This window comes from Streptomyces sp. NPDC042336 (assembly GCF_055581985.1).
Genome location: NZ_JBVJEA010000003.1, coordinates 364,321 through 420,100, shown reverse-complemented (window position 1 = coordinate 420,100; position 55,780 = coordinate 364,321). Strand labels below are relative to the sequence as shown.

Here is a 55,780-nt window from a genome sequence, read left to right as displayed (position 1 = left end):
CGTCTACATCTGCATGTACCTGGCGGGCGCCCTGCTCACCTGGCGCTACCTGGACGTGCCCGAGGACCCCGGGTCGCGCCGCACCGGTGGCCCCGCGCCGGCGGTCTCCCTCGCGCCGAAGGACCTCCAGGCGTCCTGACCGGCCGCGCCCCCTCCCCCGACACTCCGTACCCGAAGCAACGAGGAACGACATGAGCACAGCCTCCAGCACCGCCACGATGACCGGCGCCTTCCTGCCGGGGGACGGCACCGTCGACCTGCGCGAGACGCCCCGGCCCCGGGCCGGCCACGGCCAGGTCGTCCTGCGTACGCGCGCGTCCGGGATCTGCGGCAGCGACATCCACTACATCTACAACGGCCACATCGGTGAGGGCGGCGCCCGCTACGACGACGTGGTGGCCGGGCACGAACCGGCCGGCGAGGTCGTCGAGGTGGGCCCCGGCTGCAAACGGCTCCAGCCCGGCGACCGGGTCGCGGTCTACCACATCTCCGGCTGCGGCCAGTGCGACGAGTGCGCACGCGGCTACTTCATCGGCTGCACATCGAAGGCCCGCGCCGCCTACGGCTGGCAGCGCGACGGTGGCCATGCCCCGTACCTCCTCGCCGAGGAGAACACCTGCGTCCCGCTGCCCGAGCCGCTCACCTACGTCGACGGCGCCTTCATCGCCTGCGGCATCGGCACGGTCTACGAGGCGCTCTCCCGGATCGCGCTGAGCGGGGCGGACCGACTGCTGGTCACCGGGCTCGGCCCGGTCGGCGCCGCGGCCGCCATGGTCGCCCGCGCCTTCGGCGTACGCACCGTGTACGGCGCCGAGGTCGTCCCCGAACGGATGGAGTGGGCCCGCTCGCTCGGGCTGTTCGACGAGGTGCTCGACTCCTCCGCCGAGCCGCTGGAGCGGGTGCTGGAGCTGACCGGTGGCACCGGTGTCGAGGCGGCCGTGGACTGCTCCGGTCACCCCGCGGCCCGCTCCCTCGCCCTCAAGGCGCTGCGGGTGCGCGGCCGGCTCGCGCTCGTCGGCGAGGGCGGGCAGATGACTCTCGACGTCTCGGACGACGTCCTCCACAAGCAGGTGCTGATCTCCGGTTCCTGGGTCACCTCCGTGCAGGGCATGACCCGGCTGGCCGAACTGCTCGCCCGGCAGGAACTGCACCCCGAGCGGCTGGTCAGCGACCGCTTCCCGCTCACCGGGGCAGAGCGCGCCTACGAGGCGGCGGCCGGTCGCGCCGCCGGCAAGGTCTGCCTCGTCTTCGAGGACTGACCGCACGCGCCGCGGCATCCTTTCCCACCGCGCGGCCCGGACGGCGGTGACTCCACTGCCGTCCGGGCCCGTTCTCCGAGGAGCACCTCCGTGAGCAGTACACCCGCCCACCGAGATCGCCAGGGCCGGGTCAGCGCCGTCCGGCGGGCGCGCGCCGGACACGAGATCGTGGAGGTGGACAACGGCCTGGTCCGCCTGCTGATCGCCCCCGCGCTGGGCGGCCGCCTCCTGTCGGCGGTCCTGGACGGCCGCGAGTTCCTGCACCGGGACCCGGAACTCCTGGACGACGCGCTCAACGCCCGTGACCCGCGTGCCGTCGGCCCCCACGACGGCCCGATGTCCGCCTGGCACAACTGGGGCGGCGACAAGACCTGGCCCGCCCCGCAGGGCTGGTCGGGGCCCGGGGAGTGGGCGGGCCCACCGGACCCCGTCCTGGACTCGGGGGCGTACGCCTGCGAGGTGGACGTCGCCGACGACGGCTCGCGCGCCGACATCACGCTCACCAGCGGCGACGATCCGCGCACCGGGCTCCGCCTGACCCGCCGGATCACTCTCGCGTCCGGCCGGTGCGACTTCGCGCTGCGGCTCAGCGCCCACAACGTCTCGGCACGGACCGTCCGGTGGGCGCTGTGGAACGTGACCCAGTTGCCGGGGTGTCCGGCCGACCGGCCGGGAGACGGGGTGTGGCTGGGGACGTCCGGGTCGGGCGCGCCGGCCACCGTGGACCTGGTCGCGGGCACCGGCCGGCCGCGGGTCGAGCGACACGGCGACGTCCTGCACGTCCCGGCGCAGGACGTGGTCGGCAAGGTCGGCTTCCCCGACGCGGCCGGGTGGATCGCCCACGTCGGCCCGGCCGGCACCTGGACCTACCGCTTCCCCGTCGACCCCTTCGCCGCTTACACGGACGACGGCTCGCGGGCCGAGGTGTGGATGGAACACCCCCTGGACGCGCCGCTGGAACACTTGGGCGGCCTGCGTCCGCGCCACCGGATCGTGGAGTGCGAGGCGCTCGGTCCGTACCGCGAACTGGCGCCCGGCGACACCACCGCGCTGGACGGCACCGTGTCGCTCGGTCCCCGGCTCGGCGCGGTGACCTCGGTCGGCGCGCACGCCTGGTGGGGCGAGCCGCTCACGTACGCCGAGGGGAAGGTGACCGGCGTGTGCGTGCCGTCGGGCGGCGGCCCGGCGGCCCTGCTGGTGCGGGACACGGCCGGCCGGGTGCTGCGGCGGCTGCCCGTCGGTGCGTGCGGGGCGGGTACGCCCCTGGTCCTCGACACCCGGTTGCCGGCCGGTCCGGGCGCTGCGCGGGTGGAGGTGTGCTGCGGGAGGGACGTTCTGGGAGCGGTGGCGGTGCTGCCCGGCTGACGCCCGCCCCAAACGCCTGTGCCCGGCACCTCGGCGGACCCGAGGTGCCGGGCACAGGCGTTTGGGGCGTACGGCGGTCAGGTCGCCCTGGAGCGGTAGCCGGCCGTCGGCAGGCCGGGCACCTCCACCCGGGCGCGGAACACCGCCCCGTCGAGCGGTCCCGGGGCGGCCAGTCCCACCCGGGCAGTCGTGACGTAGAGGGTGCGTCCGTCCGCGCCGCCGAGGCAGACGCCTGCGGGCTGGGTCACCGGCAGGCCCAGTACCGTCGCCAGGGTGCCGTCGGGCAGGTAGCGGCGGACCTCGCCCGCGCCCCAGACCGCCGTCCACAGGGCACCCTCGGCGTCCACGGTCATGCCGTCGGGGCTGCCCTCGGTGATCCGGGCGAACTCCTCGCCCTCGCCGAGGCCGCCGTCCCGCGGGTCCACAAAGTGGCGCCGTACGAGACCACGCGCGCTGTCGGCGAGGTACATGGTGGTGCCGTCCCGGTCGAAGGCAGGGCCGTTGGGAACGGTGACGCCCCTGAGGACCCTGGTGACCGTGCCGTCGGGGCCGGTCCGGTACAGGGAGCCGGCGTCCGGTGTCCCGTCGTAGGCCATGCTCCCGGCCCAGAAGCGGCCGTGCGGGTCGGCGCAGCCGTCGTTCATCCGCATCGCGGTCGGCGCGGCCCGCTCGGGGTCGGCCAGCCACTCGGGGTCCGTGCCGGGGGTGAGCAGGCAGATGCCGGTGCCGGCGGCCGCGATCCAGGTGCCGGGCCGACCGGCGACGGGGGCCACCGCGCCGAGCGGTACGTCCAGACGGGCGAGGGTCCGCAGCCCGGCGGTGCCCTCGCCGTCCGCGGTGAGCAGGCGGCCGGTGAGGATGTCGACGCAGACGAGCCGGCCGTCGGCCCAGCGGATGCCCTCGCCGAGTTCCAGGCGGTCCGGTGCGCCCAGAGGCGACAGATCGGTCATGGTGGGGCGCTCCCGGTGGTCGTGGACGGGTCAGCGGATCGTGGTGCCCGGGGCGGCGGAGAGCAGCCCCAGTTCGTCCCGGCGGGGCAGGCCCTCCCAGTCGCCGTCCGAGGCGACGGCGAACGCGCCGAGGGTGTTGGCGCGGTCCAGGCGTCCGTCCGGGGGCAGTCCGTCGAGGAGTCCCGAGAGGTAGCCGGCGCAGAACGCGTCGCCCGCTCCCACCGTGTCCCGTACGGGCACCCGCAGGGCGGGGACCGTGTGCCGGGAGCCGTCGCGGTCCCGGAGGGCGGCTCCCTCGCCCCCGCGTTTGACGACCACTTCCCTGACCCCGGCCGCCAACAGCGCGTCGACGGCGGCCTCCTCCCCCTGCGGCTGCTCGGCGAAGGCACCGGTGACCACGGGGAGTTCGTCGTCGGAGGCGATCAGGACGGTGACGTGGTCCAGCAGGGGCAGCAGTGCCTTGCCCGCGTCCTCGGCCGTCCACAGGCGCTGCCGGTGGTTGACGTCCAGGACGACGGTCCGGCCGCGGTCGTGCGCGTGGGCGGCGGCCTCGCGCACCGCCTCCAGCGGGCCGGGGCCGAGTGCGCAGGTGATGCCGGTCAGGTGCAGGACGCGGGCGCCGGCGTCCAGGGCGGGCACGAGGTCGACCGGGGTGAGCAGGGAGGCGGCGGAGTGGCGGCGCCAGTAGTGGACGCGGACCAGGTCGGCCACGCGTCGCTCACGGAGCATGCCGCCGGTGGGCGCCTCGGGGCGGACGCCGGCGTGGGAGGTGTCGACGCCTTCGCCGCGCAGTGTGCGCAGGATCAGCCGGCCGGGTTCGTCGTCGCCGACCAGGCCGGCCCAGGCGGCCCGGTGGCCCAGGCGGGCCAGGCCGATGGCCACGTTGGACTCGGCACCGGCGATGGTGGTGCGGGCCTCGGCGCCGATCGCGAGCGGTCCGGGCAGTTGCGCGGCGAGCATGGTCTCGCCGAACGTGAGGACGTCCGCGGCGACCTGCCCGGTGTCGGGGCCGGTGCTCATGCCCGCCCCCGCGCGGGGTCGGCGGCGCAGAGCGCGACGAAGCGCCGGGCGCGCTCGCGCAGGGCGTCCAGGTCGCCGCCGCGCGCGGCGTCGCCCACCAGCGGGGAGCCGACGCCGACCGCGACGGCGCCGTGCGCGAGGTACTGCTCGGCGCCGGTCAGGTCCACCCCGCCGACCGGTACGAAGGGCAGGTCCGGGAAGGGGTCGCGGAGGGCCTTGAGGTAGGCGGGGCCGCCGGCCGAAGCGGGGAAGAGCTTGACGGCGTCGGCTCCGGCACGCCGGGCGGCGACGGCCTCGGTCGGCGTGAGGGCTCCTGCCAGCACCGGCAGTCCGACGCGGACCGAGGCGGCCACGGACTCGGTGAGCGCGGGGGTCACGATCCAGCTCGCGCCGGCCTCCCGGGCGCGGACGACGTCGTCCTCGGTCAGCACGGTGCCCGCGCCGACGAAGGCCGTGGGGCCGGCCTCGGCGACGGCCCGGCGGATGACACCGAGGGCGTCGGCCGTGTTGAGCGAGACCTCGACGAGGGACACGCCCTCGTCGAGCAGGGTCAGGACGGTGCGCAGCGCGGCGTCGGCATCCGGGCCGCGCACGATGGCGGCCAGCCGGGTGCGCCGCAGCACGGCGGAGAAGCTGTCGGTGGCGCGGGACTGCGGGGCGTTCATGGTCACGTCCAGGAAGGTCGGGGTCGGGCGGGGGCGCCGGGCGGGGTCACCACTCGGCGAAGGAGCCGTCGGTGTGCCGCCACAGCGGATTGTGCCAATCCGCGGCGGTGCCGTCGGCGGCGCGGACCGCCTTCTCGTCCACCTCGATGCCGAGGCCGGGGGCGGTGGTGCGCAGCAGGTGGCCGTCGTGGAACCGCAGCGGGGTGGTGTCGACCAGGTAGTCCAGCGGACCGGCGCCCACGTTGTAGTGGATGCCTATGCTCTGCTCCTGGATGAGGAAGTTCGGGGTGCCGAAGGCGACCTGGAGGCTGGCGGCGAGCGAGACGGGCCCGAGCGGGCAGTGCGGCGCCATGAGCACGTCGAAGGTCTCGGCGAGCGCGGCGATCCGGCGGACCTCGGAGATGCCGCCGGCGTGCGAGAGGTCGGGCTGGAGGACGGCCACTCCGGCGGTGAGGGCGGGCAGGACGTCGGTGCGCGAGTAGAGGCGCTCGCCGAGGGCCAGCGGTACGGGGGACGAGGCGGTCAGGTCCCGCAACCGGTGGGTGTACTCGGGGAGTACGGGTTCCTCGACGAACAGCGGGTTGTACGGGGCGAGGTGCGGCAGCAGCTTGGCGGCGTTGGCGACCGTGAACCGGCCGTGGAAGTCGACGGCGAAGTCCCGGTCGTCGCCCAGGGCCTCCCGGGCGGCCGCCGCACGGGAGACGACCTCGTCGACGTCCCGGACGGTCGCCAGCCGGTTCATCCGGCCACTGGCGTTCATCTTGACGGCGGTGAAACCCGCCTCCACCTGCTCCCGGACGGCCTCGGCGATCTGGCCGGGCTCGTCGCCGCCGACCCAGGTGTAGGCCCGCACCCGGTCGCGCACGGGGCCGCCGAGCAACTGGTACACGGGAGCGCCGTACACCTTGCCGGCGATGTCCCACAGGGCCTGGTCGAGTCCGGCGACCGCGCTGGAGAGAACGGGACCGCCGCGGTAGAAGGACCCCTTGGTCATGGTCTGCCAGTGGTCCTCGATGCGCATCGGATCCTGTCCGACGAGGAGTTCTGACAGCTCTCGCACGGCGGTGCGGACGGTGGCCGCACGGCCCTCGACCATGGGCTCGCCCCAGCCGACGACGCCTTCGTCCGTCTCTACACGGCACAGCAGCCAGCGCGGCGGCACGGCGAACGTCTCGACGCGGGTGATCTTCATGCTTCTCCTTGGTGCGGCCGGGCACCGTCGGCCGGTCGCGACACCGGACACGGGCGTCCTCCGCGGGGCGGGCACGGTTCAGGAAGAGGTCTTGTAGGCGCTCCAGCCGCCGTCGACGACCAGTGAGGCCCCGGTGACGAAGGACGCGTCCTCGCTCAGCAGGAAAGCCGTGGCCCCGGCGACCTCTTCGGGACGGCCGAGGCGCGCGGCGACGGTCTGCTCGGCGCTGCGCCGCCGGTCCTCCTCGCCGATACCGTCCCAGGCGCGCGTGAGCACGGGCCCGGGCAGCAGCGCGTTGACCCGTACGTCGGGCCCGTACTCGACGGCCAACTGGCGGGCCAGTCCGGTGAGTCCGGCTTTGGCGGAGGCATAGGCGGGGCGGCCCGGCAGTCCGACGAGGGCGTGGACCGAGGAGACCAGGACGGCGCTGCCGCGGGTGGCGCGCAGATCGTCCAGGCAGGCACGGAAGCCGAGGAAAGCGCCGGTCAGCGTGACGCCGAGCTGTTGGTTCCACTGGTCGAGCGTGGTGTCGTGGGCGGGGGCGACGCGCACGGCGTAGGCGTTGGAGACGAGGGCGGAGACGGGGCCGTAGGCGCCGCGGACGGCGTCCAACGCCGCGGCCCAGGACCCTTCGTCGCTCACGTCGGTCCGGTGGAACACGGCCTCCCCGCCGGCGTCCCGGATGGCGCGGGCCGTGCGCTCCCCCTCCGCCGTGTCGATGTCGGCGACGAGGACGCGGGCCCCCTCGTCGGCGAGCCGTCGGGCCACGGCCGCACCGATTCCCCCGGCCGCGCCCGTGACCACGGCGACGCGTCCGTCGAAACGGGGCCGGGCCCCGGAAGGCGGCGGGTGCATGGACGGCATGAGCGGCTCCGGAGGCTGCGGCGCGGACGGGACGGTCGGGGCCGGCGGCCATGACCGCCCCCTGGAGTTATTAAATATGAATTATCGAGTGAGGCCAAGGCGTCCCGGCGAGGCACCGATCACACACGGGGGCCGCGCCGCCCCGGTGAACCGGTGCCGGCCGCCCGCCCGGCGACCTGGTCCAGGTCTTCGACCGCCTTCGCCAGGAGATCGAGCATGGCGAGTTCGGCTCGGGGGGCGTCACCGTCGCGCACGGCATCGAGGACGGCACGGTGGCTGGGCACGGGGTCCCCGACGGACGCATGGGCATGGACGAGGCGGTCCCGCTCCCGCAGGCCCGGTTCGAGCAGCATGTCCATGCGGGCCAGCATCTCGTTGCCGGTTGCCACCAGCAGCGCGCGATGGAAGGCCGCGTCGGCCTCGGCCGCGTCGGACGAGTCCGTTCGGGCCCGCCCCATGAGGCCGAGCGCCGCCTCCAGGGCGTCGAGGTCGGCGTCGGTCCTGTGCAGGGCGGCACGGTGGGCGGCGGCGGGCTCGATGATGGACCGGACATCGGCGAGGTCCCCCATCAGATCCTCGCCGGCGCCTCCTTCGACGCGCCACCGGATGACATCGGCGTCGAGCAGGTTCCAGTCCTTGCGCGCCCTGACGAAGGTGCCTCGCTTCTGCCGCGCGTCGACGAGCCCCTTACCAGCGAGGACCTTCAGCGACTCCCGCATGACGGTCAGACTGACGTCCAGCTCCTCCCCCAGCGCCCGTACGTCGAGCGTGGTGCCCTCGGGGACGGCGCCACCCACGATGCGCGCTCCGAGCGACTGGACCACCTGTCCGTGCACGCCGCGGGTGCTGTAGGCCGCCATGCCGCCATCTCCTTGACATCGGGCGCGCGAGGCGCGCGGTGGTGGGCGCCGCGGGCACGGACGCGGGCCCATGGTAACGCCGCGCATTATTTATTAATACATCTTGACAGCTCCCTGAGCAGCACCGTCACGTACGGGCGGGACCCCGGGCAGCTACATCGCCTGCTCCCACCAGCCGCGCGTGTCGACGTCCGCGGCGTCCGCCAGCGCCTCCAGTTCGGCGATCTCCTCGTCGCCCAGCTCGACGCCCCGAGCCCGGACCAACCCGTCGACGTGAGCCGCCTTCGTGACCCCGACGATCGGGGTGGTCCCCTTGGCGACGGCCCAGGCGGTGGCGACATCGGCGGCGGACGCGCCCCGGTCCCTGCCGATCGCCTCCATCCGGTCCGTCAGCTCCCGCAGCCGGGGCAGGACGCCGTTGTACACGGCCGCCCGGCTGCTCCCCTCCGGCAGCGGGTTCACCGGGCTGTACCTGCCGGTCAGCGCTCCTTGCTCGAGGACCATGTACGAGAAGAACCGCACGTCGTGCTCGCGGCAGTGGTCGAGGATGCCCGCGCGCTCAGAGCCCCGGTACAGGAGGCTGTAGTGGTTCTGGACCGCCTCCACGCGGAAGCCGGCCTCGCCGAGGATCCGATCGGCGAGAGCGATCTGGGCCACGTTGTGGTTGGAGACGCCGATGTGCTTGATCTTTCCGCTCCTGAGCAGCGGGATCACGGACGGCGTCCATCGAGCCACGTCGGCGGGATTGTGGATCCAGAAGAGATCCACGTAGTCGGTACGCAGTCGGTCGAGGCTCTGGTCCAGCATGTCCGCGACCGGATCGTCGCCGTCGCCCGCCAACTGCGGGGTGAACTTCGTCGACAGCTGGTACTCGCCGCGGGGAAGTCCCGACAGCGCCCGGGCGAGGACGCTCTCCGACCGGCCCAGGCCGTACGCCACGGCGGTGTCCCACAAGGTGAACCCGTTCGACTGCGCCTTCTCGACGACCTCCCGCAGCCCGGACTCGCTCAGCCGGCTGCCGAAGTAGCCGTCGCCGGCCTCTCCGCTGTCCCCCCAGGCCCATGTGCCCAACGCCACCGCCGGCACCGTCAGCGCCTTGCTCGTCATGTCTTGCCTCCGCTGTTCGCTCTCACGACCGTGTCGGAACGGCCGAACCCCAGGAGACCGCGGTCGCCACGACCGGAGAAGGCCGTGTCCATGGGGGGTACAAGCTCGACCCCCCTCACGCCCTGACCGGCGATTAGCATGCATGACATGGACCAGCAGCCCGGGAACCGCGGCGACGTCCGGGACTTCCTCGCCGGCCGGCGTGCCAGGATCACCCCCGCGCAGGCCGGACTGCCTACCAGCGCCCGCCGCCGGGTCGCCGGGCTGCGGCGCGAGGAGGTCGCCGTCCTCGCCGGCGTTAGCACGGAGTGGTACACGCGGCTGGAGAAGGGCCACATCGGCGGCGTGTCCGAAGACGTCCTCGACGCGGTCGCCCGTGCCCTGCGGCTGGACGACGACGAACGCGCCTACCTGTTCGAGCTGGCCCGGTCGTCGCGGCACGCGCATCGCACACCGTCGCGTCGCAGGGACGTCGAGGTCCCGCGCCGGGTCCAGTGGCTGCTCGACTCCATGACGATGTCCTCGGCGTTCGTACGCAACGGCCGCACGGACATCGTCGCCGGCAACGCCCTGGCCCGAGCCCTGCTCGCGCCGCTGTTCGACAGCGCCACCACCGACGAGCGCGGCCGTCCCAACATCGCCCGCTACATCTTCCTCGACCCCGGTGCACACGACTTCTTCCCCGACTGGGACGCCGCCGGTGCCGCCACCGCCGCCCTGCTGCGCGCCGAGACCGGGCGCGAGCCCCACGACCGGGCACTGCGCGAACTCGTCGGCGAGCTGTCCACCCTCAGCCCCGAGTTCCGCGGCCAATGGGCCGCGCACGACGTCCTGATGCGCCACGACGGCGTCAAACGGCTCCAGCACCCCCACGTCGGTCACCTGGAACTGACCTTCCAGTCCCTCGACCTCCCCCTGTCGTCCCGAGCCGTGCACGACCTGATCGTCTACACGGCCGAGCCCGGCACCCCGTCCGAGGACCGGCTCAAGATCCTCGCCAGCTGGGCGGCCACGCGATCCCGGACGGCACGGCCCACCCGCCGTTCTCCTCGGACCGGGCCGCTCTGATCCGTCGCGGTCGCCCCGGCCGGGTTCATGCCGGCGGTCGCCTCCGGCCCCCCACGACGGGGCGAACCGGCACACCGCGTCATTCCGGACCGACGCGGAACTCGAATTCCGGGCGATCCCACGGCACGGCCGGCGGGCTCGCCCGTACGGTCCCGGTCCGCACCGCGCCCGCGCGGTGGTAGAAGCCCTCGGCGGGAGGATGCGACACGACCTTGACACGGTCGAGCCCGGCGGCACGGGCCTCGGACTTCATGTGCGCGACGAGCAGCCGTCCGATCCCCCTTCCCTGCGCTCCGTCGGCGACGAACAGCAGGTCGAGCTCGGGCGGTGCGAGGACGAGCGAGTAGAACCCGAGGACCCGGCCTCCGCCCTGGTCGGCGTCGACGGCCACGAAGACGCGGTGGGCCTCGATGTAATCGGGTCCGACCCGGTAGTCCACGACCGCGGCAGCGTACTCGTCCGCGTAGGCGCCCGAGTCACGCACGAGCCGCGTGAGCCGCCTGGCATCCCGTGCGACGGCCCTCCGTATCGTGACCGCCCGGCCGGCCGGGGAAGTCCGTGACCTCATCGGGAGAGTATTTCGTACCGGCTTGTGCCGTCGTGCGGCGGGTCGGCTGCCCGGCCGGCTGCCCTCCGGCCGTCGGAGGATCACCACCGGACGCAGGACGTCACCCCTGTGCGTGCGGGCGGACGCGCACGGGAAGCGAGGCCCAGGAGCGCGGGGTGTTGTTGAGGTGTCGCCTCGGCTCGCCGGCGAGTTCGAGGTGCCCGACGCGGCGGGCGAGCGCGGCCAGCAGGGACTCCGCCTCCGGGCGGGCGACGTGCCGGCCGACGCACTGGTGGATGCCCATGCCGAAGCCGACGTGACCCGACGGATCGCGGGTGAGGTCGAAGCGGTCGGGTCGCTCCAGCGGTCCGGGTCGCGGTCGGCGGCCGCCCGGATCCGGGCGGCCGAAGCCGTCCTCGCTCGACGCCTCGCGGGCGCACTGGGCGTTCACCCAGGCCGACAGGTCCCCGACCCGGTGCGCGTCGGCTTGGACAAGGGCGTTGCGCGGTCCGAAGGCGTTGAAGGCCGTGTCGCCGTAGGGCAGCAGGTTCTCCCGTGCGGGCCGAGGCCGACGGCGTCGGGGAGGACCCGCAGGGGGAACGCCTTCGCGAGGGCCTCGAAGGCGTCGTCCGTCGTCGGGTCAGGCCGCCGCCCCGATGTCCGCGGTGTCCGGGCATGACGCTGCTGACCGCGGACCGTCCGCCGACCGCCGTGATGACGGGCGCGGACGTCGCCGCGCTGGGCGTCTACCGCGCCGCGCACGAACTCGGCCTGCGCATCCCGCGGGACCTGTCGCTCGTCGGCTACAACAACACCGCGCTCGCCGCCCTGGCACCCGTGCAACTGACCAGCGTGGACCAGGCGGGACACACCATGGGGTCCGCCGCCGCCCGGATGCTCGTCGAACGCGTCGAGAGCCGGAGGGACCGGCCCATGCAGACCACGATGACCCCCCGTCTGGTGGTGCGCTCCACCACCGGCGCGCCGCAAGGGCGCCAGGCGCCCTGACCCGCGGGGCTGTCCGCGCGGCTGACCGGTGGCCGGCCGCCGAGTGCGGTGTGGCGGCAGGATGAAGGGGACGGCACGGGGAACGAGCACGGCGAGACTCCGGCCGGCGGTACGGGGACAGGGGCCCCGGGGACGAGGATCGTCCGGCTGCCGGAGAAGACGTCGAGCGTGAACGGCGCCGACGGGCCCTGTCCGAGCATGCATCCTGCCGGGCGCCCTGCCCACCCCTGCCGCCATTCACCTTGCGGATGGAATCCATCCGTCCTGTGGATGACGTCCCTGTTCACGTGCGCCGGGCGTCGTCCACGTGCGGCGGGCGCCGCTCACCCCCGGGCTCGTCCGCCATCCGTCTGCCGACCCGCGCGGCCGTCTCACGCAGCCAGATGTGGGCCGCGTCGTGGGTGTGCACCGGGTGCCACCACAGCGCCTCCCGCAGGGGCACCGCCTCGTAGGGCGGCTCCACCACGCGTACGGCGGCGAGCGGCGCCAGGAGCCGGGCGAGGCGGGCCTGGATCAGGCCGATGCGCCGGGTTCCGCTGATCAGCAGCGGCATGATCTGGAAGCTGTCGACGGAGACCTCGACGCGGGGCTCGATGCCCAGCATGCCGAGCTGGCGGACGGCCGGGGCGTCGTAGGTGCGCTGGTAGGTGACCCAGGGCAGCCGGGCCAGGTCCTCCCGGGTCAGCCGGTCGTCGACGCTCGGGTGGTCGTCGGCGACGAGGAAGACCCACCGGTCCTGGTAGAGGTCGGTGGCGGGGAAGTCGCTGATGACGCCGTGCGGCATGAGCAGGCCGTCGGTGGCGCTGAGCAGGGTGTCCGTGGCGTCCACCACGGTGGTCGGCGTCTGGGCGAAGCGCAGCCGGATGCCGGGGGCCTCCTGGTGCACGACCCGGGCGAGTTCGGCTCCGAAGACGGCGACCGCGTAGTCGGACGCCACGAGTTTGAACTCACGGCTCTCACTGGCGGGGTCGAAGTCCGCCTGGCTGGCGAAGAGGCGTTCCAGCAGCTCGTAGGCGGTGGAGGCGCGGTCGAGGAGGACCTGTCCGAGGGCGGTGAGTTCGTAGTGGCCGCCGACCCGGGCCAGCAGGTCGTCGTCGAAGTGCCGGCGCAGCCGGGAGAGCGCCGCGCTCATCGCCGGCTGGCTCAGGCCGACGCGCTGCCCGGCGCGGGTGACGTTGCGCTCCTCCAGCAGGGCGCGCAGGGCGACGACGAGGTTGAGGTCCAGGCGACTGAGATTCACGGCGGTTTTCCTAGCTGTCCTGCGACGACCTGCACGAATTCGGCGGATGGATGGCCGTCATCCACGGAATCTATTTCCCTGATCACGGGTGGCGAGTCCACATTAGTGCCATCGCAATCAGGAGGACATGTCCGTGAAACCTGAAGCCGCGTCCGCCCCCTTCGCCGGACCCTTCGCCCTGGCCACCCTTTCCGCTCCCGAGGGCCCCGCCTTCCCCGCTCTCGTCAATCCCGACGCCCAGGTGATCGATCTGCGGTCCGCCCTGGGCGACGCCTCGCTGACCGTGCGGGGGGTCCTGGACGACTGGGACGCGGTGCTGCCGAAGCTGACCGCACTGGCCGGCGCCGCCGGCCCCGTACGCGGGCCGCTGGCGCAGTTCCGGGCGCACGCTCCGGTGGAGCCGCGCCAGGTGTTCCAGTCGGGGGCCAACTACCGGCAGCACGTGATCGACCTGCACGTCGCCCACCGGGCCCCGGACGACGACCGGCCGGAGGAGGAGCGGCGCGCGGAGGCGGCTGACATCATGGACCGGCGGGCCGCCGAGGACCTGCCGTACGTGTTCATCGGGCTGCCGAGCGCGATCACCGGGCCCTACGACGACGTCGTACTGCCCACCTGGGCCGAGAAGCCCGACTGGGAGCTGGAGCTGGCCGCGGTCATCGGCCGCCCGGCCCACCGGGTGTCCGTCGAGGAGGCCCTCGGCCACGTCGCCGGGTACACCATCGCCAACGACCTCACCGACCGCGCCACCGTCTTCCGCCGGGACATGCCGCAGATCGGCACCGACTGGCTGCGGAGCAAGAACGCGCCGGGATTCACCCCGCTCGGCCCCTGGATCGTGCCCGCCGCCTCCCTCGCGGACCCGGGCGACCTGCGCCTCACGCTGAAGCTCAACGGCGAGACCATGCAGGACGAGTCCACCGAGGACATGATCTTCAACGTGGCGCGGATGGTGTCCTACGCCTCGCAGACCGCCCAGCTGCTGCCCGGCGACCTGGTGCTCACCGGCTCCCCGGCCGGCAACGGCATGCACTGGGGCCGGCTGCTGCGTGACGGCGACGTCATGGACGCCTCCATCACCGGGCTCGGCGCCCAGCGCACCCGCTGCGTGGCGGAGGTGACCCGGTGACGCCGGACCGCACCGACCCCGAGGGCTCGATCGCCCGGACCGCGAAGGCGTGCTCCAACTGGAACCGCTGGGGCGAGGACGACGTGCTCGGCACGCTCAACTTCCTCGACGGGACCAAGCGCCGCGAGGGTGCCGCACTGGTCCGGCGGGGCGTCAGCTTCTCGCTCTCGCAGCGCTTCGACATCGACGGCCCGCAGAAGGGCTGGCGCCGCCGCACCAACCCGGTGCACACCATGCTGGACACCGGCACCGACGCCGCCCTCGGCAACCAGGGCCTGCCGCACGGCATCGGCGGCGCCGACGACGTCATCGCGATGCCGCTGCAGTGCTCCACCCAGTGGGACGGGCTCGGCCACATCTTCGACCACGGCAAGGCGTGGAACGGCCGTCCCGCCGAGCAGGTCGTCACCTCCGACGGCGACCTGGTCACCGGCATCGAGCACATGGCCCCGCACGTCGCCGGACGCGGGGTGCTCCTGGACGTCGGCCGGGTCGTCGGCGAGGACGGGGAGCTGCCGGACGGCTTCGCGATCACCGAGGAGCACCTGACCGCGACGGCCGAGGCGCACGGTGTGCGGGTAGGGCGCGGCGACATCGTCCTGGTCCGCACCGGCCAGCTCGCCCGGGTGCGCCGCGACGGCTGGGGCGACTACGCCGGAGGGGCGGCCCCCGGCCTGTCGTTCACCACGGCCGGCTGGCTGCACGGCAGCGAGATCGCCGCGATCGCCACCGACACGTGGGGCTTCGAGGTCCGACCGAACGAGTTCGAGCACGCCTTCCAGCCGCTGCACCAGGTCGCCATCCCGCACATCGGCCTGCTGATCGGCGAGATGTGGGACCTGGACGCGCTCGCCGCGGACTGCGCCGCCGACGGTGTGTACGACTTCTGGCTCACCGCGGCTCCCCTGCCCATCACCGGGGCCGTCGGCTCACCCGTCAACCCGATCGCCGTCAAGTAACCAGCGGAACAAGGGAGTTCCCCATGAGCAAAGCCCGTAAGGTCCTGGTGATCGGCGGGGGCGCGGCCGGCAACGCCGTGACGGTCCTGCTGGACCGGGCCGGCCTCCAGGTGGACCTGATCGAGGCCAAGGACGACTGGAACGCCACCGCGGGCTCCGGCATCACCCTCCAGGGCAACGCCCTTCGCGTCCTGCGCGAACTCGGGGTCTGGGAACAGGTGGAGGCGTCCGGTTTCGGCTTCGGCTCGGTCGGCATCACCGCCCCCGACGGCACCGTCCTGCACGCCCAGGACGACCTGCGCACCGGCGGCGACGACCTGCCCGCCACCGTCGGCATGCAGCGCCCCCGGCTCCAGCAGATCCTCATCGACGCCGTGCGCGCCGGCGGCGCCACCGTCCGTCTCGGCACCACCGCCGAGATCCTGGACCAGGACGCCGAAGGCGTCTGCGTCCGCTTCAGCGACGGCGCCGAGGGCCGCTACGACCTCGTGGTCGCCGCCGACGGCCTCGGTTCCGCCACCCGCGCCGCGATCGGCATCACGGACAAGCCCGAACCGACCGGCATGGCCATCTGGCGCATCGCCGCCCCGCGCCCCGCCGGCGTGACCCGCACCGACCTCGCCTACGGCGGCCCGGCCTACATCGCCGGCTACTGCCCCACCAGCGACACCACCCTCTACGCGTACGTCGTCGAGGCCAACCGCGACCGCGCCGCGATACCGCCCGAGTCGTACGCGGACGAGATGCGCCGCCTCACCCGGCACTACGGCGGCTGCTGGCCGGAGATCACCGAGCACATCACCGACCCGGCGAAGGTCAACTACACCTGGTTCGACCGGCTGCTGGTCGAGGGGTCCTGGCACCGCGGCCGCGTCGTTCTCGTCGGGGATGCCGCGCACTGCTGTCCGCCCACCCTCGCCCAGGGCGCCGCGCTGTCCCTGGAGGACGCCTGGGTGCTCGCGCAGATGCTGACCGGGTCCGACGAGTGGGACGACGCCCTGTTCCAGGCGTACCACGACCGGCGGATCGCCCGCGTCCGCCCGGTCGTCGAGGCGTCCGTGCAGATCGGGCAGTGGCAGCTCGACGGGGTGCGCGACGCGGACGTGCCCGGCCTGATGGGCCGCACCATGACCATGCTGAGGGAGCTGCCGTGACCGCAGTGGACACACCCACCGTGGACGTGCACGCCCACGTCCTGCTGCCCGAGGTCGAGGCGCTGGTCGCCGGTCTGCCCGGACACGCCGAGGCCAAGGAGCTGGACGCCCGGCGCAACGGCCCCGACGCCCTCGCCGTCAGCGGCCCCATGGTGCGCGAGCGCATCCCGAGGCTGACCGACCCGGCCGTGCGGCTGGCCGCGATGGACGCCCAGGGCGTGGACGTCCAGCTGGTCAGCCCTTCCCCCTCGCACTACCACTACTGGGCCGACGAGCACACCGCCGAGAAGCTGTACCGGCTCGCCAACGAGGCCACGGCCGCGCACTGTTCGGCCGCCCCCGAGCGGCTGCGCGGACTCGGGCTGGCCCCGCTCCAGCATCCGGAGCAGGCGGTCCGCGCCCTGGACCACGCCCGGCGCCAGGGCCTGGCCGGGGTGGAGATCTCCAGCCACGCCCCCGGCCGCGAGCTGTCCGACCCGGCCTACGAGCCCTTCTGGTCCCGGGCCGAGGAGACCGGCGCGCTCGTCTTCCTGCACCCCTTCGGCTGCACCCTCGACGAGCGGCTGGACCGGTGGTACCTGTCCAACACCGTCGGCCAGCCCACCGAGAACGCCGTCGCCCTCTCCCACCTGATCTTCTCCGGTGTCCTCGACCGGCACCCGGGCCTGCGGCTGATCGCGGCGCACGGCGGCGGCTACCTGCCCACCCACATCGGCCGCTCCGACCACGCCTGGTCGGCCCGCACCGACGCGGGCGCCGGGTGCGCGCACCCGCCCAGCAGCTACCTGAAGCGGCTGTACTTCGACTCCCTCGTCCACGACCCGTACGTGCTGCGGGAGCTGGTGCGGGCGGCCGGGGCCGACCGGGTGCTGCTCGGCTCGGACTTCCCCTTCGACATGGGCACCGAGGACCCGCTCGGCGCCCTGCGCGCCGCACGACTGCCCGAGGCCGACTTCCACGCCGTCCGGGGCGGCAACGCCGCCGCCCTCCTCCGGAAGGACTGATCATCATGCGTCTGCTCACCCACCTGCGGCACGTCGACCTCGCCGTGCCCGACTACGACAAGCAGCTCGACTTCTACGCCGGAGTCTGGGGCCTGACCAAGGTCGCCGAGGACTCCGGCATCTCCTTCCTGGCCGCCGAGGGCTCCCCGGAGCAGTACGTCGTACGGCTGCGCAAGGCCGAGGAGAAGCGACTCGACCTCGTCTCCTACGGCGCCGCGAGCCCGGCGGACGTCGACACCCTCGCCGAGCGGCTGCTGGCCGGGGGCGTGCAGTTGATCTCCCGGCCGGGCAAGGTCGACACCCCCGGCGGCGGTTACGGCTTCCGCTTCTTCGACGTCGACGGCCGCACCATCGAGGTCTCCGCCGACGTCGAGGTCAGGCAGCACCGCAAGATCGAGGAGAAGGAGTCCATCCCGGTCAAGCTCTCCCACGTCGTCCTCAACTCCCCCGACCTGAACCGCACCCGCGAGTGGTACGAGCGGCACCTCGGCTTCGCCCTCTCCGACACGCTCAGCTCGCCGCACATGGGCGAGGTCATGCACTTCATGCGGATCAGCAACCAGCACCACTCGATGGCCATCGCGCAGGGCCCGCACACCGCCCTGCACCACGTCTCCTTCGAGATGCGCGGCCTCGACGAGTACATGCGCGGCTCGGGCCGGGTCATGCGGGCGGGCTTCAGGAAGATCTGGGGCCCCGGACGGCACATGGCCGGTGACAACACGTTCACGTACTTCCTCGACCCGCACGGCAACACCGTCGAGTACACCACCGAGCTGGAGAACCTGGACGAGGACACCTGGCACCCGCACGTCTACGACTTCTCCCAGCCCGAGGTCACCGACCAGTGGGGCACCGCCAACCCCATGAACGAACTCGTCGCCAAGGAGTCCTTCAACGACCCCGACCGCGGCGTGTTCGTCGCCCCGCCGGTCTGAACCACCCGGCCGACTCCGGGGACGCGGCCCGCGGTCCTGCCCCGACGCGCGCTGCCGCGTCCCCGGTATCCGGCGGCGAGACCGGCGGCAGGCCACGACCTCACGCGCGTCCCACTCCCCTGATCACACTCCGCTGGAGCCGCACCATGCGTTTCGCCGCCTACGAACACCGAGACCGTCACCGGGTGGCCGTCGTCGAGGAGGACGGCACCCTTCTCCCCCTGCCGGGCGTCACTTCCCTCACCGCACTGATCGAGGAGACCGACGGGCTCCCCGGGCTGCTCGCCGCCGGCGCCGCGGCCCTGGACGTCCCCCCGGGCCCGCACGTCTCCCAGGTCCGCCTGCTGCCTCCGCTGCGGCCCGCCTCGGTGCGGGACTTCGTGACCTTCGAGGAACACGTGGAGGGGGTGCGCCGGTCCGTGGAGGGCACCGGCGGCGTCCCCGAGCAGTGGTACGCGGCGCCGACCTTCTACTTCACCAACCCGCACGCGATCTACGGCCACCGGGACGGCATCCCGGTGCCGCCCGGCTCGGCCGTGCTCGACTTCGAGCTGGAGGTGGGCGCCGTGATCGGCCGGGAGGGCCGGAACCTCACCCCCGAGCAGGCCCGCGACCACATCGTCGGCTACACCGTCTTCAACGACTGGTCCGCGCGGGACCTCCAGGGCGCGGAGATGAAGGTCGGCCTCGGCCCCTGCAAGGGCAAGGACACCGCCACCACCCTCGGCCCCTGCCTGGTCACCGCGGACGAACTGGAGCCCTACCGGGACACCGACGGCTTCCTGCGCCTGGCCCTCACCGCCGAGGTCAACGGCGAGAAGGTCGGCGAGGACCTGCTGTCCCACATGAGCTGGACCTTCGAGGAGATGACCGCCTACGCCTCCCGCGGCACCCGCGTCGTCCCGGGTGACGTCCTCGGCTCCGGCACCTGCGGCAACGGCGGCTGCCTGGCCGAACTGTGGGGGCGCCGCGGCGAGCAGACCCCGCCGCCGCTGAGGCCGGGCGACACCGTCACCCTGACCGTCGAGGGCATCGGCACCCTCGTCAACACCGTCGTCCCCGGCGTCGAGCCCATCCCGCTCCCCGCCGGCCGGCGCCGCTCCCGGGAGCGGCCGTGAGCGGCCCGCACCCCAAGAGGCTGCTCGGCAAGGTCGTCGTCGTCACCGGTGCCGCCCGCGGACAGGGCGCCGCCGAGGCCGAGTTGCTCACCCGCGAGGGCGCCCGCGTCATCGCCGCCGACGTGACCGAGGCGCCGGGCTGCCGTCGGCTCGACGTCACCGCCGAGCGGGACTGGGCGGAACTCGCCGCCGAGCTGCGGGAGTCGTACGGGCAGGTGCACGGCCTGGTCAACAACGCCGGCCTCACCTGGCGGGCCCGCCTCGGCGACGTGCGCCCCGAGGACATGGCCCGCGTCCACGCGGTCAACGTGACCGGCCCGCTGCTCGGCATCCAGCACCTGGCCCCGCTCATGCCGCCCGGCTCCTCGGTCGTCAACGTCGGCTCCTCGGCGGCCCTCACCGCGCACTACCCGGTCGCCTACACCACCAGCAAGTGGGCGCTGCGCGGCCTGTCGAAGACCGCCGCCCTGGAGCTGGGCCCGCGCGGCATCCGCGTCAACACCATCCACCCCGGCTACATCGAGACGGAGATGACCGCCTCCGCCGCGCCCGCCTTCCGCAAGGCCAACATCAAGGAGACGCCGCTCGGCCGCACCGGCACGGTCGGCGAGGTGGCGCCCCTCGTCGTGTTCCTGCTGTCCGACGACGCGTCGTTCATCAGCGGCGCGGAGATCCCGGTCGACGGGGGCATGACCGCGCACGGCGGCGTCAAGTCCGTCTCCGACGCCCTGCGGGAGGCGGCGCCGTGAAGCGACTGACGGGCAAGGTGACGCCGATCTCCGCGCAGACCCAGAACCGAAAGGCAGTTGGCACGTGAACAAGGTCCGTCCCGGCGCCGCCGAAGCGGTCGCCGACATCCCCGACGGCGCCTCGCTCGCCGTCGGCGGCTTCGGCCTCAGCGGCGTCCCCGAAGTCCTGATCCGCGCCCTGTACGAGCGGGGCACGAGCGGCCTGGAGGTCGTCTCCAACAACTGCGGCGTCGACGGCCGCGGTCTCGGCGTCCTGCTCCGCGCCGGCCGTATCGCCCGCGTCACCGGCTCCTACGTCGGCGAGAACAAGGAGTTCGCCCGCCAGTACCTCGGCGGCGAACTCGAAGTGGAACTGACACCGCAGGGCACGCTCGCCGAGCGGCTGCGGGCCGGCGGCGCGGGCATCCCCGCCTTCTACACCCCGGCCGGCGTCGGCACCCAGGTCGCGAACGGCGGGCTGCCGTGGCGCTACGCGCCCGACGGCACCGTGGCCGTCGCCTCCCCGCCCAAGGAGACGCGCGACTTCGGCGGGCGCGCGCACGTCCTGGAGCACGGCATCACCACCGACTTCGCCCTCGTCCGGGCCTGGCGCGGCGACCACCACGGCAATCTCGTCTTCCGCCGGGCCACCGCCAACTTCAACCCCCTCGCCGCCATGGCCGGCCGCGTCACCGTCGCCGAGGTCGAGGAACTCGTCGAACCGGGCGCGCTGCGGCCCGACGAGATCCACCTGCCCGGCATCTACGTCCAGCGGGTCGTCGCCCTCACCGCCGGCCAGGCCGCCGACAAGCCGATAGAGAAGAGGACCGTACGCCCGTGAGCTGGACCCGCGACCAGATGGCCGCCCGCGCCGCCGCCGAACTCACCGACGGCTCCTACGTCAACCTCGGCATCGGCCTGCCCACCCTGATCCCCGGCCATCTCCCGCCCGGCGTCCACGTCGTCCTGCACTCCGAGAACGGCATCCTGGGCACCGGTCCCTACCCCACCGAGGACGAGGTCGACCCCGACCTGATCAACGCCGGCAAGGAGACCGTCACCGTCCTGCCCGGGGCGTCCTTCTTCGACTCCGCGCTCTCCTTCGGCATGATCCGCGGCGGCCACATCGACACCGCCGTCCTCGGTGCCATGCAGGTCTCCGCCCGCGGCGACCTGGCCAACTGGATGATCCCCGGCAAGATGGTCAAGGGCATGGGCGGCGCCATGGACCTCGTGCACGGCGCACGGCGCGTCATCGTCCTCATGGAGCACACCGCCAAGGACGGCACCCCCAAGATCCTGGACGAGTGCGCTCTCCCCCTCACCGGCGAGCGGTGCGTCCACCGGATCATCACCGACCTCGGGGTCCTCGACGTCACCGACCAGGGCCTCGTCCTGGTCGAGACGGCTCCCGGCGTCACCGTCGAGGACATCACCGCCCGGACCGGCGCCCGATGCCACCGCACTCCGCTCCGTGGCCCGGACACCGCCGACGACGGCAAGGACTGACCGGCGTCCCCGGCGGCGACGGTCCGAACGTGCCCACCCGTCGCCGCCGGTGTCTCACACGGTCCGTTCGGGGAGCGTCGGGAGCACCTTCTCGGCGATGCCGAGCAGGGCGCCGTCGTCCGGGAGGGCTCCGGACGTGCTCCACACGGTGATGTCGTAGTAGCCGCCCCGGTCCTTCGCGTCGAAGGCCACGGACAGGCTCCGGGCCAGGGGGCCCTGTTCGACCGGTCCGCCGGAACCGCCGCTCCCCAGGGCGATCTCGATCCTCATGGTGTGGTCCGAGGCGAGGACCGCGGGCCGGCCGAGGACGGAGAGCGTCCTGACGTCCGTCTCCTCGCCGTACTTCATCAGCTTGACGTACTGGGCGATCGACAGCTTGTTGTACGTGGCCGAGACGTTCACGGTGTACGTGTCGAACTGGACCTCGGCCTCCGGCTGGGCGATCTTCCCGTCGGTCAGCGGGGCGGTGTTGCTGGTGCCGGATGCCACGGTCACGGTCTCCGCGGGCGTGCCGAGGAGTTGGGCCAGGTCGGACCTGTTGAGCGCCCTGCACAGCTCGTCGCCTGTCACGGCCCGGGGCGTCTTCTTGTAGGCGCCCGGCAGTTCCTCGTCCTCCCCGCTCGGACACGAGGCGGCCTGCGGTGTGCTGCCGTCGTCGGAGGGCAGCAGCTTCGGGCCCAGCCACAGTGCGGCGCCGAGTGCCGCGAAGACGGCCACGGCCGCGACCGCCTGACCCCACGCGTTGGGTTCCTTCTCCGGGGCGGCGGGACGCTGCTCGGCCGGACGCTGCCGTTGCGGTTGCGGTTGCGGCTCGGCGGCGGTGCCGTCCGCCGTCTCGTCCGGGGCGGCCGCCGGGCCGGGGGCGCGGCGTGCGCGCAGGGCCTTGACCACCGTGTGGACGCGGGCCGCGGTGGCCAACAGGAACACCAGGCCGATACCGGCCGCCAGCCATTCGCCGTCGCGGTGGGCGAGGTACATGATGCGCACGCCGAAAACCGACCCGACCAGGATGAGCAGGGGCTCACGGACCCAGAAGGGCAGCAGACGGACGAGGAAACCGAGCATCCGGCGATCTCATCAGGCCAAGATCGCGTGTGCTGTGACGGAAGCCATAGTTCCGGCTCGCTACCCAACCGTGATGGAAGGGGGCACGTGGGGCCGGGCGCTCCCCTCCCGTCGCCCCCGCCCCGTTGCGTATCTGACTGGCACGTCAGTCAGATACTCAATGCACCCGCGCTTCAGCGGTTTTTCCTGGCGAGTGCGTTGAGTTTTTCGCAATACGCGCCTAAGGTCGTGGCCCGTGGAGACCGACGACGCACCCGACGACGTCCCCGGCGGCGCACCGACCGCCGACACCGCCGCCCGCGCCCGCGTCCGCGTCCGCGAGGTCATCGCGGCCGCGGGCGTCAGCCAGCGCGAGTTCGCGCGCCGTGTCGTCATGGACCCGTCCAAGCTGTCGCGTTCCCTGAGCGGCACCCGCCGCTTCACGGCCGCGGAGCTGGCGCGGATCGCCGACGAGGCGGGGGTGGACGCGGGCTGGCTGCTCGGCACCCGGTCCGGTGGGAAGACCACGGCGCCGTCCGCCGGGGTCGAGGGCGGGCGGCCGCTGCAGATCGTCCGCGAGACGGTCCGGCTGATCGCGGAGCACGGCTTCCACGCGGTGCGGGTCGCCGACATCGCCCGCGCCTGCGCCACCAGCAGCGCCGCGATCCACTACCACTTCCCCGGCCGCGCCGAACTCCTGGAGGCGGCCGTGCGCTGGTGCATGGACGAGGACACCGCGCGCCGCGCCGCCCGTCTCGCCGAGGCGGACGACGCGGCGGCGGAGCTGCGCCAGCTCATCGCGCTGCAGACACCGCGCACCGCACAGCAGCGCCGCCAGTGGGCGGTGTGGCTCGACCTGTGGGCCGAGGCCGCGCGCTCCACCGCGGTGGGCCGACTGCACTCCGAGTACTACCGGCAGTGGCGGGAGACCGTCGCGGACGTCGTACGCCGAGGTGTCGCGCAGGGCGTGTTCCGCGCCGGGCTCGATCCGCGGGCGGCGGCGCTGACGCTCACCGCGCTGATCGACGGCCTGGCGACGCACGTCCTCTCGGTGGGCGGACCGTCGGCCGACAGTGCCGCCGACGCGATGCACGCGGCGCTGACCACCCATGTCTCCGAGACGATCCTGGCCCCCTAGACCGGAAGCGGGCCCAGCAGCGACACAGACCCCGACCACGGGAGTTCCCGCATGCCCATGACCGAGAACGTCATCATCACCTGCGCGCTCACAGGCGCCGGCGACACCGTCCGCAAGAGCCCCCACGTCCCCGTCACCCCGGAGCAGATAGCCAGGAACGCCGTGGAGGCGGCCGCCGCCGGGGCGGCCGTCGTCCACATCCACGTACGCGACCCGGAGACCGGCGACCCGTCCCGCGACCCGAAGCTGTACCGGGAGGTCGTCGAGCGCGTCAAGGAGACGGGCACCGACGTCGTCATCAACCTCACCGCCGGCATGGGCGGCGATCTGGTCATCGACCCGGACGACCCGCTCACCCACCTCCCCGGCACCGACCTCGTCAGCGGTCTGGAGCGGCTTCCGCACGTCGAGGACCTGCTTCCCGACATCTGCACGCTGGACTGCGGTTCGCTCAACTTCGGCGACGGCTCGAACCTCTACGTCTCGACGCCCGACATGCTGCGGGCGGGCGCGCGGCGGATCCAGGAGCTGGGCGTGCGGCCCGAGCTGGAGATCTTCGACACCGGTCAGCTCTGGTTCGCCAAGCAGCTGCTCGCGGAGGGCCTGCTCGACGAGCCGACGGTGTTCCAGTTGTGCATGGGCATCCCGTGGGGCGCGCCCGCGGACCCCGGAGTGCTCCAGTCGATGGTCCACATGCTTCCCGAGGGTGCGCGCTGGGCGAGCTTCGCCCTGGGGCGGATGCAGATGCCGTGGGTCGCGCAGTCCATCCTGCTCGGCGGCCACGTCCGCGTGGGCCTGGAGGACAACCTGTACCTCGGCAAGGGCGACAAGGCCACCAACGCCCAGCTCGTCGAGCGGGCCGTGACCCTCACCGAGTCGATGGGCGCACGCGTCGCGACGCCGGACGAGGCCCGCGCCACCCTCGGCCTCAAGCCGCGCGAGTAGTCCGCCGGTCCGCCCAGACGACGAAGGGTCCTTCCCCCATGAACCCACCCGAGACGGCCTCACCCGAGACGACTTCCCCCGAGCCCAACTCACCCGAGAACGTCCGCCGCGTCGCCTGCGTCGGCGCCGGAGTCATCGGCGGCGGCTGGGTCGCCCACTTCCTGGCGCGCGGCTACGACGTGACCGCCTGGGACCCGGCGCCCGACGCCGCGCGGAGGCTGCGCCGCCTGGTCGACGCGGCGTGGCCGACGCTCACCCTGCTCGGCCTCGCCGAGGGCGCGTCGGCCGACCGGCTCACCGTGACCGACACTCTCGAACAGGCCGTTGCCGAGGCCGACTTCGTCCAGGAGAGCGCTCCGGAGAAGCTCGGCCTCAAGCGTGAGCTGCTGGCCCGCCTGGACGCGGCGACACCGCCCGGTGTCGTCATCGCCTCCTCCACCTCCGGCTATCCGATGACCGACATGCAGACGGCGGCCGCCGACCCGTCGCGCCTGGTCGTCGGGCACCCGTTCAACCCGCCCTACCTCATCCCGCTGGTCGAGGTCGTCGGCGGCGAGCGCACCGACGCGGCGGCGGTCGCCTGGGCCTCCCGCTTCTACGAGGTCGCGGGCAAGTCCGTCATCACGATGGACAACGAGGTGCCGGGGTTCATCGCGAACCGCCTCCAGGAGGCCCTGTGGCGCGAGGCGCTGCACATGGTCGCGAACGGTGAGGCGACGGTCCGGGACATCGACCTGTCGATCACCGAGGGCCCGGGACTGCGCTGGGCGGTGATGGGGCCGATGCTGACCTTCGCGCTCGCGGGCGGCGAGGGCGGCATGGCGCACATGCTGGACCACTTCGGCCCGTCCCTGAAGTCGCCGTGGACGCGCCTGGAAGCACCGGAGCTGGACAAGGAGTTGCACGACGCCGTGGTGGCGGGCTGCGACGAGGCGGCGGACGGCCGTACCCTCGCGGACCTGGTGGCCGAACGCGACCGGGGCGTCGTCGAGGTGCTGCGCGCCACCGGCCGCCTGGACCGCGGGGAGGAGCCACGGTGACGAGGCTCCCCCTGTTCCGCAGCACGGTCCGCCCGGAGTGGGTCGACTACAACGGCCATATGAGCGAGGCCTACTACGTCCTCGTCTTCGGCCACGCCACGGACGCGCTGATGGCCGCGACGGGCCTGGACTCCGGCTACCGCGGGAGAACGGGCTGCTCCCTCTACACGGTCGAGTCCCACGTCCGCTTCCTGAGGGAGGTCCCCGAGGCCTCGCACCTCGCCGTCCGTACCCGGGTGCTGGGCGCGGCGGCCCGCAAGGCGCGCTTCGCGCACGAGATGTACGTGGTGTCCGGACCGGGGGCGGGGCCGTCGTCCGGCGCGGTCCCGGTGGCGACGACCGAGCTGCTCGGGGTCCACGTCGACCGGCGGTCGGGCCGGGCCGCCGCGTTCCCGGACGCGGTCCGGCGCCGCGTCACGGACCTGACCGAACCGGCTCCGGATTGGGCGGGCCGCTCGATCCCCGCGGTGGCCTAGACCTATTTTGTCTAGACCTCTTGCCCGCCCGTGACGCGCAGGCTACGTTTCCCGCTGTTCGGAGTCCTCCAAATTTCCTTCAACTCCCTTGACGTGCAAGGCTGGAAGGAGCATGTCCGCATGCAGGACCGGAGTCTGTCCAGACGGACCGTTCTCGCCTCCGCGACCGTGGTCGCCGCGAGCACGGCGGGCGCCGTGGGGGTGACGGCCACCCCCGCGGCCGCGCACGGGCGCGACCACCGCCTCAAGAAGATCATCTCCAGGATGAGCACCGAGGCGAAGGTCGGCCAGCTGTTCGTCCCCTACTTCTACGGTACGTCGGCGACCTCCCCCAGCCAGTTCGACCAGGACCGCAACCTCAGGGAACTCGGCGTCCGCTCCGTGGCCGAGCTGATCGCCAAGTACCACATCGGCGGTGTCATCTACTTCTCCGGCTGGGCGAACAACATCCAGGACCCCCGCCAGGTCGCGGACCTGTCCAACGGTGTGCAGCGGTCCTCGCTCGCCCTCCCCACCCCCGTGCCGTCCCTGATCTCCATCGACCAGGAGCACGGGGCCAACGTCCGCATCGGCAGCGGCGCCACCCAGTTGCCGGGTGCGATGGCGCTCGGCGCGGGCCGCTCGCTCTCCGACGCGCGCGCCGCCGGGCGCATCTCGGGCACCGAACTCGCCGCCCTGGGCATCCATCAGAACTTCGCCCCGGTCGCCGACGTCAACGTCAACCCGGCCAACCCCATCATCAACGTCCGGTCCTTCGGCGCCGACGCGCGCGAGGTCGGGCGCATGGTGGCGGCCCAGGTGACGGGCTATCAGCAGACCGGCGTGGTGGCCTGCGCCAAGCACTTCCCCGGCCACGGCGACACCGGGCAGGACAGCCACACCGGACTGCCGGTGATCACCCACACCCGCGAGGAGTGGGACCGCGTCGACGCCCCGCCCTTCCGGGCCGCGATCGCCGCCGGCGTCGACTCGATCATGACCGCGCACCTCCAGGTCCCCGCGCTCGACCCCAGCAACGAGCCGGCCACCCTGTCGCCCGCCATCCTGAAGGGCGTGCTGCGCGGCGAACTCGGCTTCGACGGCGTGATCGTCACCGACGCCCTCAACATGGCCGGCGTGCGCACCAAGTACGGCGACGACCGCGTGCCCGTCCTCGCCCTCAAGGCCGGCGCCGACCAACTGCTGTTCCCGCCCGACATCGACGTCGCCTACCACGGCGTCCTGGCCGCCGTGCGCAGCGGGGAGATCACCGAGGACCGGCTCGACGAGTCGGTCCTGCGCATCCTGCGGATCAAGGACAAGGCCGGCCTGTTCAGCGGCAGCCCCTACACCTCCCGCGAGGAGGTCGACCGGGTCGTCGGCGCCCGCGGGCACCGGCTCGCCGCCGCCCGGATCGCCGAGCGCACCACCACCCTGCTGGTCAACGAGGACGCGGCGCTCCCGCTGCGGAGCAGACAGCGAAAGCTGCTCGTGACCGGCGCCGACCCGGCCTTCCCGACCGACGACACCCGCACCACGGTGCCCGAGCTGGCCCGGGCGTTCGAGGAGCTGGGCTACCGCACCACCCACCTCGCCACCGGCCGGGAGCCCGACGCGGCGGAGATCGACGAGGCCGTGGCCGCCGCACGGGGACGGGACGCGGTGATCGTCACCACCGACAACGTCGGCCCCACCAGTGCCCAGCGCACCCTGGTGTCCCGGCTGCGCGCGACGGGCGTCCCCGTCGTCCACCTCGCGGTGCGCAACCCCTACGACATCGCCCACCTCGGCGACGTCCCGGCCTCCCTGGTCTCCTACTGCTGGACCGAGGTCGAACTGCGGGCCGCCGCCCGGGTGATCGCCGGCCGGGTCGAGCCGCGCGGCAAGCTGCCCGTTCCCGTCCAGCGGGCCGACGACCCGACCCAGGTCCTCTTCCGCTCCGGACACGGGCTGTCGTACGACGACTGACGCCGCCCGCTCCGTCCGCGCCGCGACCGCGGGACCGTCAGCCGACCGGGCGTTCCAGGGCCGACTCCGACCCGGTCCCGGTGCTCTCGCCCTCCGAGGCGGACTCGGTGCTCTCGCCGAGGAAGCCGCCGGACTGGTGCTGCCACAGCCTGGCGTAGGCGCCCTGAGCCGCGAGCAGTTCATGGTGTGAGCCCTGCTCCACGACGCGTCCGCGGTCCAGGACGACGAGGCGGTCCATGCCGGCGACGGTGCTCAGGCGGTGCGCGACCACGAGGGCCGTGCGTCCGTCCATCAGTCGCCACAGGGCGTCCTGGACGAGGAGTTCGCTCTCCGAGTCCAGGGCGCTGGTCGCCTCGTCGAGCAGCAGGACCGGAGCGTCCCGCAGGACCGCCCGGGCCAGGGCGACACGCTGACGCTGGCCGCCGGACAGCTTCACCCCCCGCTCCCCGACCAGCGTGCCGAAGCCGTCGGGGAGCTGTTCGGCGAACTCCGTGACGTGCGCTGCCGCGGCGGCCGCGTGGATCTCCTCGTCGGTGGCCCCCGGCCGGGCAAAGGCGATGTTGTCCCGCAGGCTGCGGTGGAACATGGCGGGTTCCTGCGGGACGTAGGCGATCAGGGAGCGCAGGTCGGTCTGGCGCAGCCGGCTGATGTCCTGACCGCCGATCAGGATGCGTCCGTGGTCGATGTCGGACATCCGCAGCAGGAGCCGGGTGAGCGTGGTCTTGCCGCCGCCGGACCTGCCGACCAGGCCGATCCGGGCGCCCGCGGGCACGTCCAGGGCGAGTCCCTGGAAGATCGGCTTCGCACCCGTGTGGGCGAAGGTCACCGCCTCGAAGCGGATGCCGGTGTCCCGCGGCGCGAGGGGTTCGGGCGCCTCGGCGTCCAGCACGGTGGGCGGGTCCAGGAGCAGCTCCGTGAACTGGGCGGCCTCGGTCATCGAGCTTTCCAGCCGCCGGTAGATCTGGTTGAACTCGAACATGATCTGGGTGGCGTTGGAGTAGTAGGTGAAGGCGACGACGACCTCCTCCACCCCCTGCCCCGGGCCGCCGAAGGCGATGGCGACCAGCAGGCCCAGCACGTTGGTCAGTACGGACATGGGTGCGATCAGGGTGTCCACGCGCAGGTTGCCGTAGTCCCACGACCTCAGGGTCAGGCGCCGGGAGTCCGCGACCCGGCTGCGGTGTTCGTCGGCCTCCCGCCGCTCGGCCGCGAAGGCCCGGATGGTCTCCATGTTCATGAGGCTGTCGGCGACATGGCCGGAGACCAGGGCGACAGCGGCCTCCCGGGCGTTGACGAGCCTCTGCCGACGGCGGATCAGCGGGGTCGCGGCCGCCGCCGTCAGCGCGATCATGACGAACAGGCCGACGACGAGCATCGGTTCGTAGCTCCAGAGCACGACGGCACCGAACACCAGGGGGACGAGACTGCCCACGATCCGGTACGTCAGGGTGTCGACGAAGTCCTCGAAGCGCTTGCCGTAGCTGAGCACCCGTTTGGTCAGGGAGCCCGCGAAGTTGTCGTGGAAGAACGCGGCGTCCTTGGCGAGGAGTTCGTCCATGCCGCGCACGTACAGGTGCTCCATGCCGAGGGCCTCGACGCGGTTCAGACAGTGCTGCCCGATCCGCCAGACGGTCTCGGCGAGCAGCAGCGTCACACCGAAGCCCAGCACGTACGGCAGCGCCGGGCCCAGGGCGAGGCCGCCCTCGTCGGCGGCCTGTCCGGCCAGCTTGGCGATCAGCAGCGGAGCGACGTAGCGGATGCCGATGTTGCCCACGGCCGGCAGCAGCAGCGCGGGCAGGGCCAGTCGTCGTAGTCGCAGCAGTTCCCGGCCGTAGTGGCGCAGCGCCAGGACGACCGCGCTCCTGCCCGGCGCCGGTCCTCGCGTATCTGTTGTCCCCATCACACCCCCGGAGGTTCGGAAGCGGGAAGTTTCCCGTCGGACGGGGGTCACAGTCCAGGCAATTACCGCGCACCGTCGAGAACCGGACACCGCGGGATCACCCCGGACGGGCTACGCAACGTGACATTGTATAGTGAGGGGTCGTTGGCTGGACGGACGCAGGAGCACGGATGCCGCACCTCACCTCGCGGGCGATCTCCGTCCAGACCCATCTGCGCGATCAGGTCGCCGACGCGCTGCGGGCCGCCCTCATCGCCGGTGACCTGCGTCCCGGTGTGGTCTACTCCGCCCCCACCCTCGCCGCCGAACTGGGCGTCTCCGCCACCCCGGTGCGCGAGGCCATGCTGGACCTGGCCCGGGAGGGCCTGGTCGAAGCGGTGCGCAACAAGGGGTTCCGCATCACCGAGATGACCGAGCGGGACCTCGACGAGTTCACCGAGATCCGGACCCTGATCGAGGTTCCCACCGTGGGCCGCGTCACCGCGACCGCGACCGCCGGGCAGTTGGAGGCGCTGCGTCCGCTGGCGCAGCAGATCGTCACCGCGGCCCGGGAGCACGACGTCCTCAAGTACCTCGAAGCCGATCACCGCTTCCACCTCGAACTGCTGGCCCTGGCCGGCAACCACCACCTGGTGGAGGTGGTGGCCGACCTGCGCAAGCGTTCCCGCCTGTTCGGGCTGGGCAGCCTCGACGAGGCGGGGCGGCTGGTGGCTTCCGCCCAGGAGCACGTCGACCTGCTGGACCTGATGGTGGCCGGCCGCGGCCAGGAGGCCGAGGAGTGCATGCGCACCCATCTCGCGCACGTCCGCACGCTCTGGGCGGACGGCACCGCCGGGTCCGTCAGAGGGTGAAACCCGCCGGGTAGGGGTCCGAGGGGTCGAGCAGGTACTGCGCGGTCCCGGTGATCCAGGCGCGGCCGGTGACGGACGGCAGGACGGCCGGGCGGTCCCCGACCGTGGTCTCCCCCAGCACCCGCCCGACGAAGCGGGAGCCGATGAAGGACTCGTTGACGAAGTCCTGACCGGCGGGCAGCAGACCGCGGGCGTGCAGCTGCGCCATCCGGGCGCTGGTGCCCGTGCCGCAGGGCGAGCGGTCGAACCAGCCCGGATGGATCGCCATGGCGTGCCGCGAGTGCCGGGCGGTCGATCCGGGGGCCTCCAGGTAGACGTGGTGGCACACGTCGATCTCCGGGTTCTCCGGGTGGGACACCGTGTTCTGCTTGTTGATCGCGCCCATGACGGCCAGTCCGGCGTCGAGCAGCGGCTGCTTGTGTGCCCGCCCGAAGGGGATGCCGAGGTCGTCGGTGCGGACGAAGGCGTAGAAGTTGCCGCCGTAGGCGATGTCGTACCGCACCGCACCGTATCCGGGGACGTCCACGACCTGGTCGAGTGCGTGGCAGTACGAGGCGACGTTCTCCAGGGTCACCGACTCGGCGTGGCCGTCGCGCACCCGCACCCGGGCCGTGACCAGTCCGGCCGGGGTGTCGAGCCGCACCAGGGTCTCCGGCTCGGTCACCTCGACCATGCCGGTCTCGACGAGGACCGTCGCGACCCCGATGGTCCCGTGCCCGCACATCGGCAGGCAGCCGGAGACCTCGATGAAGAGCACGCCGTAGTCGGCGTCGGGCCGGGTGGGCGGTTGCAGAATGGCCCCGGACATCGAGGCGTGCCCGCGCGGTTCGCACATGAGCAGGGTGCGCAGGTGGTCGCGTTCGGCGACGAAGCGCTGCCGTTTCTCGAACATCGTCGCGCCGGGGAGGACGCCCACCCCGCCCGTGATCACGCGGGTGGGCATTCCCTCGGTGTGCGAGTCGACGGCGTGGTAGCAGACCGTCGAACGCATCGTCAGTTCACCCCGGCGTCGACGAGGGCCTGGGTGGCGGCGCGCACGACGGCCTCGGTCTCCGGGCCGAGCGGCTGTCGCGGCGGGCGGCAGACACCACCGCGGCGGCCGGTCATCTCCTGGCCGAGCTTGATGGCCTGGACGAACTCCGTCTTGCTGTCCCACCGCAGCACCGGGTGCAGTTGACGGTAGAGCGGCAGCGCCGTCTCCAGGTCGCCCCGCACGGACGCCTCGTACAGGGCGAGACAGGCCCGGGGGAAGACCTGCGGGTACCCGGCGACCCAGCCCTTGGCCCCGGCGACGGCCACCTCCAGCACGGTGTCGTCGGTGCCGATCATGAGGTCGAGGCCCGGGGCCAGCTCGGAGATCTCGTAGCAGCGCCGGACGTCGCCGGAGAACTCCTTGACCCCGACGATGAACCCTTCGGCGTACAGCTTGGCCAGCAGGTCGGGGCGCAGGTCCACCTTGGTGTCGATGGGGTTGTTGTACGCGGTGACGGGCAGACCGGCCGAGGCCACCCGCTCGAAGTGTTCGAGCACCGCGCGGTCGTCGGCGCGGTAGGCGTTGGGCGGCAGGCACATGACGGCCTGGCAGCCCGCGTCCTTGGCGAACCTGGCGTGCCGCTCGGCCTCGCGACCGCCGTAGGCGCCGACGCCCGGCATGACGGTGAACCCTTCGGGGGCGTTGGCGAGGGCGGTCTCGACCACGCGGTCGCGCTCCTCGTAGGTGAGGGTCTGGTACTCGCCCAGTGAGCCGTTCGGCGCGACGCCGTGCATCCCCTGCTCGGCGAGGTGTGCGACGCTCTCGCCGTAGGCCGCGAAGTCGACCGAGAGGTCGTCGTTGAACGGCAGGCTGGTCGCGACGATGACGCCGTGCCAGGGCTTGCGGGTCTCGCTCATGAACACTCCTTGTCGGTTTCACCGTTGTCCGTCGACGCGGGCGGTGCCGTCGATGCCTGCGGTGCGGTCAATGCCTGTGGTGCGGTCGGTGCGGTCGGTGCCGTCGGTGCTTCGTCGAGGTCGGCGAGCGCCCCGAGGGTGACGGGCGTCGCGACGAGTCGTTCCGCGGGCTCGTACGCCCGCCGCCCCGCCGTGAGGCAGTGCACGGCGGGCCCGCACATCCGGCCCTGGCACCAGCCCATGCCGGCCCGGGTCAGCTGCTTGACCTGCCGGTGGTCGTGGGCGCCGTCGGCGCGGGCGGCCCGGATCGCCCCGGCGGTCACCTCCTCGCAGCGGCACACGACCGTCTCGTCGGTCAGCCACGAGGGCCAGGCGGGAGGCAGCGGGTGGGCCAGCGCCATCGCCCGGGCGAAGGCCCGCTGCCGGGCCACCGCCGAACGCACCGCGGCCAGGCGCCTGTTCGCCGGTACGGGGGTGGCGCCGGCGTCGGCGAGGACCGACTCCGCGGCCAGGCGGCCCTCGTTCACGGCGAGCGCCGCCCCGCCCACACCACAGGTCTCCCCGGCGGCGTAGAGACCGGGGACGGTGGTGCGCTGGCCGCCGTCGACCGCGGCCACCACGTTGCCGTCCGCCGAGTCGGTGAGGGCACAACCGAGGGTGACGAGCAGGTCGAGCTGCGGTGCGAAGCCCCAGCCGACGCCGACCGCGTCGACCTCGACGCGTCGCTCGGTACCCGGGCGCGGGCTGCCGTCCGGCGCCAGCGCGGCGATCCGCACCGAGGTCACGCGGGCGCCGCCCTCCGCCGCGACGATCGCCGTGCGCGGGCGGACGGGGACGCGGTGGCGCACGAGCGCGGCGGCGTACCCGGCTCCCTCGGCCCACTTGCCGGGATTGCGCAGCAGCGCGCCGGGGTGCCGCAGCCACGCCCGCGGGTGGGCCGCCTCGCACACCGCGACGACCTCGACGCCGCGCGCCGCGAGTCCGGCGGCGACCGGCAGCAGGAACGGTCCGGTGCCGCCCAGCGCCACCCGGCTTCCGGCCGCCACTCCGCCGCCCTTGAGCAGCGCCTGCAGTCCGCCGACGGTCAGCACCCCGGGCAGGTCCCAGCCCGGGAAGGGCAGTTGACGGTCGTAGGCGCCGGTGGCGGCCAGGAGCCTGGGCGCCCGCAGGACGAGGGCGGTCTCCCGCGGCGCCTCGCGACGGTCCACCGCGTGCACCGCGAACCCGTCGCCCTCTCGGACGGCGGACCAGACGTGGTGCCCCAGGCGCAGGTCGAGCCGGCCCGCGGCCCGGCCCGCCGCCAACGCCTCGCACAGGGCGCGGTACCGGCGCAGTCCGTGGTGCAGGTCGTCGGTGGGGATGGCCGCGCGGGCGCGCTCCGGCGGGTGCCGCCAGTACTGGCCGCCGACGGCGGTGCCGGAGTCCACCAGGACGACGCGCAGTCCCCCGGCCAGCGCCGTGGCCGCCGCGGCCATACCGGCCGGGCCCGCGCCCACGACGACGAGGTCCGCCGGCTCACTCATCGTCGCCCTCCCGGGTCGTGACGGTCATGCCGGGCCGGGCCGGCACCAGGCAGGCGCGCTGTCCGCGGGCTCCGTCGACGGTGACGAGGCAGTCGAAGCAGACGCCGATGCCGCAGAAGACGCCACGCGGGCGGCCTCCGACGCGGGTGGTGCGCCAGGCGAGGCGGCCCGTGGCCACCAGGGCCGCGGCGACGGTCTGTCCCTCGACGAACGGCAGGGGCTCGCCGTCGACGACGATCTCGCTCACTGGGGCGCACCTCCGGGGGTCAGGAAGCGGTCGGGGAGAAGGCCGGTGTGGGCGGCCGGATCGGCGCCGCGCCAGGGGCGGCCGAGCAGGTGGGCCGTCACGAGCGCGCCGGTCGCGGGGGCGAGGCCGATGCCCGCCCCCTCGTGACCGCACGCGTGCAGGACGCCCGGCACGCGCGGGTCGGGGCCGACCACCGGCAGGTGGTCCGGGCAGTACGGCCTGAACCCCCGGTAGGCGCGCATCAGATGGACTCCGCGGAGGAAGGGGAAGAGCCGGCACGCCTGGGCCGCGAGCCTGGTGACCACGGCGGTGTTCATCGTGGTGTCGAAACCGACCCGTTCCCGGCTGGCGCCGATGAGGATGGTGCCGCCGCGCGTGCCCTCCACGACGCACGAGGTCTCCAGTCCGGCGTCAAAGGAGGCGACATTGGCGACGTAGTCGGCGGAGTAGACCTTGTGGCGGACCATCGGCGGCAGCGGTTCGGTCACCAGGACGAAGCCGCGGCGCGGCAGCACCTCGACGGGAGCACCGAGCCGTCGCCCGACCTCACCGCCCCAGGTGCCGGCGGCGTTGACGACGGCGTCGGCGGGCAGCACGTCACCGGCGGCCGTCCGGACGCCGGTGACCCGGCCGTCCCGGCCGGTCACCGCCCCGGCCACCTCTCCCGGGTTGAAGCGCGCGCCGCGCCGCACGGCGGCTCGCAGCAGCGCGGCCGCCGCGAGCACCGGCTGCACCTGCGCGTCCTGCGGGTAGTGGACGCCGCCGGGAATGTCGGGCGCGAGGTGTGGTTCGAGGTCCCGCACCCGGTCGACCTGCTCGACGCGGACACCCGCCGCCTCCTGCCGGGCGGCGAACTCCTGGAGCGTGGCGAGGCCTTCGGGACCGCTCGCGACGACCAGGCCGCCCTTCGCCTCCAGTTCGAAGGTGTCGGGGCCCAGCTCCCGGCCCGCCTCGTCCCACAGTGTGCGGCTCAGCCGGGCGAGGTCGAGTTCGGGGCCGGGTTCCTTGTCGGAGAGGAGGACGTTGCCCTCCCCGCGGCTCGTCGTCCCGGCGCCGACGGGTCCGCGGTCGGTGACCGTGACGTCCAGGCCCGCCGAGGCGGCGTGGAAGGCACAGGCGGCTCCGACGACTCCGGCGCCCACGACGACGACCTTCAGGGTCAACGGCTCCTCCTCCGCGCACGCACCTCACAGTGCAATGTCACATGCCATGGGTGAGGTTATACATCCGGCAGGCTGAAGACAACGCCCACTTCGTGCCCCGCGGCCGGAGCGCGGTCAGAGATCGACTCGGGTGCCCAGGCCGGTGAGGGCGCCGACCGGGTCGAGGTCGGGTGTGCCGCGCGGCCACCAGTCCTCGCGGCCGGGCTCCGACTCGTACGCGAACCAGAGCCCCACCCGGCCGAGTCTGAGCTGGACGTGTCCCCGGGGGTGGGTGAGGCGGTTGCGCCAGGGGCGGAAGGCGGGGAGGTCGGCGGCGAGCAGCAGGGGGCGGGCGCGGTCGAAACGGCCGGCCGGCGGGTCCCAGGGCTCCTCCAGGACGTCGAGTCCCTCAGGTCCGCCCTGCCGCCAGGCGGCGACGGCCCGCGCCAGCTCCGCCGTGTCGCGCCCGGCGGCCGAGGCGAGGGACGCGTAGAGCGCGCGGGTGCCCGCGGTGAGGCCGGAGCCGGGGCGGGCGGCGGCGAGCCGCACGGCGTCCTGCCACAGCGTCAGTCCGCCGACGGGGTCCCGCCCCGTGGTGAGCAGGGCGTGGGCGCGGGCGGCCGCGTCGGTGGCCAGCTGGTCCAGCGCGAACGGGTCGGGGCCGCCCGGGGCGGCCGGGTAGGCCGGTGGCTGTTCGGGGTGCGGGGGTGCGGGCAGCGGCGCCGGGAGGGGCGGCAGGGCGCGCGGGGTCAGCGCCTCTCCGGCCCGGACGCCGGGCAGGGGCGCCGGTCCGCGGTCCTGGGCCGCGCGTGCGGCGCGGGCCGCGTTCCGCCGGGACAGGGCGTCCAGCAGCGCGCGCTCGCCCCGGCCGCGCAGCAGGAGCAGGACGAAGGGGTCGGCGTCGAGCAGACGTGCCGTCTGGTAGCAGAGGGCGGCGGCGTGCTTGCAGGGGTGGCCGGAATCGGGGCAGCTGCACTGCGGGGTGAGGTCGCCCGGGCCGGGCAGCAGCGGGACGCCTCGGTCGGCCAGGTCGGCCAGGGAGTGCGGGAGTTCCTTGTCGAGGAGGGCGGCGATGTGTCCGGGACGTTCGACGGCGGCGTCCAGGAACCGGTCCCAGTCCGCGTCGCCGAGCGTCCGCAGCCGCACCTGGACGCGGTACGGCCGGGCACGGCTGCCCTGTACGTAGGCGAGGGCCAGACCGGGCGTCACGGTGATGGCGTCGACACGCCCCCGCTCCGCGTATCGCCGCCCGCGCTCCAGCCGGGCGGCGTCCAGGGCGCCCTCCTCCAGCGCCGTCACCCACGCGTTTCCCCACCACGTCCCGGCGAAGCCCTCGTCCGCGGCCTTCCGGGGCGGCAGCGCGGGGAAGGTGCGCCGGAGATCGCCGTCACGATCCGGGGCGGCCATCGAACGGGGCGCGCGAGGCTGCGCGGGCGACGGTGCGGCGAAGGCCCGGCGGCCAGCCGCGGACGGCTGCTGCGGCCGCCGGGACCCCCCGGCGTCGGGCTCCGGCCCCTCCGGACGCGACGCGTACCCGGCCCGGAGCGCGGCGGAAGCGGCTCCGCCGACAAAATCCCCACCGGGCAGACCCGACGGCTGCCGCGAGCGCCGGGCCCACTCGGCATCGGAGCCCTGGCCGTCCGGCCCAGGTCCCGCTTCGGGGGAGGCGGAAGCGGCCCCGTCGGCAGGGCCCATGCCGGGCACCCCCGACGGCCGCTGCGGATGCCCCGACCGCTCGGCATGGGAGTCCGGACCTTCCGGGTGCGACGCACGCCCGGCCTCAGGAGAGGCGGGGGTGGATACGGCGGCAGGGCCCACGCCGGACACCTCCGACGGCCGCTGCGAGTGCCCCGACCGCTCGGCATCGGAGTCCGGGCCTTCCAGGTGCGACGCGGGTCCCGCTGCGGGAGAAGCGGGGACCGCGCCCGGCGAGGGGGCCGGCTCCTGGTGCGCGGTCGCTCGGCCCTGGGCGGCGGCCGCACCGGGCGACTCCCCGGCGGGCGGGGCCTCCTCGGCCGGGTCCGCCTCCGGGGGCAGTCGGAAGGCACCCGCGGCGAAGTCCCGTACGGCACGGGCGCGGGCGTCGGAGGTGCCCGAACCGCCCGCCCGGCGCTGACGACCGGCCGGAGGTGACGACCGCCGTGCGTGAGCGGCGCTCTTGGCCGACCCGCCCTCGGAGGCCGCGTCCGCCTTCGCCTGCCGACGCGCCGCCCGCAACGCCTCGCGCGCCACGTCCGCCGGCCGGGCGGACCCGGCGCCCACGGAGCCGGGGAGTGACACCCCGTCGGGATCACCCGGGCCGCGCGAGCCGTCTGCGTCGGCCCTGTCGTCGCACCGGCCGGTCTTCTCGCCAGGAGCGGCGGGCTCCCCCACGGGCCCCCGGTCTCCCGAGCAGGTCGGTTCCCCCGGGACTCCGCGATCTCCCTGGGCCGCCGAACCGGCCGGCTTCGCACGATGCTTCGGGCCCGCCGGGTCCGCGGGGCTCTGTCGCTCCTGCGGCGGCACCTCGGCGGCGTCGGGCTCGTCGGGCGGCGTGCCCGGCAGGTCCGCAGCGCCATGCGCCCCCGCCTGCCGCGCGGTGCGTGCGCCGCGCAGTGCGGCGCGGGCGATGTCCCCGGGGCGCGGCGGGGTGTGCTCCGCCGGCTCCCGGCCCGGATCGTCCTCCTGCCCCTGTGCCGGGGCCGACGGCGACGACGGGGGCGGGGGCGGTGATGTCGACGCCCCGCGGTCCCCCTCCCCCTCCGCGTCCGTCGTCTCGCCGCGCTCGCGTGCCTCCCGCAGGGCGCGGCGGGCCTCGTCGGCGGGCCGGGGGGTCATGACGGCCTCCGCAGGGACACGAGGTCGGACAGTTCACGGGCCGTCAGTTCGGTGAGGGCCGACTCCCCGGAGCCGAGGATCGCGTCGGCGAGGGCCCGCTTGGACTGGAGCATCTCGGCGATGCGGTCCTCGACCGTGCCCTCGGTGATGAGCCGGTGGACCTGGACCGGCTGGGTCTGTCCGATGCGGTAGGCGCGGTCGGTGGCCTGCTCCTCCACGGCCGGGTTCCACCAGCGGTCGACGTGCACGACGTGGCCGGCGCGGGTGAGGTTGAGGCCCGTACCGGCGGCCTTCAGGGACAGCACGAGGACGGGGATCGCCCCGCTCTGGAAACGGTCCACCATCCGCTCGCGCTCCGGCACCGGCGTACCGCCGTGCAGCAGGTCGACCGGGACCGCGCGGGCGGCGAGGTGCGCGGTGATGAGGCGGGCCATGCCGACGTACTGCGTGAAGACCAGCGCCGAGCCGTCCTCCGCGAGCACCGTGTCCAGCAGCTCGTCCAGCAGGGCGAGCTTGCCCGAGCGCGCGGTCATCCGGTCGGCGCCGCCCGGCGGGTGCTCCTCCTTCAGGAACAGCGCGGGGTGGTCGCAGATCTGCTTCAGCGAGGTCAGCAGCTTGAGGACGAGACCGCGGCGGCCCATGCCCTCGGCCTCCTCGATGGCGAGCATCGACTCGCGCACCACCGCCTCGTACAGCGCGGCCTGTTCACGGGTGAGCGGGACGGGGTGGTCCGTCTCGGTCTTCGGCGGCAGCTCGGGGACGATGCCCGGGTCGGACTTCCTGCGGCGCAGCAGGAAGGGGCGGATCAGCCGGGCCAGGCGCTCCACCGCCTGGTCGTCCTCCCCGTTCTCTACCGCGCGCGCGTGCCGGGCGCGGAAGGACTTCAGGGGGCCGAGCAGCCCGGGGGTGGTCCAGTCGAGCAGCGCCCACAGCTCGGAGAGGTTGTTCTCCACGGGGGTGCCGGTCAGCGCCACCCGCGCCGGGGACGGGATGGTGCGCAGGGCCTTCGCCGTCGCCGAGTACGGGTTCTTGACGTGCTGGGCCTCGTCCGCGACGACCATGCCCCAGGGCTGTTCGGCCAGGGTCGTGGCGGCGGACCGCATGGTGCCGTAGGTGGTGAGGACGAATCCGCCGGTCAGGTCGTCGAGGGTGCGGTCGGCGCCGTGGAAGCGGCGGACGGGGACGCCGGGCGCGAACCGCTCGATCTCCCGCTGCCAGTTGCCCAGCAGGGAGGCCGGGCAGACCACCAGGGTCGGTTCGGTCCGGTCCCTCTTCAGGTGCAGGGCGATGACGGTGACGGTCTTGCCGAGGCCCATGTCGTCGGCGAGGCAGCCGCCGAGGCCGAGCGAGGTCATGAGGTCGAGCCAGGCGAGCCCGCGCAGCTGGTAGTCGCGGAGGGTGGCGTGCAGGCCGGGCGGCGGTGCGGCGGGGCGCACGCCTGCCGTGAGCCGGTCGCGCAGGGCGGCCAGCGCGCCGACGGGCACCACGTCGACCGTCTCGCCGTCGGCCTCCGCGCTGCCGGTGAGGGCGACGGAGAGGGCGTCGACCGGGTCGAGCAGGCCGAGGTCGCGCTTGCGGGCCCGGCGGACGAGCGCCGGGTCGACCAGCACCCACCGGTCGCGGAGCCGGACGACGGGCCGGTGGGCCTCCGCGAGGGTGTCCATCTCTGCCTCGGTGAGCGGGTCGCCGCCGATCGCGAGCTGCCAGCGGAACTGGAGGAGGTCCTCGCTCTCGAAGAAGCCCGTGCCGTCGGTCGCGGAACCGGGCGCGGTCCTGATCACCGCGGTCGCGGTGAGGTCCTGGGCCAGGTCGCGGGGCCAGTGCACGGCGACCCCGGCGGCGGCGAGCCGGCCCGCCGCCACCCCCAGCAGGTCGGTGACCTCCTCCTCGGACAGGGCGAGCACGTCGGGCACGTCCTGCTCGGTGAGCCGGTCCAGCGGCGGCCAGACCCGGGCCGCACGCCGTACCGCCAGGGCGGTGTCCACGCGCGCGCGGGCCCCGAACGCCGCGTCGGCCGCCCCCGACCACAGGTCCGCCGCGTCGGCGACGAGAGTGGGGTCGGCGAGGCTGTGCACCTGGACGACGGCCGCTCCGGCGTGGCGCACACCGCCGCCTCCCCCGCCCCCCGGCACGTCCTCCTCGCCCCGGTCGAACAGGTCGTACGCCGACAGGTCCAGGCGGAGCGAGATCCGCACGCCCGCGTCCATGCCGGCGGCGACCTCCGCGGCCCAGTCGTGGGCGTCGGGCAGGTGCTGGGCCGTGCGTGCGGCGAACGGCCGGCCCGCGGCGTGGGGTGCGGCGGGGGTGCGGGGCAGGGTGTCGGCGACCGCGTCCAGGAACGCGCGGACCAGCGCTTCCGGCTGCGGCAGCCGGATCGGTCCCGGGCCGTCGAGCGGGACCGCGTGGCCCTCCGGAGGCAGGGCGGCGGCCACGGACCGCAGGTGCGCGATGTCCTCGGGGTCGAGCGGGCCGGCCCGCCAGGCGTCGTGTCCGGTCGCGGTGAGGCCGGGCAGCAGCCGGCCTCGCGCGGTGAGCCGCAGGGCGTGCAGGGCCGCCGCGCCCCAGCAGGCGGTGGCCGGGTGTGCGGCCGGATCGTGCCGGGCGCGCACCAGCAGCGGCAGCGCCTCGGCGAGTGGCAACGACAGCGCGGGGGCGGTCCCCCGCCGTACCCCGGCGCCGTGCCGCCGCACGACGGTCAGCTCCGTCGGGCCGCCGGGCCGGTCGCCGTCCGTCTCTCCGGCGACGGCGTCGACCGGGCCGCCGTCGGGGTCCCAGAAGGCGACCCGTCCCTCGCGCGGGAGGGGCGCGGGCAGGAAGACGGCCGCCAGCCGCACGGGGACGGACACGGTCGGCGCCTCGGCCCGCACCGTCTCGGTCACGGCCACGTCACCCATACGTCCTGTCACCTCCCGCCCGTCTGCCCGATCAGCTGTCTTCGACTCTACGGGCGGGGTCCGACAATCGGCTCCGACGGCCTGTTGCCGGGCCCCGGACCGCCGGACGCTACGGAACGGTGTGCGAGACGACGTACACCATCGGGTAGTCCGGGTCGGCCATGTTCACGACGACGTCCTGGGTCGGCGCCGGGTTCTCCTGCTCGTTGACGACGCCCCACCAGGAGCCGGACCCGCCGAACTCCCAGCCGGTGACCCGCTGGGCGCGGTCGCTGATCGCGATCCTGTCCTTCTTCAGCGCGTCCCGGTCGACGCCCAGTCCCGCCAGGAAGACGTCGAGACCGGCGGCGGTGGTCTCGAACTGGACGTAGAGCCGGCTGGTCTTCCAGTTGTTCGTCTCGTAGTACGCGACCTCTTCGGCCGGCACCGGGACGGGCACCTCGTAGATGCGGCGCTGCAGCTTGGAGGGCCAGCCCTCGGTCATGCCGGTCGCCGCGTACTTCGCCTCCTTGTCCCGGCCGCTGTCGCGGCTCTGGCTGGCGGAGATCGCGAGGTAGCCGGCCGGGACGCCGATGAGCAGCACGATGGTGAGCAGGGTGAGCGCCCGCCGGCGGATCATGTGCCGGCGGCCCTCCGCCGCGGGCCCGGTCGCCTCCGTCGGACCGGGCTGGTGGGGCAGGGATTCCGTCACAACGACTCCTGGGACGTGCGGCGGGCCTCGGCGTACCGCTCGTAGCGCTCGTAGCGCTCCACCCGGCGCCGCTTGGCCCGGCGGAACCGGCGGGCGACCAGGCGGGACAGGTCGGCGGCGCCCACCATGCCGGCCTCCGGGCCGAGCTGGGCGCGGACGATGCGGGCTTCGGGCCGGTAGCCGCGGCCGGTGAGCTGGCGCTTGAAGGCGTCGCGCGCGGGGCCGATCAGCAGGTCGTCGGCGGCGCTGACCCCGCCGCCGATGACGAAGCAGGACGGGTCGAGGGCAGCGGCGAGGTTCGCGATGCCGACGCCGAGCCACTGTCCGATGTCCTGGAGCAGCTCGACGCACATGGCGTCGCCCTGGCGGGCCAGCTCGGTGATCATCGGGCCGGTGATGTCGCCGATGCTGCCCTTGACGTGCTCGATGATCCCGTAGGCCACCGGCGAGTCGGCGGCGGCCAGCTCGCGGGCCTCCCTGACCAGGGCGTTCCCGGAGCTGTACTGCTCCCAGCAGCCGCGGTTGCCGCACGGGCAGCGGTGGCCGCCGGGGACGACCTGCATGTGCCCGAACTCGCCGGCGACGCCGTACTTGCCGCGCTTGACCTGGCCGTCCTCCAGGATCGCGCCGCCGATGCCGGTGCCGAGCGTGATCATGACGAGGTGGTCCTCGCCGCGGCCGGCGCCGAAGCGCCACTCGGCCCAGGCGGCGGTGTTGGCGTCGTTGTCCACCAGGACGGGGACCGCGAGGCGGCCGGCGATGCGGTCGCGCAGCGGTTCGTTGCGCCAGGACAGGTGGGGGGCGAACAGCACCCGGTTGCGGTCGGCGTCGACCCAGCCGGCCGCGCCGATGCCCACGGCGTGCACGTCGTGCCGGTCGGACAGGTCCAGGACCAGCTCGACGATGGTGTCCTCGACGACCTTGGGGCTCTTGGACTTGTCCGGGGTCTCCGTGCGGAGCTTCTCCAGGATGTTGCCGTCCGCGTCGACGACGCCCGCCATGACTTTCGTGCCGCCGATGTCGATGCCGACCGTCGGCACGCGGGGCGCCGTGAGGTGCGAGCGGCGTTCCCTCGTGCCCACGGTGCGCAGGACCGGGGCGCGGCGGGAGCCGATGGGGGCGGTGAAGTCGCGGTAGGTGCTCATCGGGTGCGATTGTGCCGCACGGGTGTGCCGGGTGCCGAATGGGACAGGGGCGGGGTGGTTCCCTTGTTCGCCGGGTGCGGGTGCGTTGTGGCTGGTCGCGCCCGCGCGGCGGAGCCGCAAATCAGCACAGTCCCGCGCCCCTAGCGGCGTTCCAGTTCGTGGCGTAGATCGTCCAGCTCCGTTCCACCCGCCATCTGCCTCGTCAGCTCGTCCAGGGTGATGTCTTCGCGCTCGTGGTTGCCCACCATCGTGCCGCGCTTCAGCAGGACGAACCGGTCCCCCACCAGGTACGCGTGGTTTGGGTTGTGGGTGATCAGCACAACACCGAGGCCCTGGTCGCGTGCCGCCGCCACATATTTGAGGACCACACCCGACTGCTTCACGCCAAGTGCCGCCGTCGGCTCGTCCAGCACCAGGACCTTGGCGCCGAAGTACACCGCGCGGGCGATCGCCACGCACTGGCGCTCGCCGCCGGAGAGGGTGCCGATGGGCTGGTCGACGTCGCGGAGGTCGATGCCCATGCGCAGCAGCTCCGCGTGGGTGGTGCGGCGCATGTGGTCGACGTCCATGCGCTTGAACGGGGCGACGCCCTTGCGCGGCTCGGAGCCGAGGAAGAAGTTGCGCCAGACCGGCATGAGGGGGACGACGGCCAGGTCCTGGTAGACGGTGGCGATGCCGCGGTCCAGAGCCTCGCGCGGGGAGGACAGCCGGGTCTCCTCGCCGTCCAGGCGCACCGTGCCGCCGTCGTGCTGGTGCAACCCGGAGATGATCTTGATGAGGGTGGACTTGCCCGCGCCGTTGTCGCCGAGGACGCAGGTGATCTCCCCGGCCTGGACCTCCAGGGACACGCCTTCGAGGGCGCGTACGGTGCCGTAGTTCTTGCTGACTCCGGACAGCTCCACGAGCGCCGTACGGCTTTCGGTCTGCGTCACTTGGTGGCCTCCGCGCGCTTGCGGACCCAGGCGTTGAGCAGGGTCGCGAGGAGCAGCATCGCTCCGAGGAAGAACTTGAACCAGTCGGGGTTCCACTCGGCGAAGACGATGCCCTTGCTGGTCATGCCGAAGATGAACGCGCCGACCGCCGAGCCGACGGCGCTGCCGTAGCCGCCGGTGATGAGGCAGCCGCCGATGACGGCCGCGATGATGTAGATCAGCTCGTTGCCGACGCCCTCGCCGGACTGGACGACGTCGTAGGAGAAGAGCAGGTGCTGGCCCGAGATCCAGGCGCCGAAGCCCACGCCCATGTAGAGGCCGATCTTGGTCTTGGTGACCGGGACGCCGACCGCGCGGGCGGCGTCCTTGTTGCCGCCGACCGCGAAGATCCAGTTGCCCGCGCGGGTGCGCAGCAGGATCCAGCTGGCGACGGCGACCAGGGCGAACCACCACAGGATGGTCACCTTGAAGCCGACGCCGCCGATGGTGATCGTGGAGGCGAAGACGTCGCGGGCGGAGGGGAAGCCCTCCATGTCGGCGATCGACTTGGTGGAGACGGTGCCGTCGATGAGCTTGGTGAACCCCAGGTTCAGGCCGGTCAGCATGAGGAAGGTCCCCAGCGTGATGATGAAGCTGGGGAGCCTGGTGCGGGTGAGCATGAAGCCGTTGAAGGCGCCGATCGCCAGGGTGACCAGCAGCGACACGCCGACGCCGACCCAGACGTTGGCGGTCATCTGGTAGCTGAACATCGACGACACCAGCGCCGAGGAGGTGACCATGACGCCCGCGGACAGGTCGAACTCGCCGCCGATCATCAGCAGCGCCACCGGGACGGCCATGATGCCGATCGTGGAGGCGGCGTAGAGGACCGTGCTGAGGCTCGAGGCGCGCAGGAAGCTGTCGGCGAAGAACGCGAAGAAGACAAAGACGGCGATCGCGCCGACGACGGAGCCCAGCTCGGGGCGGCCGAGGAGTTTGCGCAGCGGGGAGGTCCGCAGAAGCCGTTCGTCGGCCTCCTTCACCTGCGTGGCGTTCATCGGGTGCCCCGCTTCGTGTAGTCGGCCAGCGCGGCGGCGTCGTCCTTGGTGATGATCTGCGGACCGGTGAGCACCGGCCGGCCGCCGCCCAGGACGTCGGCGTTGTACTTGTACAGCCACAGCAGGTCGACGGCCTCGTAGCCCTGGAGGTAGGGCTGCTGGTCGACGGCGAAGCCGAGGGTGCCGTCCTCCAGTCCGGCGGCCACCTTGGCGTTGAGGTCGAAGGTGTCGATCTCGGCCTTGCTGCCGGCGCCCTGCTTGGCCTTGACGGCGGTGTCGGCGTAGGGGGCGCCGAGGGTGACCACGGCGTCGACGGACTTGTCGGTCTGGAGCTTGGCCTCGATGGCGGACTGCACGTCGGGCATGCTGGTGCCGTTGACGTAGAGCCGCTGGACCTTGCCGTCGAAGGTCTTCTCCACTCCGTCGCAGCGCTGCTCGTGGCCGACGTTGCCCTGCTCGTGGAGCACGCAGATCGCCTGCTTGCGGCCCCGCTCGTTCAGCTCCTCGCCCACGGCCTCGCCCGCGATCGTCTCGTCCTGGCCGACGTGGGTGAGGGCGCCGAACTCCTTGGACTCCTGGGAGCCGGAGTTCACGGTGATCACCGGGATGCCCGCCTGGTGCGCGCGGGCGAGGGCGGACTTCATGGCGTCGGGCTTGGCGAGCGTGACGACGATGCCGTCGACCTTCTTGTCGATGGCCGCGTTCACCAGCTGGGCCTGCTGCTGCGCCTCGTCGTCGTGGGAGTACAGGAAGTTGATGTTGTCCTTGACCGCGGCCTGCTCGGCGCCGCTCTGGACGATGTCCCAGAACGTGTCGCCGTCGCCCGAGTGTGTGATCATCGCGAAGGTCCAGCGGGGAGTGTTCACCGCCGCCCTGCCCTCGGCCGACGCGGCCTTGCGGGCGTCCTCGGCGCGCTTGCCGCCGGTGCTGCTGCACCCGGCCAGGGACACCGACAGTGCCCCAGCCAGCGCGATGCCCACCCATGTCCGAAACCGTGCCACGAGGCCGTGCCCTTCTCGCTGTGCCGTGCTGTGCGTGCGGGGGTCTGTCACAACCCCGGCCGGGTTCTGGAAACCCCAAACGCCCCATTGTCCGACACACAAGCGGAGCGCGTGCCTCCGGGGATCGGCCGACGGTCACATTGTCCGGACATTGCGACGAACCCGCACGGCGGGAGCCCTCGGTGGCAGCCGCCGGTGGGAGCCGCCACCGCAAGGGCCGCTCAGGGCCGCACGAGCAGCTGGAACTCGAAGGAGTAGCGGGACGGCCGGTAGGTGTGGGTGCCGAACTCGACCGCGCGTCCCGTGTCGTCGAAGGTGGTGCGCTCCATCGTGAGCAGCGGGGCGCCCGCGTCCTCGCCGAGCCGCTCGGCCTCACCGGTGGTGGCGGCGCGGGCGCCGATGGACTGCCGGGCACTGTGCAGGGTGATCCCGGCGGCGCGCATCAGCCGGTAGAGGCCGGTGGCCTCCAGCTGCCCGGTGTCCAGGTCGACGAGGCCGGGCGGCAGGTAGTTGCACAGGTACGCCATCGGCTCCCCGTGCGTCAGCCGCAGCCGCTCGATGCGGTGCACGTCGCTGTCCTCGGCCACGCCGAGCGCGGCGGCGATCTCCGCGGGCGCGGGGACGACGGTGTTGACCAGCACTTTCGTGGCCGGGCGCTGGCCCGCGGCCTCCAGGTCGTCGTAGAGGCTGCTGAGTTCCAGCGGACGCCGGACCTTGCTGTGCACGACCTGGGTGCCCACACCGCGGCGGCGCACGAGCAGGCCCTTGTCGACGAGCGACTGGATGGCCTGGCGGACGGTGGGCCGGGACAGACCGAGCCGCGCGGCCAGCTCGATCTCGTTGCCCAGCAGGCTGCCGGGCGTCAGCGCGCCGTGCTCGATCGCCGCCTCCAGCTGCTGCGACAGCTGGAAGTACAGCGGCACGGGGCTGCTGCGATCCACGCTGAGGTCCAGCGACACGGTGGGGTCCACTTCTGGTTTCGGCACGGGCCGAGCGTAGCCGCGTGCGCAGATGACGGGAAGTTGTGTAGTTCGATTGTCCGGACATACGCATTGACAGGCAGCGGCTGTGCGCCCACTTTGATTCCATGCGCATCGGGGTCATCGGAACGGGCCGCATCGGTACCGTTCACGCCAACACACTCAGCCGCCACCGCGACGTCGGATCCCTGATCCTCACGGACGCCGACATCACCCGGGCCCAGGACCTCGCCCACCGGCTGGGCGAGACGGCGGCACCGGGAGTGGACGAGATCTTCCAGTGGGGTGTGGACGCGGTGGTGATCACCACGGCGACGCCGGCCCACGCCGAGCTGATCGGCCGGGCGGCCCGCTCGGGGCTGCCGGTGTTCTGCGAGAAGCCCATCGCGCTGGACCTGCCGGGCACGTTACAGGCGATCGCCGAGGTGGAGGCCGCCGGGACGATCCTCCAGATGGGGTTCCAGCGCCGCTTCGACACGGGCTACAGCGGGGCCCGGGAGGCGGTCCGGTCCGGGCGGCTCGGCCGGCTGCACACCGTCCGGGCGGTGACGAGCGACCAGACCCCGCCGCCGGCCGGGTACCTGCCGCAGTCGGGCGGGCTCTACCGGGACACGCTCATCCACGACTTCGACGTCCTGCGCTGGGTGACCGGCCGGGAGGTCGTCGACGTGTACGCGGCCGGGTCCGACGCCGGTCCGCCGATGTTCCGCGCGGCGGACGACGTGGACACCGGCGCGGCGCTGCTCACGCTGGACGACGGCACGCTGGCGACCGCGACGGCGACGCGGCTGAACGGGGCGGGCTACGACGTCCGCATGGAGCTGGCCGGGGAGCTGGACCAGATCGTCGTGGGCCTGGACGACCGTACGCCGATCGCCTCCACCGAGCCGACCGGGCCACCGGCCGCGGACAAGCCGTGGACGGGCTTCGTGGAGCGCTTCGGGCCCGCCTACGAGGCAGAGCTGACCACCTTCGTGCAGGTGGTGCGGGGCGAGCGGGCCAACCCCTGCGACGGGCGCGAGGCGCTGCAGGCCCTGCGGATCGCGGAGGCCTGCGACATCTCCCGGCGCGAGCGCAGACCCGTACGGCTCGCGGAGGTCCCCGAGGCGCTCGCCCCTTAGCGGGTCCCGGGGCGCTCACTCCTCGGGGCGCGTCGTCCTGGTGGTCGTCTCTCGGGGCGTGTCGTCCTGGTGGTCGTCTCTCGGGGCGTGTCGTCCTGGTGGTCGTCTCTCGGGGCGTGTCGTCCTGGTGGTCGTCCCTCAGGGCGCGTCGTCCTGGTAGTCGTCCAGGAGCCCCGCGTCGTACGCCAGCAGGGCGATCTGGACCCGGTTGTCCAGACCGAGCTTGGCCAGGACGCGGGAGACGTGGGCCTTGACCGTGGCGACGCTCATGAAGAGGTGGGCCGCGATGTCGGCGTTGGCCATGCCCCGGCCGACCGCGACGGCGACCTCGCGTTCGCGGTCGTTGAGGGCCTCCACGCGGGCACGCGCCCGCGTGTGGCGGGCCTGGCGCGCGTCGGGGGCGGTGCCGGCCGCCTGCTCCATCAGCCGCCGGGTGACGGCGGGCGACAGGACGGGGTCTCCGGCCGCGACCCTGCGCACCGCGTCGAGGATCTCCGCGGGCGGCGTGTCCTTGAGGACGAACCCGGCGGCACCGGCGCGCAGGGCGCGCAGCACCTGTTCGTCGGCGTGGAAGGTGGTGAGCACGACGACCTGGGGCGCGTCCGCGCGGGCGCGCAGCCGCTCGGTCGCCGTGAGGCCGTCCGTCCCCGGCATCCGGATGTCCATGAGGACGACGTCGGGGCGGGTGCGGTCGACGAGCGCCCCCACCTCGTCACCGTCGGCGGCCTCGCCGACGATCTCCACGTCCTCGGCGCCGCCCAGCATGAGGGACAGCCCGGCCCGCACCAGCGGGTCGTCGTCGACGAGGAGCAGTCTGATCGCAGTCATGCGTCATACGTAATCACGGTCGTCGCCGGCCATCCGGCGGAAGTTCAGCCCCACGGCAGCCTCGCCCGTACCTCGAAGCCGCCGCCGGGTGTCGGACCGTGCTCCAGGGTGCCGCCCGCGAGCGTGGCCCGCTCGGTCAGCCCGATCAGGCCCTGCCCGGAGCCGGGCACGTGGGGCACCTCGCCGCGGGGCGGGGCGTTGCGCACCGACAGGGCGAGTCCGTCACCCGGTGCTCCGGTGACCGAGACGGTGACCTCGGTGCCGGGGGCGTGCTTGCGCGCGTTGGTCAGCGCCTCCTGGGCGATGCGGTACGCGGTCCGGCCGACGGCGGCGGGGACCGCTCCGGGGTCGGGCACGCGGTCGGCGAGGGTGACCTTCATGCCGGCCTCCCGGGACTCGGCGACCAGCGCGTCGAGTCCCGCGAGCGTCGGCTGGGGGCGGCCCGCGTCGTCGGAGTCCCCGGCCCGCAGGACGCCGATGATCTGCCGAAGGTCCTGGAGGGCCTCGTGCGCGCTCTCCCGGATGACGCCCGCCGCTCGCGCGACCTCCGCCCGGGGCGCGTCGGGCCGGAACTCCAGGGCGCCCGCGTGCACGCTGAGCAGCGTCAGCCGGTGGGCGAGGACGTCGTGCATCTCGCGGGCGATGGCCTCCCGGGCCAGCCGCTGCGCCTGTTCGGCCCGCAGCTCCGCCTCGGCCTCGGCGTGCCGGGCGCGGTCGCGCAGGCTGAGCAGGAGCTGGCGCTTGGCGCGGACGAGCATGCCCCAGCCGAGCACCGTGGCCGCGAGCAGGAGGGCGATGACGAGGGAGGCGAGGAAGGGCAGCCCGGGCTCCGGACGCATCCAGTAGTACAGGGGCACCACGGCGAGACTCGCGCCGCCGATCCAGGCCACGTACCGGAAGGGCCGGTGCACGGCGAGCGTGAACAGGGCGGCGAGGACGGCGCCGCCCGCGGTGGCCGAGACCAGGGAGACGGGCACCATGGCCACGGCCAGCCCGACCGGCCACCGCCGACGGAGCCAGACGGCGGCACAGGCCAGGGCGCCGATCAGCTGGTCCGCGACCGCCATGGCGGGTGGGAGGCCGGGCTCCTGGTCCAGCGTGTCCGCGGCCAGCAGGCCGATGGTGACCGCCAGCAGGAAGCAGGCGAAGTCGACGGCCCAGTCGCGTGCGGTGCGCCGGGGCCGGCCGCCGGGCCGCCGGGGCTGCGGGTACAGGTCCTCGACCAGCGCCGCCGGCAGGACCCAGCGCCGTTTCGCGAAGGCCCAGGGCACCGTGTCCCGCTCATCACTGTTCACAGTCGACAAATCTACGCAGGGGTGGCGGCCGGAACGGCCGGTCGGGCGGGACCGTCGACCAAAGTCGCGCGGGCGGCGACTTTGGTCGCGCGGTACGTGCGCGCGGAAGCCTCCCGTCGGGCAGGACTCGCCCCGCGGCCGATGTGTGTGGGGGGACCGCGGGGCGAGAGTCGGGATCATGAAGAAATTGCTGGAGTTCCTGGGCCTGCTCGCCGTGCTCCAGGGCGCGATGGGCCTGGTGCACGAGTTCACCGACTGGAACACGGGGCTGGTGCAGCGGATCGGTTTCCTCGACGGCTACGAGGTCTACGCGAGCGTGGCCCTGCTCGCTCTCGGCGGCGCGCTGTTCGCCGCCGCCGAGAGCCGCAAGTCCGGGTGAGTGGGGGGTCCGGACTCGGCGGGCGGGGCCTCAGCAGCCGTAGTCGACGAGGTCGAACGACGCGTAGTGGTCGGCCGTGTAGTAGTCCTCCTGGTTCTCCTCACCGGTGACGATCCGGCGGGCGCCGCGTGTGTCGGAGCCCGGCGTGATCACGGTGTACTCGTGGTAGTACCCGGTGGTCCGGCTGGGCAGGATGCCCTCCCGGTTCTGGAAGACGGTCCCGTCCTGCTCGAACGGATAGGGACCGCCCTGCTCGATCAGGTCGAGTGTGTCGTGCGCCTGGGAGGGCAGGTCGCTGTAGCAGATCTCGCCGACCGCCGCGGGGGCGGCGCCGGCCGTGGTCGCGGAGACGGTGCCGCCCACGAGGAGGGCGGACAGGACTGCGGCTGCTGCGCCGAGCCGAGCGGCGCGTGGGGGGAATCGCATGCGCTCATGATGACGCGCGTAGACAGTGGCATGTCAATGACAAGACCGTGGAGTTTCCCGGGACGTCCCATGTGTTTTCCGCGTGTTCACACCACTGTTCGACGCGCGCGGCGCGCGGCTCAGGTCGACGTCCGTTCACCGCCAGCGCGGGCACGGCGGCCCGGCTGGGATGGACCCATGAACACGAACACGCACACCAACCCACTGGCCACCGCCGCCACCCCCCTGACCGGCCGCACCGCCCTCGTGACCGGCGGCAGCCGGGGCATCGGCGCGGCGAGTGTCCTGCGACTGGCACAGGAGGGCGCGGACGTGGCCCTCACCTATGTGAACGGCAAGGACGCGGCCGAGGACGTCGTACGGGCCGCCCGCGCCCTGGGACGCCGGGCGGTGGCCCTGCGGGCCGACTCCGCCGACGCGGACGAGGCGGCGGGGGCGGTCGAGCGGGCCGCCACGGCGCTCGGCGGCGGCCTGGACGTGCTGGTCAACAACGTGGGCCTCGGCCTGCTCGGCCCGCTGGAGAGCCTCTCCCTCGCCGACGTCGACCGGCTGCTGGCGGTGAACGTCCGCGGCGTCTTCCTGGCCTCGCAGGCGGCCGCGGCCCGCATGACCGGGGGCGGGCGGATCATCACCGTCGGCACCTGCATGACCCAGCGGGTGCCGGGGCCGGGCGGGACGCTCTACGCCATGAGCAAGTCGGCGCTGATCGGGCTGACCAAGGCGCTGGCCCGGGAGCTGGGGCCGCGCGGGATCACGGCGAACATCGTGCACCCGGGGCCGATCGACACCGGCATGAACCCGGCGGACGGCCCCTACGCGGACGCGCAGGCGGCCATGACGGCGCTGGGCCGCTTCGGCACCGCGGACGAGGTGGCGTCGGCGGTGGCGTACCTGGCCGGTGCCACCTATGTCACCGGCGCGGAGTTCGCGGTGGACGGCGGCCACGCCGCGTAACCCCGCCCGGGCATGCGCGCGGGGCGCACCGGTGCTGTCGGGCCGGTGCGCCCCGCGGGTCCGGGCCGGGCGGCGGGGTCAGCCGCCCAGTTCCTGGTGGCGGGCGGCGAGGTGGGCGGCGCCGTCCTCGGTCAGGGAGCCGAACAGGCGCAGCCGGGAGATGCCGCCGTCGGGGAAGATGTCCACGCGCGCGTGGGTGCCGACGGCCGCCTCCGGCAGGACGAAGCGGTGGTTGGTGTCGGGCTGCATCCGGGTGCGCGGGAGCACCTCGCGCCACTCGCCCGCCTCGCCGTCCTTGACGGAGACGGACGCCCAGCCGGCCGAGTTGCCCTTCAGGTACGCCGTGTCGATCTCGATCGCGCGGATCCGGGCGCGGTCCACCAGGCGGTACTGGATCCAGTCGTTGCCCCGGTCGCGGCGGCGGCGGGTCTCCCAGCCGTCGTCCATCTTGCGGGAGCGGCCCGGCTGGATGGTGTTGGTGGCCGGCGAGTAGAAGAGGTTGGAGGCGTCCTCGACCTGGCCGCCGTTCTCCAGGGCGACCACGTCGAAGGTGCCGAGGGCGGTGAGCCAGGCGGGGTCCGGGACGACCTCGCCGTACACGCGCAGGCGGGCGATCCCGCCGTCGGGGTGCTGCTTGAGGCGCAGGTGGGTGAAGCGCTGCTCGGCCGAGACGGCGAAGCCGTTGGCCGCGTGGCCGCCGACCGCGGTGCGCGGGACGAGGGTCGTCCACTTCACGTCGTCCGCGAGCAGCTCCTCCGGGGAGGGCGAGCCCGCGACCGAGGCGCCCTCGACGGAGACGGCCTGCGGGTAGTTGCCGCGGAAGTGGGCGGTGTCGACGACGATGCCGCGGATCACGCCGGGGGCGCCGAGGCGGATCAGCGCCCAGTCGTGGTCGTCCTCGGTGGGCCAGGGGTGCTCGGCCGAGGCACCGCGGCGCCGGCGGGTCTCCCAGCCGTCCATGACCTTGCCCTTGTGCCCGAAGTGCTCGGGGTCGAACTCGGCGGGCTCGGGCACCAGCAGGTTCTCGCGCTGGGCGAAGAACTCGTCGTTGGCGGCGACGACACCCGCGCCGAGCTGCCGGTCGGCAAGGTTGGCGTACTGGGTGAAGGGAAGGTCGGCGGTGCGGTAGTCCGCGTACGGGTCGCCGCCTCCGTAGGGGTTCGCGTCTCCGGTGAAGCTGGCCAACGAGGGGTTCTGCTGGGCCGTCACGGTGATCAGGTGTTCCTTTCGGGGCCGTTCGGGATGGACTGGGTTCAGGGGGTCCGGGGCGTCAGGCCCGGTCGAGGAGCTGTCCCTTCGGGTCGGTGAACGCGCCGTCCGCCACGATGCGCTCGCCGCGCAGCCAGGTGGACTTCACGACGCCGTACAGGGTCTTGCCCGCGTACGCGGTGACGCGGTTGCGGTGCTGGAGGGCGGCCGGGTCGACGGTGAAGGCCTCGTCGGGGGCGAGGACGGCGAAGTCCGCGTCGTGGCCCGGCGCGATGGCGCCCTTGCGCGCGTCGAGCCCCACCAGGGCGGCCGTGCGCGCCGACATCCAGCGCACGATGTCCTCCAGGCCGAGGCCCCGCCCGCGGGCTGCGGTCCACATGGCCGGCAGGCTGAGCTGGAGGCCCGCGATGCCGCCCCAGGCGGTGGCGAAGTCGTCGGTCTTGAGGTCGGCGGTGGACGGGGAGTGGTCGGTGACCACGCAGTCGATCGTGCCGTCCGCCAGCGCCTGCCAGAGCAGGTCCTGGTTGGCGGCCTCGCGGATCGGCGGGCAGCACTTGAACTCGCTGGCGCCGTCCGGCACTTCCTCGGCGGTGAGCGTGAGGTAGTGCGGACAGGTCTCGACCGTCACCTTGACGCCGTCGGCGCGGGCCTCGGCGATCAGCGGCAGGGCGTCGCTGGAGGACAGGTGCAGCACGTGCACGCGCGCGTTGAACCGCTTGGCCTGCGCGAGCAGGGTCGCGATCGCGGTGTCCTCGGCGTCGCGCGGGCGGCTGGCAAGGAAGTGGGTGTACTTGGGGCCGCCCTGCTGCGGGGCCGCGGCCAGGTGGTGCGGGTCCTCGGCGTGCACGATCAGCAGGCCGTCGAAGGCGGCGATCTCCGCCAGGGACCGGGCGAGCTGCTCCTGGTCGAGGTGCGGGAACTCGTCCACGCCCGACGGCGACAGGAACGCCTTGAAGCCGAAGACCCCGGCCTCGTGCAGGGGACGCAGGTCCTTGACGTTGTCCGGCAGGGCGCCGCCCCAGAAGCCGACGTCGATGTGCGCCTTGTCGGCGGCGACCTCGCGCTTGGTGCGCAGGTTGTCGACCGTGGTGGTGGGCGGGATGGAGTTGAGCGGCATGTCGACGAGGGTGGTGATGCCGCCGGCGGCCGCGGCGCGGGTGGCGGTCCAGAAGCCCTCCCACTCGGTGCGGCCGGGGTCGTTCACGTGCACGTGGGTGTCGACCAGGCCGGGCAGCACGACGTGGTCGCCGACGTCCTCCAGCCGGGCGCCGTCCGGGACGGGGGCGTCGTACGGCAGGACCGCCGTGATCTTCTCGCCGGTCACCGCGATCGACGCGGCGCGTGTCCCCTCGGGGGTGATGACGCGCGTCGAGCGCAGCACCAGTTCAGCTCCGGACACCCGAAACCCCTCTTTCTGCCGCCGAGTTTTTTCAACGTTCTGTTGAAGTCTCCTGTCGAAGGAGTCTTCATTCCCGCTTCCGTGCCGTCAAGAGGCACCCTTTGTGCGGGCATGCCCACGACTCAGCCCTGGACGTTTCCACAAAGCGGAATTAGAATTCCAGCAAGCAGAACGTAGCTACGTACAAGCCGGTAGTCAACCGGCCGCCGGGTACGCTTCTTTCCTCCCGCCAGCCCCGAAAGGAACGTGCCGTGCCGACGTCCAGCGCCAGCACCACCGACTCCGCCAGGTCCGCCACCGGAGGCGTCCAGTCCCTGGAGCGCGCCTTCGACCTGCTCGAACGGATGGCGGACGCGGGGGGCGAGGTCGGCCTGAGCGAGCTCTCGGCGAGCAGCGGACTGCCGCTGCCGACCATCCACCGCCTGATGCGCACCCTCGTGGCCTGCGGATACGTGCGCCAGCAGCCCAACCGGCGCTACGCGCTCGGCCCCCGCCTGATCCGCCTCGGCGAGTCCGCCTCCCGACTGCTCGGCACGTGGGCCCGCCCGCACCTGGCCCGCCTGGTCGAGGAGACCGGCGAGACGGCGAACATGGCCCTGCTCGACGGGGACGAGATCGTGTACGTCGCCCAGGTGCCGTCCAAGCACTCGATGCGCATGTTCACCGAGGTCGGCCGGCGTGTCCTGCCGCACTCCACGGGCGTCGGCAAGGCGCTGCTGGCGAGCTTCCCGGCGGACGAGGTGCGGGCCCTGCTGAGCCGTACCGGCATGCCGGCCGCGACCGACAAGACGATCACCACGCCGGACGGCTTCATCGCGGCGCTGGAGGATGTGCGGCGCCAGGGC

Annotated in this window: 54 protein-coding genes (2 of these 54 running past the window's edge); 24 read left to right on the top strand and 30 right to left on the bottom strand. The window is 73.4% G+C overall.

The features are described 5' to 3' along the window. The 3 genes from ACZ6IM_RS10560 to ACZ6IM_RS10550 form a co-directional block, all read left to right on the top strand. Positions 1-139 carry the 3' portion of an MFS transporter gene (locus tag ACZ6IM_RS10560; RefSeq protein ID WP_052837635.1) on the top strand. Its footprint begins 1,208 nt before the window's first position, so only the last 139 of its 1,347 coding nucleotides appear in the window; its start codon lies beyond the left edge, outside the window; its stop codon occupies positions 137-139. A gap of 52 nt (positions 140-191) precedes the next feature. Continuing rightward, complete coding sequence (locus ACZ6IM_RS10555) at positions 192-1,259, top strand: zinc-dependent alcohol dehydrogenase family protein (RefSeq protein ID WP_052837634.1); 1,068 nt, start codon at positions 192-194, stop codon at positions 1,257-1,259. A 90-nt stretch (positions 1,260-1,349) separates the two neighbouring features. After that, complete coding sequence (locus ACZ6IM_RS10550) at positions 1,350-2,624, top strand: hypothetical protein (protein ID WP_052837633.1); 1,275 nt, start codon at positions 1,350-1,352, stop codon at positions 2,622-2,624. A gap of 77 nt (positions 2,625-2,701) precedes the next feature. Here the strand turns inward: ACZ6IM_RS10550 and ACZ6IM_RS10545 are convergent, their stop codons facing one another. The 7 genes from ACZ6IM_RS10545 to ACZ6IM_RS10515 form a co-directional block, all read right to left on the bottom strand. Further along, the gene (locus ACZ6IM_RS10545; RefSeq protein WP_052837632.1) at positions 2,702-3,574 is read right to left on the bottom strand and encodes an SMP-30/gluconolactonase/LRE family protein; all 873 of its coding nucleotides are present in this window, start codon (positions 3,572-3,574) and stop codon (positions 2,702-2,704) included. A gap of 30 nt (positions 3,575-3,604) precedes the next feature. Then, positions 3,605-4,594 carry a sugar kinase gene (locus ACZ6IM_RS10540; protein ID WP_469555823.1) on the bottom strand — a complete coding sequence of 330 codons (990 nt, stop codon included), beginning with the start codon at positions 4,592-4,594 and terminating at the stop codon, positions 3,605-3,607. Next, positions 4,591-5,259, bottom strand: coding sequence for a bifunctional 4-hydroxy-2-oxoglutarate aldolase/2-dehydro-3-deoxy-phosphogluconate aldolase (locus ACZ6IM_RS10535; RefSeq protein WP_052837630.1), 669 nt, complete (start codon positions 5,257-5,259; stop codon positions 4,591-4,593). The genes ACZ6IM_RS10540 and ACZ6IM_RS10535 overlap by 4 nt, the downstream gene beginning before the upstream one ends. Before the next feature lie 46 nt (positions 5,260-5,305). After that, the gene (dgoD, locus tag ACZ6IM_RS10530) at positions 5,306-6,451 is read right to left on the bottom strand and encodes a galactonate dehydratase (protein WP_052837629.1); all 1,146 of its coding nucleotides are present in this window, start codon (positions 6,449-6,451) and stop codon (positions 5,306-5,308) included. Positions 6,452-6,529: 78 nt separating this feature from the next. Beyond that, complete coding sequence (locus ACZ6IM_RS10525) at positions 6,530-7,306, bottom strand: SDR family oxidoreductase (RefSeq protein ID WP_052837704.1); 777 nt, start codon at positions 7,304-7,306, stop codon at positions 6,530-6,532. 128 nt (positions 7,307-7,434) lie between these two features. Then, the gene (locus ACZ6IM_RS10520; RefSeq protein WP_469555820.1) at positions 7,435-8,175 is read right to left on the bottom strand and encodes a FadR/GntR family transcriptional regulator; all 741 of its coding nucleotides are present in this window, start codon (positions 8,173-8,175) and stop codon (positions 7,435-7,437) included. A 153-nt stretch (positions 8,176-8,328) separates the two neighbouring features. Beyond that, complete coding sequence (locus ACZ6IM_RS10515; RefSeq protein WP_469555817.1) at positions 8,329-9,282, bottom strand: aldo/keto reductase; 954 nt, start codon at positions 9,280-9,282, stop codon at positions 8,329-8,331. A 147-nt stretch (positions 9,283-9,429) separates the two neighbouring features. Between ACZ6IM_RS10515 and ACZ6IM_RS10510 the strand changes: the two genes are divergently transcribed. Further along, positions 9,430-10,350, top strand: coding sequence for a helix-turn-helix transcriptional regulator (locus tag ACZ6IM_RS10510; RefSeq protein ID WP_469555814.1), 921 nt, complete (start codon positions 9,430-9,432; stop codon positions 10,348-10,350). A gap of 79 nt (positions 10,351-10,429) precedes the next feature. Here the strand turns inward: ACZ6IM_RS10510 and ACZ6IM_RS10505 are convergent, their stop codons facing one another. Together ACZ6IM_RS10505 and ACZ6IM_RS10500 are read right to left on the bottom strand one after the other, a co-directional pair. Continuing rightward, positions 10,430-10,918, bottom strand: coding sequence for a GNAT family N-acetyltransferase (locus ACZ6IM_RS10505; RefSeq protein ID WP_469555811.1), 489 nt, complete (start codon positions 10,916-10,918; stop codon positions 10,430-10,432). 100 nt (positions 10,919-11,018) lie between these two features. Then, entirely contained in the window at positions 11,019-11,348 is a 330-nt protein-coding gene (locus ACZ6IM_RS10500; protein WP_469555808.1) for a cytochrome P450, read from the bottom strand. 224 nt (positions 11,349-11,572) lie between these two features. Between ACZ6IM_RS10500 and ACZ6IM_RS10495 the strand changes: the two genes are divergently transcribed. Continuing rightward, positions 11,573-11,905: a substrate-binding domain-containing protein gene (locus ACZ6IM_RS10495; protein ID WP_052837623.1), complete on the top strand. Its 333-nt coding sequence runs from the start codon at positions 11,573-11,575 to the stop codon at positions 11,903-11,905. 283 nt (positions 11,906-12,188) lie between these two features. Here ACZ6IM_RS10495 and ACZ6IM_RS10490 read toward each other — a convergent pair whose 3' ends face one another. Continuing rightward, positions 12,189-13,145, bottom strand: a complete 957-nt coding sequence (locus ACZ6IM_RS10490) for a LysR family transcriptional regulator (RefSeq protein WP_469555805.1) — start codon at positions 13,143-13,145, stop codon at positions 12,189-12,191. Between the two features lie 127 nt (positions 13,146-13,272). Between ACZ6IM_RS10490 and ACZ6IM_RS10485 the strand changes: the two genes are divergently transcribed. The 9 genes from ACZ6IM_RS10485 (at position 13,273) to ACZ6IM_RS10445 (ending at position 21,684) form a co-directional block, all read left to right on the top strand. After that, positions 13,273-14,274, top strand: a complete 1,002-nt coding sequence (locus tag ACZ6IM_RS10485; protein ID WP_469555802.1) for a fumarylacetoacetate hydrolase family protein — start codon at positions 13,273-13,275, stop codon at positions 14,272-14,274. After that, the gene (locus ACZ6IM_RS10480) at positions 14,271-15,233 is read left to right on the top strand and encodes a cyclase family protein (RefSeq protein WP_052837620.1); all 963 of its coding nucleotides are present in this window, start codon (positions 14,271-14,273) and stop codon (positions 15,231-15,233) included. Before ACZ6IM_RS10485 ends, ACZ6IM_RS10480 begins: the two co-directional genes overlap by 4 nt. 23 nt (positions 15,234-15,256) lie before the next feature. Continuing rightward, a complete protein-coding gene (locus tag ACZ6IM_RS10475) occupies positions 15,257-16,387 on the top strand; it encodes an FAD-dependent oxidoreductase (RefSeq protein WP_469555799.1) in 1,131 nt (376 codons plus the stop codon). 5 nt (positions 16,388-16,392) lie between these two features. Next, positions 16,393-17,391, top strand: coding sequence for an amidohydrolase family protein (locus tag ACZ6IM_RS10470; protein ID WP_469555930.1), 999 nt, complete (start codon positions 16,393-16,395; stop codon positions 17,389-17,391). A 5-nt stretch (positions 17,392-17,396) separates the two neighbouring features. After that, positions 17,397-18,329 carry a VOC family protein gene (locus ACZ6IM_RS10465; protein ID WP_052837617.1) on the top strand — a complete coding sequence of 311 codons (933 nt, stop codon included), beginning with the start codon at positions 17,397-17,399 and terminating at the stop codon, positions 18,327-18,329. A gap of 146 nt (positions 18,330-18,475) precedes the next feature. After that, the gene (locus ACZ6IM_RS10460; RefSeq protein ID WP_469555795.1) at positions 18,476-19,447 is read left to right on the top strand and encodes a fumarylacetoacetate hydrolase family protein; all 972 of its coding nucleotides are present in this window, start codon (positions 18,476-18,478) and stop codon (positions 19,445-19,447) included. Continuing rightward, complete coding sequence (locus tag ACZ6IM_RS10455; RefSeq protein WP_469555792.1) at positions 19,444-20,196, top strand: SDR family NAD(P)-dependent oxidoreductase; 753 nt, start codon at positions 19,444-19,446, stop codon at positions 20,194-20,196. Before ACZ6IM_RS10460 ends, ACZ6IM_RS10455 begins: the two co-directional genes overlap by 4 nt. 64 nt (positions 20,197-20,260) lie before the next feature. Next, the gene (locus ACZ6IM_RS10450) at positions 20,261-21,016 is read left to right on the top strand and encodes a CoA transferase subunit A (RefSeq protein WP_052837614.1); all 756 of its coding nucleotides are present in this window, start codon (positions 20,261-20,263) and stop codon (positions 21,014-21,016) included. Further along, positions 21,013-21,684 (top strand): CoA transferase subunit B, encoded by a 672-nt coding sequence (locus ACZ6IM_RS10445; RefSeq protein ID WP_052837613.1) that lies wholly within the window; start codon positions 21,013-21,015, stop codon positions 21,682-21,684. The genes ACZ6IM_RS10450 and ACZ6IM_RS10445 overlap by 4 nt, the downstream gene beginning before the upstream one ends. Positions 21,685-21,738: 54 nt before the next feature. On the opposite strand, the gene ACZ6IM_RS10440 is transcribed toward ACZ6IM_RS10445, so the two are convergent. Then, the gene (locus ACZ6IM_RS10440; RefSeq protein WP_052837612.1) at positions 21,739-22,749 is read right to left on the bottom strand and encodes a DUF6215 domain-containing protein; all 1,011 of its coding nucleotides are present in this window, start codon (positions 22,747-22,749) and stop codon (positions 21,739-21,741) included. 235 nt (positions 22,750-22,984) lie between these two features. Between ACZ6IM_RS10440 and ACZ6IM_RS10435 the strand changes: the two genes are divergently transcribed. The 5 genes from ACZ6IM_RS10435 (at position 22,985) to ACZ6IM_RS10415 (ending at position 28,274) form a co-directional block, all read left to right on the top strand. Continuing rightward, on the top strand, positions 22,985-23,866 hold the full coding sequence (locus tag ACZ6IM_RS10435) for a TetR/AcrR family transcriptional regulator (protein WP_469555788.1): 882 nt from the start codon (positions 22,985-22,987) through the stop codon (positions 23,864-23,866). Positions 23,867-23,917: 51 nt separating this feature from the next. Next, entirely contained in the window at positions 23,918-24,811 is an 894-nt protein-coding gene (locus ACZ6IM_RS10430) for a beta-keto acid cleavage family enzyme (protein WP_469555786.1), read from the top strand. Between the two features lie 38 nt (positions 24,812-24,849). Then, on the top strand, positions 24,850-25,851 hold the full coding sequence (locus tag ACZ6IM_RS10425) for a 3-hydroxyacyl-CoA dehydrogenase NAD-binding domain-containing protein (RefSeq protein ID WP_469555785.1): 1,002 nt from the start codon (positions 24,850-24,852) through the stop codon (positions 25,849-25,851). Then, a complete protein-coding gene (locus tag ACZ6IM_RS10420) occupies positions 25,848-26,327 on the top strand; it encodes a thioesterase family protein (RefSeq protein WP_052837609.1) in 480 nt (159 codons plus the stop codon). Before ACZ6IM_RS10425 ends, ACZ6IM_RS10420 begins: the two co-directional genes overlap by 4 nt. Before the next feature lie 120 nt (positions 26,328-26,447). Continuing rightward, entirely contained in the window at positions 26,448-28,274 is a 1,827-nt protein-coding gene (locus ACZ6IM_RS10415; protein WP_469555783.1) for a glycoside hydrolase family 3 protein, read from the top strand. Between the two features lie 37 nt (positions 28,275-28,311). Here the strand turns inward: ACZ6IM_RS10415 and ACZ6IM_RS10410 are convergent, their stop codons facing one another. Continuing rightward, positions 28,312-30,174 (bottom strand): ABC transporter ATP-binding protein, encoded by a 1,863-nt coding sequence (locus ACZ6IM_RS10410; RefSeq protein WP_052837607.1) that lies wholly within the window; start codon positions 30,172-30,174, stop codon positions 28,312-28,314. 170 nt (positions 30,175-30,344) lie between these two features. Between ACZ6IM_RS10410 and ACZ6IM_RS10405 the strand changes: the two genes are divergently transcribed. Continuing rightward, on the top strand, positions 30,345-31,025 hold the full coding sequence (locus ACZ6IM_RS10405; protein WP_052837606.1) for a GntR family transcriptional regulator: 681 nt from the start codon (positions 30,345-30,347) through the stop codon (positions 31,023-31,025). On the opposite strand, the gene ACZ6IM_RS10400 is transcribed toward ACZ6IM_RS10405, so the two are convergent. The 13 genes from ACZ6IM_RS10400 to ACZ6IM_RS10340 form a co-directional block, all read right to left on the bottom strand. Next, a complete protein-coding gene (locus tag ACZ6IM_RS10400; protein ID WP_469555780.1) occupies positions 31,015-32,016 on the bottom strand; it encodes a proline racemase family protein in 1,002 nt (333 codons plus the stop codon). The genes ACZ6IM_RS10405 and ACZ6IM_RS10400 overlap by 11 nt on opposite strands. Before the next feature lie 2 nt (positions 32,017-32,018). After that, positions 32,019-32,915, bottom strand: coding sequence for a dihydrodipicolinate synthase family protein (locus ACZ6IM_RS10395; RefSeq protein ID WP_052837604.1), 897 nt, complete (start codon positions 32,913-32,915; stop codon positions 32,019-32,021). Next, a complete protein-coding gene (locus ACZ6IM_RS10390; RefSeq protein ID WP_052837603.1) occupies positions 32,912-34,438 on the bottom strand; it encodes an FAD-dependent oxidoreductase in 1,527 nt (508 codons plus the stop codon). Before ACZ6IM_RS10390 ends, ACZ6IM_RS10395 begins: the two co-directional genes overlap by 4 nt. After that, a complete protein-coding gene (locus ACZ6IM_RS10385; protein ID WP_052837602.1) occupies positions 34,431-34,685 on the bottom strand; it encodes a (2Fe-2S)-binding protein in 255 nt (84 codons plus the stop codon). The genes ACZ6IM_RS10390 and ACZ6IM_RS10385 overlap by 8 nt, the downstream gene beginning before the upstream one ends. Further along, complete coding sequence (locus ACZ6IM_RS10380) at positions 34,682-35,842, bottom strand: NAD(P)/FAD-dependent oxidoreductase (protein WP_469555927.1); 1,161 nt, start codon at positions 35,840-35,842, stop codon at positions 34,682-34,684. The genes ACZ6IM_RS10385 and ACZ6IM_RS10380 overlap by 4 nt, the downstream gene beginning before the upstream one ends. Before the next feature lie 120 nt (positions 35,843-35,962). After that, positions 35,963-38,644: an SWIM zinc finger family protein gene (locus ACZ6IM_RS10375; protein WP_469555776.1), complete on the bottom strand. Its 2,682-nt coding sequence runs from the start codon at positions 38,642-38,644 to the stop codon at positions 35,963-35,965. Continuing rightward, entirely contained in the window at positions 38,641-41,538 is a 2,898-nt protein-coding gene (locus ACZ6IM_RS10370; protein ID WP_469555773.1) for a DEAD/DEAH box helicase, read from the bottom strand. Before ACZ6IM_RS10370 ends, ACZ6IM_RS10375 begins: the two co-directional genes overlap by 4 nt. A 109-nt stretch (positions 41,539-41,647) precedes the next feature. Further along, positions 41,648-42,229, bottom strand: a complete 582-nt coding sequence (locus ACZ6IM_RS10365; protein WP_052837598.1) for a hypothetical protein — start codon at positions 42,227-42,229, stop codon at positions 41,648-41,650. Continuing rightward, complete coding sequence (locus tag ACZ6IM_RS10360) at positions 42,226-43,374, bottom strand: ROK family glucokinase (RefSeq protein ID WP_052837597.1); 1,149 nt, start codon at positions 43,372-43,374, stop codon at positions 42,226-42,228. The genes ACZ6IM_RS10365 and ACZ6IM_RS10360 overlap by 4 nt, the downstream gene beginning before the upstream one ends. A gap of 140 nt (positions 43,375-43,514) precedes the next feature. Then, a complete protein-coding gene (locus tag ACZ6IM_RS10355; protein ID WP_469555769.1) occupies positions 43,515-44,306 on the bottom strand; it encodes an ATP-binding cassette domain-containing protein in 792 nt (263 codons plus the stop codon). Continuing rightward, a complete protein-coding gene (locus ACZ6IM_RS10350) occupies positions 44,303-45,343 on the bottom strand; it encodes an ABC transporter permease (protein ID WP_052837595.1) in 1,041 nt (346 codons plus the stop codon). Before ACZ6IM_RS10350 ends, ACZ6IM_RS10355 begins: the two co-directional genes overlap by 4 nt. Continuing rightward, entirely contained in the window at positions 45,340-46,344 is a 1,005-nt protein-coding gene (locus ACZ6IM_RS10345; RefSeq protein WP_469555767.1) for a sugar ABC transporter substrate-binding protein, read from the bottom strand. The genes ACZ6IM_RS10350 and ACZ6IM_RS10345 overlap by 4 nt, the downstream gene beginning before the upstream one ends. A 221-nt stretch (positions 46,345-46,565) precedes the next feature. Further along, entirely contained in the window at positions 46,566-47,303 is a 738-nt protein-coding gene (locus tag ACZ6IM_RS10340) for a myo-inositol degradation transcriptional regulator (protein ID WP_469555924.1), read from the bottom strand. A 128-nt stretch (positions 47,304-47,431) separates the two neighbouring features. On the opposite strand from ACZ6IM_RS10340, the gene ACZ6IM_RS10335 reads away from it, so the two are divergent. After that, positions 47,432-48,445, top strand: a complete 1,014-nt coding sequence (locus tag ACZ6IM_RS10335; protein WP_469555765.1) for a Gfo/Idh/MocA family protein — start codon at positions 47,432-47,434, stop codon at positions 48,443-48,445. Between the two features lie 138 nt (positions 48,446-48,583). Here the strand turns inward: ACZ6IM_RS10335 and ACZ6IM_RS10330 are convergent, their stop codons facing one another. Continuing rightward, positions 48,584-49,273 carry a response regulator transcription factor gene (locus ACZ6IM_RS10330; RefSeq protein ID WP_052837591.1) on the bottom strand — a complete coding sequence of 230 codons (690 nt, stop codon included), beginning with the start codon at positions 49,271-49,273 and terminating at the stop codon, positions 48,584-48,586. 44 nt (positions 49,274-49,317) lie between these two features. Then, on the bottom strand, positions 49,318-50,568 hold the full coding sequence (locus ACZ6IM_RS10325; protein WP_052837590.1) for a histidine kinase: 1,251 nt from the start codon (positions 50,566-50,568) through the stop codon (positions 49,318-49,320). 178 nt (positions 50,569-50,746) lie between these two features. On the opposite strand from ACZ6IM_RS10325, the gene ACZ6IM_RS10320 reads away from it, so the two are divergent. Then, a complete protein-coding gene (locus ACZ6IM_RS10320; protein WP_052837589.1) occupies positions 50,747-50,947 on the top strand; it encodes a hypothetical protein in 201 nt (66 codons plus the stop codon). Positions 50,948-50,977: 30 nt separating this feature from the next. Here the strand turns inward: ACZ6IM_RS10320 and ACZ6IM_RS10315 are convergent, their stop codons facing one another. Beyond that, entirely contained in the window at positions 50,978-51,373 is a 396-nt protein-coding gene (locus ACZ6IM_RS10315; RefSeq protein ID WP_052837588.1) for a guanyl-specific ribonuclease, read from the bottom strand. Positions 51,374-51,550: 177 nt separating this feature from the next. Here ACZ6IM_RS10315 and ACZ6IM_RS10310 point away from each other — a divergent pair, with 177 nt between their 5' ends. After that, complete coding sequence (locus tag ACZ6IM_RS10310) at positions 51,551-52,327, top strand: SDR family oxidoreductase (RefSeq protein ID WP_052837587.1); 777 nt, start codon at positions 51,551-51,553, stop codon at positions 52,325-52,327. A gap of 78 nt (positions 52,328-52,405) precedes the next feature. On the opposite strand, the gene alc is transcribed toward ACZ6IM_RS10310, so the two are convergent. Both alc and allB read right to left on the bottom strand, forming a co-directional pair. Then, positions 52,406-53,536, bottom strand: a complete 1,131-nt coding sequence (gene alc / locus ACZ6IM_RS10305; protein ID WP_052837586.1) for an allantoicase — start codon at positions 53,534-53,536, stop codon at positions 52,406-52,408. 61 nt (positions 53,537-53,597) lie between these two features. Beyond that, positions 53,598-54,935 (bottom strand): allantoinase AllB, encoded by a 1,338-nt coding sequence (gene allB, locus ACZ6IM_RS10300; protein ID WP_052837585.1) that lies wholly within the window; start codon positions 54,933-54,935, stop codon positions 53,598-53,600. A gap of 251 nt (positions 54,936-55,186) precedes the next feature. Between allB and allR the strand changes: the two genes are divergently transcribed. After that, positions 55,187-55,780, top strand: partial view of an allantoin degradation transcriptional regulator AllR gene (gene allR, locus ACZ6IM_RS10295; protein WP_052837584.1) — the 5' portion only. Its footprint extends 219 nt past the window's final position; the window shows 594 of its 813 coding nt (coding positions 1-594); the start codon lies at positions 55,187-55,189; its stop codon lies off the right edge, out of view.

Excerpts from the sequence above, each read along its gene's own strand:
- ACZ6IM_RS10360 (WP_052837597.1), bottom strand. The coding sequence starts at position 43,374 with ATGAGCACCTACCGCGACTTCACCGCCCCCATCGGCTCCCGCCGCGCC.
- ACZ6IM_RS10540 (WP_469555823.1), bottom strand. The coding sequence starts at position 4,594 with ATGAGCACCGGCCCCGACACCGGGCAGGTCGCCGCGGACGTCCTCACG.
- ACZ6IM_RS10535 (WP_052837630.1), bottom strand. The coding sequence starts at position 5,259 with ATGAACGCCCCGCAGTCCCGCGCCACCGACAGCTTCTCCGCCGTGCTG.
- ACZ6IM_RS10460 (WP_469555795.1), top strand. The coding sequence starts at position 18,476 with ATGCGTTTCGCCGCCTACGAACACCGAGACCGTCACCGGGTGGCCGTC.
- ACZ6IM_RS10350 (WP_052837595.1), bottom strand. The coding sequence starts at position 45,343 with ATGAACGCCACGCAGGTGAAGGAGGCCGACGAACGGCTTCTGCGGACC.
- ACZ6IM_RS10545 (WP_052837632.1), bottom strand. The coding sequence starts at position 3,574 with ATGACCGATCTGTCGCCTCTGGGCGCACCGGACCGCCTGGAACTCGGC.
- ACZ6IM_RS10390 (WP_052837603.1), bottom strand. The coding sequence starts at position 34,438 with ATGAGTGAGCCGGCGGACCTCGTCGTCGTGGGCGCGGGCCCGGCCGGT.
- ACZ6IM_RS10510 (WP_469555814.1), top strand. The coding sequence starts at position 9,430 with ATGGACCAGCAGCCCGGGAACCGCGGCGACGTCCGGGACTTCCTCGCC.
- ACZ6IM_RS10465 (WP_052837617.1), top strand. The coding sequence starts at position 17,397 with ATGCGTCTGCTCACCCACCTGCGGCACGTCGACCTCGCCGTGCCCGAC.
- ACZ6IM_RS10505 (WP_469555811.1), bottom strand. The coding sequence starts at position 10,918 with ATGAGGTCACGGACTTCCCCGGCCGGCCGGGCGGTCACGATACGGAGG.
- ACZ6IM_RS10525 (WP_052837704.1), bottom strand. The coding sequence starts at position 7,306 with ATGCACCCGCCGCCTTCCGGGGCCCGGCCCCGTTTCGACGGACGCGTC.
- ACZ6IM_RS10520 (WP_469555820.1), bottom strand. The coding sequence starts at position 8,175 with ATGGCGGCCTACAGCACCCGCGGCGTGCACGGACAGGTGGTCCAGTCG.
- ACZ6IM_RS10335 (WP_469555765.1), top strand. The coding sequence starts at position 47,432 with ATGCGCATCGGGGTCATCGGAACGGGCCGCATCGGTACCGTTCACGCC.
- ACZ6IM_RS10395 (WP_052837604.1), bottom strand. The coding sequence starts at position 32,915 with ATGAGCGAGACCCGCAAGCCCTGGCACGGCGTCATCGTCGCGACCAGC.
- ACZ6IM_RS10415 (WP_469555783.1), top strand. The coding sequence starts at position 26,448 with ATGCAGGACCGGAGTCTGTCCAGACGGACCGTTCTCGCCTCCGCGACC.
- ACZ6IM_RS10440 (WP_052837612.1), bottom strand. The coding sequence starts at position 22,749 with ATGCTCGGTTTCCTCGTCCGTCTGCTGCCCTTCTGGGTCCGTGAGCCC.
- ACZ6IM_RS10375 (WP_469555776.1), bottom strand. The coding sequence starts at position 38,644 with ATGACCCCCCGGCCCGCCGACGAGGCCCGCCGCGCCCTGCGGGAGGCA.
- ACZ6IM_RS10425 (WP_469555785.1), top strand. The coding sequence starts at position 24,850 with ATGAACCCACCCGAGACGGCCTCACCCGAGACGACTTCCCCCGAGCCC.
- dgoD (WP_052837629.1), bottom strand. The coding sequence starts at position 6,451 with ATGAAGATCACCCGCGTCGAGACGTTCGCCGTGCCGCCGCGCTGGCTG.
- ACZ6IM_RS10515 (WP_469555817.1), bottom strand. The coding sequence starts at position 9,282 with ATGACGAGCAAGGCGCTGACGGTGCCGGCGGTGGCGTTGGGCACATGG.
- ACZ6IM_RS10405 (WP_052837606.1), top strand. The coding sequence starts at position 30,345 with ATGCCGCACCTCACCTCGCGGGCGATCTCCGTCCAGACCCATCTGCGC.
- ACZ6IM_RS10495 (WP_052837623.1), top strand. The coding sequence starts at position 11,573 with ATGACGCTGCTGACCGCGGACCGTCCGCCGACCGCCGTGATGACGGGC.
- ACZ6IM_RS10410 (WP_052837607.1), bottom strand. The coding sequence starts at position 30,174 with ATGGGGACAACAGATACGCGAGGACCGGCGCCGGGCAGGAGCGCGGTC.
- ACZ6IM_RS10485 (WP_469555802.1), top strand. The coding sequence starts at position 13,273 with ATGTCCGTGAAACCTGAAGCCGCGTCCGCCCCCTTCGCCGGACCCTTC.
- ACZ6IM_RS10430 (WP_469555786.1), top strand. The coding sequence starts at position 23,918 with ATGCCCATGACCGAGAACGTCATCATCACCTGCGCGCTCACAGGCGCC.
- ACZ6IM_RS10555 (WP_052837634.1), top strand. The coding sequence starts at position 192 with ATGAGCACAGCCTCCAGCACCGCCACGATGACCGGCGCCTTCCTGCCG.
- ACZ6IM_RS10330 (WP_052837591.1), bottom strand. The coding sequence starts at position 49,273 with ATGACTGCGATCAGACTGCTCCTCGTCGACGACGACCCGCTGGTGCGG.
- ACZ6IM_RS10315 (WP_052837588.1), bottom strand. The coding sequence starts at position 51,373 with ATGCGATTCCCCCCACGCGCCGCTCGGCTCGGCGCAGCAGCCGCAGTC.
- ACZ6IM_RS10310 (WP_052837587.1), top strand. The coding sequence starts at position 51,551 with ATGAACACGAACACGCACACCAACCCACTGGCCACCGCCGCCACCCCC.
- ACZ6IM_RS10400 (WP_469555780.1), bottom strand. The coding sequence starts at position 32,016 with ATGCGTTCGACGGTCTGCTACCACGCCGTCGACTCGCACACCGAGGGA.
- ACZ6IM_RS10320 (WP_052837589.1), top strand. The coding sequence starts at position 50,747 with ATGAAGAAATTGCTGGAGTTCCTGGGCCTGCTCGCCGTGCTCCAGGGC.
- ACZ6IM_RS10475 (WP_469555799.1), top strand. The coding sequence starts at position 15,257 with ATGAGCAAAGCCCGTAAGGTCCTGGTGATCGGCGGGGGCGCGGCCGGC.
- ACZ6IM_RS10370 (WP_469555773.1), bottom strand. The coding sequence starts at position 41,538 with ATGGGTGACGTGGCCGTGACCGAGACGGTGCGGGCCGAGGCGCCGACC.